Consider the following 57671-nt stretch of genomic DNA (forward strand, 5'->3'; position numbering starts at 1 on the left):
GCCCCCCCCCCGCCCCCCACTACCGGGGGAGGCCTGCCCGCCGTGGCGGGCAGGCGCATCCCTTATTTCTTCACCGGGTTGCCTTCGGCGTCGATCACCGTCACCTCGCCCAGGTTCAGCGCGCGCACGGCCGCTTCGGTCTGCTTCAGGTCACCCACCACCACCCAGGTCAGCGCCTGCGGCTTGATCTCGGCGGCCGCCTGCTGCACCTGTGCCGGGGTCATCGCCTCGATCTCGGCCTTGCGACGCAGCACGTAATCGTCCGGGCGCTTGAACTGCACGATCGAGCCGATGGTCGCTGCCACCGCGCTGGCGGTCTCGTAGGCGCCGGGCAGGCTGAGGGTCTGGATGTTGCGGATGCGGTTGACCTCGTCGGCGGTGGCCGGCTTGCTGCCATCGGCGAACGCGGCGATCTCCTTGCGCATTTCCGCCATCGCCGGGCCGGTCTTGTCGATCTGCACCGGCGCGCTGGCCATCCACGGACGCTGGCCCACCGAGCTGGTCGCGCTGCTGCGCGCGCCGTACGACCAGTGCTTGTCCTCGCGCAGGTTCATGTTCAGGCGCGAGGTGAAGTCGCCACCGATCACGCCGTTGGCGATATCGAAGCGGGTCGAGCTGGCGGCGCTGGACGGCGGCACCACCTGGCCGGCAAACAGGTTGGCCTGCACCGCACCCGGCTGGTCGATCAGGAACACGCGCGGGCCCTTCGGCAGCGCGACATCGGTGGCCGCCTTCACCTGCGGGGCGTCGCCACTGGCCTTCCAGTCGCCCAGCTGCTTGTCCAGCAGCGGCACGATCTCGGCCAGCGTGGTGTCACCGACCACGATCAGGGTGCCGTTCTGCGGGCGCAGCCAGTCGTGGTGGAAGTCGACCAGGTCTTCGCGGGTCAGGCCGTTGATCGCCGCTTCGTCACCGCTGCCGGTGAACGGAATCGCGTACGGGTGGCCCTTGCCGTACAGCAGCGGCGGCAGCACGCGCATCGCCACCGCACCCGGGTTGACCTTCTCCTGCTGGATGCCGGCGATCCAGGTGGCGCGCACCCGGTCGATCTCGCCCTGCTCGAAGCGCGGCTCGCGCAGCAGGTCGCGGTACAGCGCCAGCGACGGTGCCAGGTTCTCCTTCAGTGCCGACAGGTCCACGCTCATCGAATCCAGCCCGGCCGAGGCATCCAGGCTGGCGCCCAGTGCGTCGGCAGCATCGGCGAAGGCCAGCGAACCCAGCTTGCCGGCACCTTCGGTCATCAGGCTCATGGTGAAGTTGGCGGTGCCCGGCTTGCGGCCCTGGTCGGCGCTGAAGCCGCCCGGGAACTGGTAGCTGAACTGCACCACCGGAATCTCATGGCGCTCGGCCAGGATCACCTGGGTGCCGTTCTTCAGCGTGGCGCGCTGCAGCGCCGGGAACTTCAGCTGCGGGAATTCCCGGGTCTGCGGCACGCCGGCCTTGCGGTCGACCTGCTCGGGCAGGGTGCTGTACTTGGGGTCCACCGCCGGCACGTTGAACGGCTTCGGCGCCTGGCTCGGTTCTTCCTTCAGCGCCACGCGCTCACCCGGTGCGATCACCAGGGTGTGGCTGCCCTTGTCCAGCCACTGCGCGCCCAGGCGGCTGAGATCGGCAGCGGTGGTCTTTTCGATGTTGGCCAGCGAAGTGCGGAAGCAACCCGGGTCGCCGGTGAACACCGCGCATTCGGCCAGCGCGTCGGCCTTGCCGCCGAAGCCACCGATGCGCTCGATGCCGCGGATGAAGCCGGCACGGGCGCCGGTCTTGGCACGTTCCAGTTCGGCGGCGGTCGGGCCCTGCTTGATCAACCGGTCCAGTTCCTCGTCGATGATCTTTTCGACCTTCGCCGGGTCCTGGCCCTGCTTGACCGTGGCCACGATCAGGAAGTTGGAGCCCAGCTGCGACGACGACAGGCCCGAGCCGATGCTGTCCACCAGCTTGTCCTGGTGCTGCAGGCGCTGGCTCAGGCGCGAGGATTTGGCACCGCCCAGCACCTGCGCGAACAGCTGCAGCTGGTCGATGTCGGTGGTGCCGACCTGCGGCACGTTCCAGGCACGGTAGATGCGTGCCTGCGGCACCTTGTCGGTCATGGTCTCGCGGGTGTCGGCGCTGCGCTTGGCCACGTTCACCGCCGGCTGCGCCATGGTCGGGCCGGCCGGGATGCTGCCGAAGTAGCGGGCGACCTTCTCCTTGGCGGTGGCCAGGTCGATGTCGCCGGCCAGCACCAGCACCGCGTTGTTCGGGCCGTACCAGGTGCGGAACCAGGTCTTCACGTCATCCAGCGACGCGGCGTTGAGATCGTTCATCGAACCGATCACGCCGTGGTGGTACGGGTGGCCGACCGGGTACAGCGCCTTGTTGAGCTGGTCCCAGGCCTGGCCGTACGGCTGGTTCTCGCCCTGGCGCTTCTCGTTCTGCACCACGCCACGCTGCTCATCCAGCGCGGCCTGGTCGATCGCACCGACCAGATGGCCCATGCGGTCCGATTCCATCCACAACGCCATGTCCAGCGCGGTGGTCGGCACGTTCTCGAAATAGTTGGTGCGGTCGGTGTTGGTGGTGCCGTTCTGGTTGGTGGCACCGACCTGCTTGAACGGTTCGAAGAATTCACCGTCGTGGTTTTCGCTGCCCTGGAACATCAGGTGTTCGAACAGATGCGCGAAACCGGTGCGGCCGGCCGGCTCATCCTTGCTGCCCACGTGGTACCAGACGTTGACCGCGACGATCGGCGCCTTGCGATCGGTATGCACGATCACGCGCAGGCCGTTGGGCAGGGTGAACTGCTCATACGGGATATCGACCTTGGCCGGTGCCGCCGGCTTGGCGGCCAGCGCGGAGGTGGGCGCTAGCGTGCCCAGGGCGGTGCTGAGGGCGACAGCCAGCAATGCAGCGCGCGGGCGAACGGCGAAAGACATATCCAGATCCTTGGTCACATAGGTGAACCCCGATCCTAGCCTGCGCGCGCAGCGGCAGGAATCGGTCGGCAGTCACTGGGGGTGTTTGTCCCTCTGCGCCATCGATACCCCTTTCCGGCCGGGAAGGGACGGTCACATGCGCCTGCTCCCCGCGTCCGGACAGTGTCCGCGGCAGGCCGAATGGACAGGTGTCCGCCCAGCGGACACTTTCCCACCCAACAAAAACCCTTGTAAATCAATGATTAAAAGTTGGCACGGGGATTGCTTGGTACTTCCTGCGCCAGGAAGGGCTTCAGACGAAAGCTGACTGAAGACTGAACAAATGCAGGAAATCGAAAATTTTCCTTGCAAGCCCAGAATCGGTGTACTACCTTACTACCACACCACTGATCACCAACACTAAACAGGCCCCGTCATGAACGCCAAGACCATTGCCATCGCCATCGCCCTGATTGCCGGCACCGCGGTTGTTTCGTCGGTGCAGGCCTCCGAATCCATCAAGACCTTGGACACCGTGCAGGTCCGCCCGGCCGCCGACCAGCTGGCCCAGCAGGCCTGGGAACAGGCCAGCGGCATCCCGACCCTGGCCACCGTGGAAGTTCGCCCGAGTGTCGACCAGCTGGCCGAGCGCAACGGCTATGCCGCCGCTCCGGTCGCCGCCGCGATGCCGATCACCACCCTGGCCTCGGTGGAAGTCCGTCCGAGCCTGGAACAGCGCGTCGCCCTGGCCGCCGAGCAGGAAGCCCAGCGCTACGCCGCCACCCTGGCTGCGGCCGCCACCAGCGTTGCCAACCAGGTGATCGTCAACCTGCCGGCCCTGCAGGTGCGCCCGAGCGCTGCCGACCTGCAGGCCCTGGCCACCGAAACCGCCCAGGTCCTGCTGCGCCCGTAACCGGTGCCGCCCTGCCTTGCGCAGGGCGTGCGCCGTAAAGGCGGCGGCCGTCGCAGGTACACTGCGCCGATGAATGCCGCGCCCCAGTTCCACGTGATCCTGTTCCAACCGGAAATCCCGCCCAACACGGGCAATGTGATCCGGCTTTGCGCCAACACCGGCGCGCAGCTGCACCTGGTCGAGCCACTCGGCTTCGCACTGGAAGACAAGCAGCTCAAGCGCGCCGGGCTGGACTACCACGAGTACTCGCGCCTGCAGGTGCACCCCGACCTGGACACCGCGCTGGCGCGGATCGCGCCGAAGCGGCTGTTCGCCCTGAGTACCCGGGCCAGCGTGCGTTACGACAGCGTGGCCTTTGAAGATGGCGATGCGTTCCTGTTCGGGCCGGAAAGCCGTGGCCTGCCGCAGGACGTGCTCGATGCCTTGCCCGATGGCGCCCGCCTGCGCCTGCCGATGCGGCCGGACAACCGCAGCCTCAATCTTTCCAACACCGTGGCCGTGGTGATGTACGAGGCGTGGCGGCAGCATGGGTTTGCCGGCGGCGCGTAACGCCGCAGACCTCTTCTGGTGGGTGCGGACCGCTCATGGTGGGTGCGGACCTTGGTCCGCACCGATGCCCGGTCGCGCGCCGAAGTACTGTGCCGACCAAGGTCGGCACCTACCAAAGCACACCTCGAGTGACCGTGGTAGACGCCATGTGCAGTAGATCCACGCCATGCGTGGATGGTGTTCCCCGCACCACTCAGAACGCGTTGATGCCGGTCAGTTCGCGGCCGATCACCAGCTGGTGCACGGTCTCGGTGCCTTCATAGGTGATCACCGATTCCAGGTTCAGCGCATGCCGGATCGCCACGTGCTCGGTGGTGATACCCGCGCCGCCGAGCAGATCGCGACACTCGCGGGCGATGTCGATCGCCATCCGGCAGTTGTTCCACTTGGCCAGGCTCACCTGCTGCGGCTGCAGCTGGCCCGCTTCCTTCAACCGACCCAGCTGCAATGCCAGCAGCTGCGCGGTGGTGATGCGGCGGGCCATCTCGGCCAGCTTGATCTGTGCGCTCTGGGTGGCGGCCAGCGGACGACCAAACAGCACGCGTTCCTTGGCATAGCCCAGCGCTTCATCGAGGCAGGCAACGGCCGCGCCGATCGGCCCCCAGCTGATGCCGAAACGCGCTTGGTTCAAGCAACCCAGCGGCCCCTTCAAGCCCTTCACGTTCGGCAGGCGATGGCTGTCGGGCACGCGCACGTCGTCGAAGAACAGGGCGCCGGTCAGCGACGCGCGCAGGCTCATCTTGTGCTTGATTTCCTGGGTGGTGAAGCCGGCCATGCCCTTTTCAAGCACGAAGCCCTGGATGCCGTCTTCGGTCTGCGCCCAGACGATGGCCAGGTCGGCCACCGGGCCGCTGGTGATCCACATCTTGCTGCCGCTGATGCGCCAGTCGCTGCCATCGCGCACGGCACGGGTCTTCATGCTGGCCGGGTCCGAGCCGCCATGCGCCTCGGTCAGGCCGAAACAGCCGATCAGCTCGCCACGTGCCATCGCCGGCAGCCACTGCTGACGCTGTTCCTCGCTGCCGTAGGCGTAGATCGGGTACATGCACAGCGAGCTCTGCACCGACACGAAACTGCGCAGGCCCGAATCGCCGCGCTCCAGTTCCTGGCAGATCAGGCCATAGCTGACTGCACCGAGATCACCGCCACCGTACTGGGCCGGCAGGGTCGCGCCGAGCAGGCCGAGCGCGGCGATCTCCGGTACCAGTTCAGACGGGAAACGCGCCTGGTCGAAGGCGTCGCCGATGATCGGCAGCACCCGCTCGTTGGTGAAGCGGGCAACGCTTTCCTGCACCGCGCGCTCTTCCTCGTTGAGCAGGGAACGGACATCGAACAGATCGTACGGATGCAAAGCCATGGCACTCACGCGCAGTCAGGACCGGGCCATTGTCGGTCATCCGGGCAGAGCGTGCCGACCAAGCTCGGCACCCACCAGAGCGGCGGCAGCTACGCTGCAATGCAGCAATCGGGATGTGAACATCGGCGATCTAGCTCGATCACGCGCGGCCCGTTACCCTGACACATTCAAACAACCGTTTCGCTCGTGGCTGCACGCGCGATTTCCAGGCACCGCCGGTGGCCCCGATGCCGGCCCTACCCACGAGTCATGCAATCGATGAGCGCTGAAGCCAACGCCCTGCCCCCGCGTGAAGTAATGGAATTCGACGTGGTGATCGTCGGCGCCGGCCCCGCCGGCCTGGCCACCGCGATCCGCCTGCGCCAGCGCGCGGTCGAGGCCGGCCGCGAACTGTCGGTGTGCGTGCTGGAGAAGGGCTCCGAGCCGGGTGCGCACGTGCTGTCCGGTGCGGTGATGGACCCGCGCGCGCTGACCGAGCTGTTCCCGGACTGGGCCGAGCGCGGTGCACCGCTGAAGCAGAAGGTCACCCGCGACGAATTCCTGTTCCTCAGCGAGACTGGTTCGCGCAGCACCCCCCACGCGCTGCTGCCGGAGTGCTTCCACAACGAAGGCAACTACATCATCAGCCTGGGCGAAGTGACCCGCTGGCTGGCGCAGCAGGCCGAGGCGCTGGAAGTGGCGATCTTCCCGGGCTTCGCCGCCGCCGAAGTGCTGTATGGCGACAACGGTGAAGTGATCGGCGTGGCCACCGGCGACATGGGCATCGAAAAGGACGGCAGCATCGGCCCGGCCTTCGAACGCGGCATGGCCCTGCAGGCCAAGTACACGATCTTCGCCGAAGGTGCGCGCGGCCACCTCGGCCGCCAGCTGATCGCCCGCTACAAACTGGACGAAGGCAAGGACCCGCAGGCCTACGGCATCGGCATCAAGGAGCTGTGGCAGATCGACCCGGCCAAGCATGAGCCGGGCCTGGTGGTGCACGCCGCAGGTTGGCCGCTGGACAGCGACACCTATGGCGGTGCGTTCCTGTACCACGCCGACGGTGGCAAGGTCGCCATTGGCTACGTGGTCGGCCTGGACTACCGGAACCCGTGGCTGAGCCCGTTCGAGGAGTTCCAGCGCTTCAAGACCCATCCGGACATCCGCAAGCACCTGGAAGGCGGCACCCGCATCGGCTACGGCGCGCGCGCGATCACCGCCGGTGGCCTGCTGTCGCTGCCGAAGACGGTGTTCCCCGGTGGCGCGCTGGTCGGCTGCGAGGCCGGCTACCTCAACGCCAGCCGCATCAAGGGCAGCCATGCGGCGATCAAGACCGGCATGCTGTGCGCCGACGCCGCCTTCGACGCGCTGGCCGCTGACCGCCAGCACGATGAGCTGAGCGCGTACCCGCAGGCCTTCGAGGCCAGCTGGCTGTTCACCGAACTGCAGCAGGCCAAGAACTTCAAGCAGTGGTTCAAGAAGGGCCAGACCGTAGCCACGCTGATGACCGGCGTGGAGCAGTGGCTGCTGCCCAAGCTGGGCGTGCGCAATCCGCCGTGGACCCTGCACCGCACCCAGCCGGACCACGCCTGCCTGGAACCGGCGGCCCAGCACACCCGCATCACCTACCCGAAGCCGGATGGCGTGCTGACCTTCGATCGCCTCAGTTCGGTGTTCCTGAGCAGCACCAACCACGACGAGAACCAGCCCAGCCACCTGACGCTGAAGGACCCGAGCATTCCAGTGAAGGTCAACCTGGCCGAGTACGCCGGCCCGGAAGCGCGCTACTGCCCGGCCGGCGTGTACGAGTTCGTCGGCGACGGCAACGATGCGCGGCTGCAGATCAATGCGCAGAACTGCGTGCACTGCAAGACCTGCGACATCAAGGACCCGACCCAGAACATCGTCTGGGTGACCCCGCAGGGCGGCGGCGGCCCGAACTACTCGGGCATGTGATCGCGCCGGGCTGCGACCGCGTGTCGCAGCCCGGTTGCCCCGGCGTGGCGCTATCCTGCCCGCCCATGTGCGCTTTCCGCCTGCTCATCACCGTTGCCATGGCGCTCGCCAGCAGCGCCTGCCAGCGCCCACCGGCTGCCCCGGCCACGCCCGAACAGGCGCAGCAGCAGGCCATGCAGCGCGCGTTTGAACTGTGTGCCGGTTGCCATACCGTGCAAGCCGGAGGCATCCACCGCTTCGGGCCGAACCTGCACGGCATCATCGGCCGTCGCGCCGGCAGCCTGCCCGACTACGGCTACTCCGACGGCATGCGCCGCGCCAACCTCACCTGGACCGCGCAGACCCTGGATGCGTTCCTGCAGTCGCCCACCCACCTGGTGCCGGGCACGCGCATGTACAACGCCTTTCCCAGCGCCGAACGCCGCGCGCTGGTGATCGCCTACCTGCAGCAGCAATCCGCTCAGTGAGCCAGGCGCTGCAGCTGAAGCTGCAGCCGCGCCACGAAGTCCACGACCTCGGCGGACACCGCTTCCGGATCGGTGTCGTCCGCCTCCTGCAGGCGTTCGACCAGTGCATTGGCCTGCGCGGCCAGCGCCGTCGCGCCCACCGCGCCCAGGCCACCGGCTTGGCGATGCAGGTGCAGCGCAGCGGTCGCGCGGTCTCCGGCCTGCAGCGCGCGCTGCACAGCGGCCAGATCGCTTTCACTGGCCTGCAGCAGGCTGTCGCGCAGCTGCTCGGCCACCGCGCGTGAACCAAAGCGCTGCTGCAGCGCCGCCATGTCGGGCAGCGCGGCATCGTCGCGGGCGGTCTCCTGCGCTGCCGGCCCTTCGAATGACTGGCCCTGGGCCTGCGGCAGCCAGCGCAGCAGCGCCGCGCGCAACGTCGCCAGTGACAACGGCTTGGCCAGCACCGCATCCATGCCCGCCTCGCGGCAACGGCGCGCGTCGTCGTCCAGCACGCTGGCCGTCAACGCCAGCACGACCAAGCGGGGTTGCCCGGTGCGGCCCTCGCGCTCGCGCAGCAGTCGGGTAAACGCGAAACCGTCCAGCACCGGCATCCGGCAATCGGTGATGACCAGATCGAAGGGCTCCGCCGACAGCCGGTCCAGCCCCTGCTGGCCATCACCCACCAGTACATGCGGCACGCCCAGCTGCTGCAACCGCCATGCCATCATCGCCTGGTTGGTCGGATGGTCCTCGATCACCAGCACCCGCGCCTGGCGCAGCGCAGCGGGCAGCAGGGCGGCCTGTTCCTGCTCGGCATCCAGCGCTTCAACATCCCCGCTGCCGGCTTCGACCAGCGAAAAGCGCACCTCGGCGCGCGTGCCTTCACCCAGCACGCTGTGCAGCGTCAGCTCGCCGTCCATCATCTGCACCAGGCGCTGGCAGATGCTCAGGCCCAGGCCGGTGCCACCGTGGTCGCGCTGGATGTAGGCGCCGGCCTGGGTGAAGGGCGCGAACAGGTGCTGCAGCTGTTCCGGCGCGATGCCCATGCCGGTGTCGGTCACGCTCAGGCACAGGGGCTGGCCACCCTCCTCGGTGGTCGGCCCCACGACCTCCACCTGCAGGCGCACTTCCCCCTGCGCCGTGAACTTGATGGCGTTGCTGAGCAGGTTGAACACGATCTGGCGCAGGCGCACGCCATCCACCTCGTGGGCCGCGGCCAGCTGCGGGTCGATCTGCACGTGCAGCGCCAACCCGCGCGCGCTGGCCTGCGCCGACAGCAGCCGGCACACGCTTTCCAGCAACGGGCGCAACCGCTGCGGCACCGGTTCCAGGCGCAGCGCGTCCGCCTCCAGCCGCGAGTAGTCGAGGATGTCGTCGAGAATCTGCCGCAGCATCTGCGCCGAGTCCTCGATCGCACCGAGGATGCGTTTCTGTTCGGCGTCCATCGGCGAATGCGCCAGCACTTCCAGCATGCCCAGCACGCCACTCATCGGCGTGCGGATCTCATGGCTCATGGTGGCCAGGAAACGCGACTTCGCATCGGCCGCCTGCTCGGCCTCGGCTTTGGCCGCAGTCAGCGCCTCGGCCTGTGCGCGCGCTTCGCTGACATCCACCCAGTACCCGCTCCAGGTCACCGCGCCGGCTTCGGCCGCATACGGATGCGCCTCGCTGCGCACCCAGCGCGCGCCAGGACCTTCAGTACGCAGGCGGAATTCGAGGATCAACGGTGCGAACTGCCACGCCGCCTGTTCCACCGCCTGCAGGATGCGCGCGCGATCGTCCTCTTCGATGCGCTCCAGCAGGGTTTTGGCATCCTGCTCGGCCTGCTGCCGGGTAATGCCAAACAACGCCTGCAGATCGCCGGCAATGAACGGGAAACTGAGCGTGCCATCGGCCTCGCGGCGGGCCTGGTAAACCACTGCTGGCAGGTTGTCGGTGACCTCGGCCAGGCGCTGTTCCAGATGGCGGCGCCCGGCCACCTCGCGGCGCAGGCGCCAGTAGCCGATGCCATGCACCAGCAGTGCGGTCAGCAGCACCAGCAGCAGCGGCACGCCCCAGCGCAGCGCGGTGGTCCAGTCGACGCCGCTGCGGTATTCCACCGCCAACCAGTCGCCGCGCAGCGCCTCCCGCTTGCGCGGGGGCATCTGCAGCAGCAGGCGGTCGAAGGTGGTGGCCAGGGCGGCATGGCGGCGCTGCACCGCCAGCACCAGCTGGTCATTGAAACCCGCCGGGGCAGCCACCTGCAGCTGCCCCGGAAAACGGTTGCGCAGCAGATGGTCGACCAGCGCCAGGTTGCCCACGTAGACGTCGGCTTCGCCATCGCTGACCCGCTGCAGGGCCTGTTCGGCGCTGCGCGCGGCGATGATCCTGGCCTGTGGCGCCTGCTGCAACACATAGCCACGCACGCGCTCGGGATCGGACAGCAGCACGCGCTTGCCCTGCAGGTCCGACAGCCCCAGCAGGGCCGGGCTGTCCTGGCGGCTGACGATCACGTTCGGCACGCTGATGAAGGGCTGGCTGAACACCCAGTCCGGGCCCAGGTAGCGCGAGTCGGCGGGAATGCCCATCACCGCCTGCAGTTCGCCACGGCGTGCCTTCTCGCGTACATCGAACCAGTCGTGGCTGTTCTCCGGCTGCAGGTTGGCACCGGCCTGGATCAACTGCTGCAGGTACTCGCTGGCCAGGCCGCTGGGCCGGCCGTCCTTGTCGGCAAACGACAGCGGCGCGGCGTTGGGGGCGAAGCCGATCTTCAGCGGCTGCTCCAGCACCCGCTTCTCGGCCTGGCTCAGCGCCAGCTGTGCCGGCGCCGACCACTTCGGCGGCGGCAGCCAGCGCTGGGCAAGGGCGTCGATCTGAGCCTGGCTGGTCGCCGCCAGGGCCAGATCCAACGCTTCAGCCAGCGGCTGCTTGCTGTTGGGGATGCCGAAGTGCAGGCGTTCAGGGGGCAGATCGCTGGGACGCAACAGCACCACCCCTTGCAGGTGCTGGCTGGCAATCAGGTCAGTGGCAACGTAGGCATTGCCGATATAGACGTCTGCTTTGTCGTCTCTGACCATCTGGAGCGCCGTCAGAGTGCTGTTTACGACAAGTTGTCGCGCACGCGGGAACCGTGCGCGCACCTGGCCCGCGGTCAGGAAGTCCTGTTCGATCACCACCCGCAGCCCATCCAGGTCGGGTGTTTCCGAGGCGCGCAGATCCCCGGGCCGGCCGACGATGGCGAGCGGGGCCTCCGCGTAGGCGGTGGTGTAGACCATGCAACGGGTGCGGTCGGCACTCAGGCCGATGTTCATCACCACGTCGATCTCGCCACGACATGCCGCATCCAGCACGGTGGTCCAATCGGGATAGCGACGAGACTCAACCTTCACGCCCAGTTGACGGGCGAGAAGCGACAGATAATCCGGCCCCAGGCCGACCAGCTGCCCATCACGGAGGGACTCGAACGGCGGCCAGCCGCTGTCATACTGCCCCACGACGATGCTCGGATGGGCCGCCAGATACTCGCGCTGCATCGGACTGAGCGGCAACGGCCCCGGCACAGCCTGTGCCAGGGCAACCGGCAGCATCATCACGGCCAGCAGCAGGACCAGCCCGCGAACAGCCCAGCTACGCATCGGCGTCGATCTCCTAGAATCCTGCCAGGGACCGCGATGGTCGCGGCCCAGCCTGCCCGTGGTCATACTAGAGCATGAGCTTGCGCATCATCATCGCAGACGACCACCCGGTGGTCCGTATCGGTACCCGTGCCGTCATCGAGTCGAGCGGGGTGGGCCGGGTGGTCGGCGAAGCCGACAGCGCACAGGCGCTGATGACCCTGCTCGGCAGCCAGCCCTGCGACCTGCTGGTCACCGACTACTCCATGCCCGGCAGCCCCCAGGCGGACGGCTTCGCCATGATCGGCATGATCCGCCGCCGCTATCCCGACCTGCCGGTGCTGATGCTCAGCGTCTCCAACAACCTGGCGATCCTGCGCATGGTGCTCGACAGTGGAGTGCTCGGCCTGGTCGACAAGAGCTCGTCGATGGACGAACTGCCGCAGGCCATCCAGGCGGTCTACCGCGGCCAGCGCTACATCAGCCGCAGCCTGCGCGAGCGGGTGGAGGCGGCCGGCAGCTGGCGAATGCGCGAGGGCGACGGCAAGCCGCTGTCACCGCGCGAGGTGGAGGTGCTGCGGCTGCTCGGCACCGGCATGACGGTAAAGGAAATCTCCCTGCAGCTGCACAAGAGTGTCAGCACCATCAGCCGGCAGAAGGGCGACGCCATGCTCAAGCTGGGCCTGAAAGGCGATGCCGAGCTGTTCGACTACCTGCGTGACGGCAACATCTGAGATCGCGCGCGCATGACCCGCGCACCGATCCTGCTGCACCAGCAACAGGAACACCGGCTGGAGCCCGCCCGCCGGAGATACCAAGTGATGCTGGCCTGAGTCCCGAAAGCCTTGGCGCACAAGGGTGCGGCCTGGCACTCGCCGCCGCTTTCCCAACTGCCGGCTGAGCGGCCGCAGCCACTTTCAGGCTTGCTTCATGCCACCTGCCGCTAGATGAATACGCAAGCCGCCCGGTGGACCCGGCAATGTTCCGGCAATGTTGGAACGCCAGCGTGGTCTCCACGGCAGCTGGGGCGCCCCGCGCCCTCCCTGCCCAGCGTGGCATGCACCTCACAGGAGAACCGAACATGCTCAGTACTTCCACACTCAGCTTCCGTGGTCTGGCGATGGCCCTGGCACTGGTAGCCGGTGTTGCCGTGGTCAGCGATGCCAGCGCGATGTCGAGGAAGGACAAGCGCACCCTGGTCGGCGCCGTGGTCGGTGGCGTGGCGGGCAACCTGCTCTCCAACGGCGACCCTGCGGCCACCGTCGGTGGCGCCGTGGCCGGTGGTGCCATCGGCAACCTGACCACCTCCGACCGCCGCGACCGTCGCTATTACGACAACCGCTACTACGACAACCGCTACGACCGCCGCTATGACCGTGGCTACTACCGCAGCGGTTACTACAACCGCGGTGACGACCGTCGTTGGCAGCGCGATCGCTACTACGACAACCGCTACTACAACGATCGCGGTCGCCATCGCGGCTGGTAAGCGGCTGCACGGCACAGCGCGTGCGGGTGCAGTGACGGGCGGGTCGATGACCCGCCCGTTTGCGTTGGCCGCGGTCATGGCGTTGAATGCGCAGCCTTGGATGTGACTTTCCCCTCTCGGGCTGCGGCATGACTTCTTCCTCCCACCGCGTGCAGGGCCTCAACAACGACGAGGTCGCCGCTGACTGGCCACCGATCAGCGCACGGGACATCGGCGGGCTGCGCGCGCACTACCCGCAGCTCGGCGAGCACAGCCAGCCGCGCTGGCACAGCCCGCGGCCGCTGTCGGCCGCCGCCATTGTCGACGGCGCGCACGGCGCGGTGTTCATCAAGCGCCATCACCACAGCGTGCGCAGCGCGGCCTGCCTGGAAGAAGAGCACCGCTTCATTGCCCATCTCGCAGCGGCGGGCGTGCCGGTGGTACAGGTGCTGGCAGCAGCCGATGGCCATACCGCCATCGAGCACGGCGAGTGGACCTTTGAACTGCACGCCCTCGGCGTGGGCGATGACCTGTACCGCGATGCGGTGTCGTGGTCGCTGCTGACCGATGTTGCACAGGCCCGCGAAGCCGGCCGCACGCTGGCGCGACTGCACCACGCTGCGGCCAGCTACCACGCGCCCCAGCGCAGCACCCATCTGCTGGTTGCGCGCGACGATCTGATCCGTGCCGATGATCCGATTGCAGCGATCACGGCGGAGCTGCACGAGCGCCCCTCGCTGGCACGCTACCTCGCACGCATCCCGTGGGAAGCCCAGCTTCGGCGCGATGTATTGCCCTGGCACAGCGGCCTGGCCGAGCGCCTGCGCGACGAACCCCGGCTATGGGCGCACAACGACTGGCACGTCTCCAACCTGCTGTGGCACGACGGGCAGGTCAGCACCGTGCTGGATTTCGGGCTGGCTTCGCCCACCAGCGCGCTGTTCGACCTCGCCACCGCAATCGAGCGCAATGCGGTGGCGTGGCTGGAACTGGAGCGCGGCATGCAGGCGGTGCGCATCGACATCGCGCTGGCGTTGCTCGATGGCTATCGGCAGGTGCTGCCGCTGTCGGCCACGCGCGTGCACCTGCTGGCCGACCTGCTGCCGATGGTGCATTTCGACTTCGCACTGTCCGAAGTGGAGTACTTCGAAGGTGTCACCGGCTCGACCGCGAACGCCGACGTGGCCTGGCAGCCCTTCATGCTGGGCCATCCGGCATGGTTCCACAGCCCGCCCGGGCAGGCGCTGCTGCAGGCCCTGCACGCGGCCGCGTGACCCGGTTGGCGCACCGCCGGGGACGCGTCATTGGGGTCGGCCTGCATGTGCCTCGGTAGATCGACGCCATGCGTCGATGAGATCTCCCGGTTGGGGGTCAGAGCCCTTTCCTGCGGAAAGGGATCCGACCCCGGAACAGCCTGCATGTGCCTCGGTAGATCGACGCCATGCGTCGATGAAATCTCCCGGTTGGGGGTCAGAGCCCTTTCCTGCGGAAAGGGATCCGACCCCGGGTCGGCCTGCATGCGCCTCGGTAGATCGACGCCATGCGTCGATGAGATCCCCGGTTGGGGGGTCACAGCCCTTCCCTGCGGAAAGGGATCCGACCCTGGGACGGACTGCATGCGTCCGGGTAGATCGACGCCATGCGTCGATGAAATCTCCCGGTTGGGAGGTCAGGGCCCTTTCCTGCGGAAAGGGATCCGACCCCGGGTCGGACTGCATGCGTTTGGGTAGATCGACGCCATGCGTCGATGAAATCCCCGGTTGGGGGGGCAGAGCCCTTTCCTGCGGAAAGGGATCCGACCCCGGGCGGCGCTCGCAAATCCGTACCATTTGTAGTGAAATGGTCACCTGAAGCGGGGGTGCCTGGATCTGCCAGGCTGAGAGAGTCCCTTGGAACCTGATCCGGTTTGCACCGGCGTAGGGAGCTTTGAGCCGCAGCCACACCCCCGTCATGGGCCGTGCACCTGCGCGCCGTCGCTTCGTCTCCCTTGTTGTCCGAAGACGAACCGAATGAACCGCTGCCTGCGCCCCACCCTGCTCTCCCTCGCCCTCTGCGCCGCGCTGCCGCTGCATGCCAGCGAGGCCGACGCTGCCCCCGATGCGGCTGCCACCGGCGCCGAACGTTCGCCCACCGAACTGGCGGCGGTGCGCGTGCAGGCCGGCAAACCGAAGGCGGATACCTCACGCGTGAATGCCTTCGGTGGCGGTTCGTGGAAGGACACGCCGGCTTCGGTGAACGTGCTCGAGCGCGACTACCTTGATCGCCGCCAGGTGCGTTCGCTGTCCGAGCTGGCCAGCAACGATGCCTCATTGGGTGATGCGTATGCGCCCGTGGGCTATTACCAGAACATCGCCATCCGCGGTTTCGCGCTGGATGCCGCCACCGGCTATCGCTTCAACGGGTTGTCCATCGCCGGCGAACAGCGCCTGGCACTGGAGAACGTGCAGGCGGTGGAGATCCTCAAGGGCGAAGCCGGCCTGGCCGCGGGCGTGATGGCGCCGGGCGGCATCATCAACTACATCGGCAAGCGTCCTGCCGAAGTACGCACCGCTACGCTGGGCACCGATTCGGAAGGCTCGCGCTACGTCGCCGTCGATGTCGGCCACTGGATCACCCCGCGCTTCGGCCTGCGCCTGAACGCCGCCTGGGATTCCAGCAATTCCTACGTCGAGCACGCCGATGGCCGCCGCAACTTCTACTCGCTGGCCGCCGACTGGCTGATCGGCGAGCGCGGCAAGCTGGAAGTGGATGCCAACTACCAGACCAGCTCGCAGCGCTCGGTGTCCGGCTACCAGCTGCTGGGCGCGCGTGACCTGCCGCGCGGCGTCGACCGCGAGTACCTGCTCGGCTACCAGCCGTGGCAGCGCCCGGTGGATATCGCCAGCACCAACATCACCGCCCTGCACACCTACGACTTCAACGACGCGTGGCAGTCGCGCGTCTCGGTCGGCCACAGCCGCTCGGTGATCGACGACAACGTCGCCTTCGCCTACGGCTGCTATTACGCCGTGCAATGCGCCGATGGCAGCGTGCCGGGCAACTACTTCGCGCCCAATGGCGACTACGACATTTACGACTACCGCAGCCCGGATGACACCCGCCGCAACCAGCAGGCGCGCGCCGAACTGCGCGGCCGCTTCGAGACCGGCAGCGTCGGTCATCAGCTGACCGTGGGCGCCGACTACTTCCGCCGCACCGTGGACAAGCGGCCCAGCGTCAACGAGTACGTCGGCACCAGCAACGTCCACGACGCGCAGGTGCCGGTGTTCGAGCCCTCGCCGAAGATGCCCGGCCCGTCCGCGCGACGCCTGGACAGCCGCCAGACCGCATTCTTCGCGCTGGACCGGATGAGCTTCGGTGACGACTGGCAGTGGCTGGCCGGTGGTCGCTTCGTGCGCCTGGACGAACGCGCGTACGACAAGCGCGGCACCCCACAGCGCCACAGCCGCCTGTCGCGCTTCCTGCCGCAGACCGCGCTGGTGTGGAAGGCGACTGACCAGCTCAATGCCTACGCCAGCTACGTGCGCGGCATTTCATTGGGCCAGGAAGCGCCGTTCTGGACCAGCAATGCCGATACCTTCCTGCCGTCGGTGCAGTCGCGGCAGCTGGAAGTGGGCGTGAAGTACGTGCCGGTCGAGGCGCTGACGCTGGGCGCGGCGCTGTTCCGCATTTCGCAGCCGTACCAGTACGCCAAGCCGGACAGCAGCGAGGTCGGTTACACCTTCGTCGAGGAAGGCACGCAGACCCACACCGGCCTTGAGCTGACCGCCAATGGCCAGCTGACCGATGCGCTGCAGATCGTGGCCAGCGCCAGCGTGCTGCAGGCGCGCGCGCGCGATACCGGCACGCCGTCCTATGAAGGCCATCAGCTGGTGAACGTGCCGAAGGTGCGCGCCAGTGTGCACGTGGCCTACGCGCTGCCGTTCGTGCAGGGCCTGGAGGCGACCGGTGGCTGGCGCTACGCCGCTGCCAACGTCGCACGTGCCGACGGCGGCGTGCGTGCACCGGACTACTCGGTGTTCGATGCCGGCCTGCGCTTCCAGCATCGCCTGCACGAACGTGCGGTGACCTGGAACCTGTCGGTGGACAACGTGTTCAACCGCTTCTACTGGCGCGATACCGGAAGCAGCGGCGGTGACTACTACCTGTTCCCCGGCGCACCGCGACAGGCGCGCCTGTCGGTGACGTTCGCGCTGTGAACGGCGTCGTGCTCGAGTGGACCGCCGCGCTGTGCAGCGTGCTTGGTGTGTGGCTGATGGCCCGGCGCCGGTTGTCTGCATGGCCGGTCGGCCTGCTGTCAGTGACCCTGTACGGGTGGGTGTTCGCCGAGGCCAAGCTGTACTCGGACACCCTGCTGCAGGTCGCCTTTGGTGGTTTCCTGGTCTATGGCTGGCTCAACTGGCGCCAGCACGCCGCCGATGAGGGCAGCATCCGCATCGTGCCGCTGGCCCGCAGCAAGCTGTTGCGCGACCTGGCCATCGGCCTGTGCGGCGGCGTGGCGCTGGGCGCGGCCATGCACACCTTCACCGATGCCGCGCTGCCGTGGCTGGACGCGATGCTGACCGCGCTGAGCCTGGTCGGCCAGTGGTGGCAGGCGCGCCGCCATGTGGCCTGCTGGTGGGTGTGGATCGCAGTGGACGTGGTCTATGTGGGCGCCTACCTGTTCAAGTCGCTGCACGTGACCGCGGCGCTGTACGTGTTTTTCCTGGGCCTGGCCGTGTTCGGCCTGCGCGCATGGAGCGCGGCCGCACGCGAACCGCAGGGTGTACCCGTACGTTGATGAGGAGGGCCAGACTGTGCGCTGGCCATCCACGGTAGAGCCACGCCATGCGTGGCTGAGGGGTCACCAGCAGGCGCATCCACGCATGGCGTGGATCTACCGGGTAAGCACCAGGCCCAGCCGCAGCGGTTGGCGCATGTCGGCCGGCGGTGCCGCCTGCAACGGCGCTGCCTGCAGGGTCGCGCGCAGATCCGCGTCGACCTGGGCGTCGCCGAGGCTGTCGAATTCCAGTTTCGAGATGCGGCCGTCCGCCGCGATCCACACGCTGACCGGCAGCGGCGTCGGCGCGTCCGGATGGGCCTGCAGCCATTCCAATACACGCTGCGCCTGCGGGTCCTGCTCCTGCTGCAGGCGCTGCTGCAACTGGCCGCCCACGGCGGCGGCATAGGCCATCCAGTGCGCAGGGGCTTCCTGCGCGGCAACGCTGGCACTCCCCAGTGCCAGCGCGCCGAACACCGCGGCCAACGGCCGCCACCAGCGCCGTGCGCCGGTCCTGTTCCCTGCCATGGCCATCGCCTGCCTCCTGCGCTCCCATCCAGCGCGCCATGGTCGGCGTCGTAGATGACAGGCAGATGGCGGCGAGGTAGAGCCACGCCATGCGTGGCTGTTCAGGGCAGCCGGTTGATCCATCCACGCATGGCGTGGATCTACTGGACCAGATCGGCCGATACCTTCGTGGGCGCGACGCGGGGGATGAAGTAGAGCCACGCCATGCGTGGCTGTTCTGGGCAGCCGGTTGATCCATCCACGCATGGCGTGGATCTACCGCCGGCCGCGTACCCGGCAATCAGTCGCCCAGATCGGCCAGCACCTTGCGCGCGGGCGCAAAGAAGGTCACGCCGGTGACGGCGGTGGAGAAGTCGAGGATGCGGTCGTGCAGCGGTGCCGGATTGCCGATGAACATCCGCTCCAGCATCGTCTCGATCACCCACAGGCGGCGCGTGTAACCGATGAAGTAGGTGCCGTACTCACCATGGCCCGGCGTGGCGAACGGCATGTTGTCGCGCAGGATCTCGTGCTCGCCGTCGGCGTCCTCGATCGTGCACAGCGTCTTGTGCGATTTCTGCGCATCGGCCGGCGCGTCGTCCAGCTCGATGTTGTCGTGCTTGGTGCGGCCGATGATCGCTTCCTGCGCCTCGGTCTTCTGCGCGCGCCACGCATCGAGGTTGTGCAGGTACTTCTGCACCACCACGTAACTGCCGCCGGCGTGTTCCGGGTCTTCGTCACCGACGATGGTGGCTTCCGGCAGTGACAGCCCTTCGGGGTTGGCGGTGCCGTCGACGAAATCGAGCAGGTCGCGGCCATCGAAGTAACGGAAACCGGCCACGTCATCCACTGCCTCCACCGCATCGCCGAAGGCCATCAGCAGGTTGCGTTCGAACGCCACGACCAGGTCCATCGTGCGCGCGCGGATGTGGTACAGCAGGTCGCCCGGGGTCGAGACCGCCGTGTGGGTGGCGCCCTTGATCTCGCGGAACGGCTTCAGTTCGCGCGGCGGCGTGGTGCCGACCAGCGGCTGCCACACGCGATGCCCGATGGCCACGTTGCAGGTGAAGGTGCGCTCGATCTCGCGGATGGCCGTGTTCTTGATCAGGTCGTCGGTGCTGGCCAGAACCTCGCGTGCCTTCGCGATCGAAGCCGCGTCATCCTTCACCTTCAGCACCAGGAACGCGGCCGAGTGGGTCAGCGGCGCGGTGATCTGCTGCGGCTCGTTGTCGAGCGTGTGGTTGAGGGCGGTGATCGGTGCGGGCTGGGAGTTCACGGCGGTTCCTGCTGCTGGCTTGAGGCGGGCGCATCGCGCGTGGCGATGTGCGGGCGATCATAGCCGAAGCCCCTGGCCGGCGACGGAGCGGTTCTCAGTACGCAGCCGATGCCGCGTCCGTTTGAGACGGGAGCACGACACTGCTAGCCTGCATCCATTCGGCCGGCGGCAACGGCCGTCCATGCACTTCACGGAGGAAGAAGCCGATGTCCTACGCATCGATGCAGTGGCTGCACGCGCCCGTCGCAATCGTCGCCCTCGCACTGCTGTTGAGCACACCAGTGCGTGCGCATGCCGCAGTCGAGGATTCCTTCTTCACCGCCCTCGACCGCTACGGCGCCGATGATTTCAGTGGGTGTGCGCGACTGCTCGGCGATCTCTTGCAGCGCGGCGATCGTTTTCCCGACGGTGGCGAACTGCTGCTGGTGGAATGCACGGCCGCTGCCGGCGACCGCAGCCAGGCGATGGTCTACGTGAACCAACTGCTACCCAGCGGACGCCTGTCATTCGATGATCTGCTGCACAAGGATCGCCCGGGCCTGAATGCCCTGCGTGCCGATCCAACGTGGCCGGACATGCGGCGGCGCGTGGAAGCCGCCGAGCGGCAACGCCTCGCGCAGTTGGACGCGCCGCTGCGCAGGGAGCTGCTGGAGCGCGCCGCACGTGACCAGGCCGCCCAGCATGTGGCCATCGACGCGGGGGTTGGCGATGCGTTCAAGGGCGTGGCACCGGTAGCCCGGGCCAATGCCGATTGGTTGAAGTCCGTGATTGCCGACAAAGGCTGGCCGACGTATTCGCAGGTCGGCCATGACGGGGCCAAGGCGGCGTGGCTGATCGTCCAGCATGCCGATCACGATCCCGCGTTCCAGGCACAGGTGCTGCCGCTGGTCGAGCACGCGGCGAAGGGCGGCGAGGCCGACCTTCCCGATCTGGCCTTGCTGACCGATCGCGTACTGCTCGCGCAGGGCAAGCCGCAGCGTTACGGCAGCCAGTTCACCACCGCCGGCGACGGTACGATGGAGCTGCGCCCTACCGAAGACATGGACGGCCTGGACGCACGCCGCCAGGCCATGGGGCTGCAACCGCTGGCGCAGTACAAGGCCGTGCTGTCAGAGGCCTATCGCAAGCCGGTCCGCTAGGGCTGTATCAGCCAGGGCGCATCACGGGTCGCTGCAGACGTCGTACTGCTGTGGATGGGTCCAGGCGATGCGCAGATACGCACCCTCAAGCAGGCCACGGTCGCGAAGCCAGGCAAACACCTCGGCCGGGCTCCATTCGCGGCCGGCCGAGAACGCTACACCGAGATCACGCAGTGCGGCGAACAGCCGGGCTTTGCCGAGGTCGTCGCCCACTTCAGCACGCAGGGTGGGCAGCACGCCCTCGAAGCCGAGCGCCTGAAGCGCCTCGTGCACGCCTGCGTCCAGCACCACCACCTGCACGGTGCTGCCATCGGCCTGCTGCACATACGCGGAGAGGGGGATCAGCATGCGGTGGACTCTTCCTGGCTCGGCCCCAGTATGCCCGCTCCACGCCGCGTAATGGTGCCGCTGCGGTCCACAAAAAAGTGAAGCCCGGCGCGAGGCCGGGCTTCGGTTGGCGTGTGGGAGAGAGAGAGAGTCACACGCCAGCACAACACGCACTAACGACAGGCGTTTGTTACCAGGTGAAGCGCGGGCCCACGAACCACTCGCGGTCGCCGGCCTTGGCCAGCTTCACTTCGCCACTCAGGCCCCAGTTCTGGTTGAACTTGGCGGTGGCGCCGACGCGGCCGTAGAACTCGCCGTCCGGGTTGATGCCGTGCTTCTTGGTGTAGTCCTCGTAGCCGGCCATCACGTAGCCTTCCACGTACGGGTTGAACGCGGTGCGCACGCCCACTTCAGTGGAGTAGCCGTTGAAGTCCAGGCCATGCTTCATGTCGTACTTCTGGTACGCAACGCGAGCCACCAGGTCGGTGTTCGGTGCGATGCCGTAGTTGTAGCCGACACCCAGGCGCCACTGGTCGACGTCATTCTTGAACTTGTCGGTCTCCTGCGCGCTGTAGTCGCCGAAGATGTGGAAGTTCGGGTGCACCGCAACGGAACCCTTCACCTTCCAGCCATCGGCGTCGCCGCCCTTGGCATCGGTGTTCACGTAGCCGCCTTCAACGTAGTTGTACGACAGGCCGTCGGTTGCCGATGCAGCGAACGGCAGAGCAGCCAGAAGACCCAGGGCAAGCAGCGAATTCTTGTTCATCGGGACACACCTTTAATTATTTTGGTTTCGTCGACCGCCTCCCGGGAGGGGGAGAGAGAAGAGGCGGTCGACAGGTGTGAATTATCCGTTAGGGGGTCTAATCGACCCTGAATATTGAACTGACTGGTGTATAAATATGGCTCCCGTTCAGGGAACTCCGCCTGCGCAGCGTGTAGCCACGTGCCCATAGTTGGGCACTTGAACGCCAACTATGGGAACACATCGGCGTCCCAACTATGGGAACACTCTCGGGCACCGACTAGGGGTACGCCCCGAGTAGCCTGGGCGAGCGGCACTGAGACCAAGAAGATCTAGGCGTGAATAGCCCTGAGGCTCACTCAGACCTTCCGCTCAGATCGCCGGCAAGGCCGCCGACGCGCAGCGAGCCAGCAGGCCCACCCGACAAAGAAGACGGCAAAAGAAGCGATAAACAAGCCGACGATCAGGATATCTCGATCAATTGCGTTCATGTCCTCGCCACCGTTTGAGGTGATTTTCTTGACTATCTGATGATATCGAAATTGGTTTGGCTCTGCGAACGACCTCAAGCACATCGGCCCATTGCTTTTGAGAGATGGCGGCGATGCAGACGAATCCGTCAACCAAATCAATCAATGTGCTGCCCTCAACACTGCGCAGCATGCAAGGATCTCTCTTCGTCTGCCCGATAGAGCGCCGCCAACTAGAATCTGGCAATCGTGGTGGAACATTGGACACAATTCTAGCCAGCTACCCCTGCTGCGCAGTTGTCCTACTCCGTCAGACTGAAGGGAGCGCATCTTCTCTCCAGCTCCTAGGTCACTCCAATTCCATTCCGCCTCCTGCTACGGTAGCGGGTACGGAGAATTCGCCGAACGAAATCGGCTGAGCATTGACTTCGTCGCAAATGGAAATGAAAAATTTCTAGGGGGGATACATGCATATAAAGAAGATCACGCTACATCGCTTTAAGCAGTTTCGGGACACAGAGATAGAGATTGATCAAGGCCTTTCGCTTGTTGTTGGAGGAAACAACTCCGGCAAGTCCTCGATTCTGCAAGCTCTCGCTATCTGGCAGTTCTGCAAGACTATGCTAGAGATCGAGAAAGGGCGATCCAGCTGGCTGCAAACCAAGAACAAAACTGGCCTGGGCATGGGTATTGCGGATTTCACGCCGATGCAAATTCCATCGCTCAGCCATCTCTGGACCAATCTGAAGACTAGCAAGGACGACGAGCCCGACGGCTATACACTGAAGATTGGCGTCTATTGGGACCTGCCCGACAAACAGGAGCGGCACTTGGAGATAGGTCTGTCACAGGCCAATGATCGTCTCTTTGTGCGAACCACTTCAACGAATCTGGTAGCTGCTGAGATCGTCAACGCAAAGGGCGAGCCGATCGATGGCAACGTCCCGCGAGTGGGATATCTACCGCCATTCGCTGGCATCACTGATCGTGAAGGCAGACTGACTCCTGCCATGAGAGAACGTCTGATAGGCCAAGGCCTATCGGGTGGAGTCATTCGCAACGTCCTATTCGATCTGCACGAACACAACAGGAGGGAACGTGAACGCCTGCGTGGAAACAGCAGAAAGTTGAAGGATTCCTCGCTGAAATGGCTGCGCTCGAACGACCCTTGGGAGATCCTGCTACGCACGATGCAGTCCATCTTTGCCACTGATTTGAGGGTCGTTCCTTTCAACGAGAGATTTCACAGCTACCTTCGTGTAGAGAGCGCCAAGGGTGAACTGAAGGGTGACACATTCAAGCGACACCCCAAATACACTCCAAGAGACCTTATGGTGGAGGGAAGTGGCTTCCTCCAATGGCTGAGCGTGTACGCCCTCGCACTCTCACCCGATGTCGACGTCGTTCTTCTCGATGAGCCGGATGCACATCTGAACGCGACCCTGCAGAGGGAGCTGCTTATGTCCCTCGGGCACGTTGCAAGCCTCCGCAACAAGCAAGTACTGATGGCCACACACTCTCCTGAACTGATTCGCTTTTACGATCATGGGAAAATTCTGGCTGTCGCAGAAAGAAAGGCAAAGTACCTCCAAGAGGAAGTGGGCAAAGTCAAGGTTCTTGGCGGGATTGGGACGATCCAGACCCCTACCCTGCACTCCTTGATGGAGCACAGACGTATGCTGATCTTGGAAGCCGAGAGCGATTGGCGCTTCCTCCAGCTAATCGCTAAACAAGCAAACTTTGCGTGGCCCAAGAACGTTGTCCCTTGGTACTGGACGGGATCTGCCGGCGAGAGGCAGCAACTCTACCTCCAGCTGTTGGCGGAGATTCCTGGTCTTCGGGCAATCAGCATTCGGGATCGCGACGATGAGCCACATGCGACGGTCGGTAATGATCTTATCGACAAGTCTTTCACTTCCAAACAACCCCATTTCAAAGCCATGAAATGGCGGCGTAGGCACATTGAGAACCATCTCCTCTGCACGAGCGCCATAGCTCGCGCAGCTGGATCACCTCAAGGCGATGTCACCGCCTTCTTCGCCGAGCACGCTCTTGTTATCCCTGCTGATCCAACAGCTAGCGATATCGCACTACCAATCCGTGATGCGCATGGGAAAGAAATATTCATAAGCGGAAACTCCGTTCTTAAAAAATTCCGCGTAAGCAGAGAAGACGTCGCCAGGAATCTAACCTATGGAGAGGTACCCCAAGATATGCATACCTTCTTTGCCGAATTGAGTCAGCTTGCACAGCCCTGAATCCACGCGTCAGCTCAACGTATGCATATAGGTTAGAAGGGGAAGGATGGTCCGGCCCCTCACAATCCGGACCATCCTTTGCAGCCTACTACTTCTTCTTGGCTGCAGACTGCGCCTGAGCGTCGCACCTGTCCTTCAGCGCCTTGGTCTGAGGATCGGCAAGATCCACCTTGAACTTCGTCCGGTCAGCCAGCTGTTCACACGTAGCAGGCTTTGCCTTAGGCGCCTCCTTCACTTCCGACTCGGCATGAAGCGCCGGATCATGTGCGAAGGCCGATGCGGACGCTGCAATGGAAGCGAAAAGGACGCTGATGAGGGCAAAACGATTCTTCATGTTGCTTCTCCTAGGTTGATTTCGGCGTTATGCCGGGTGTCACGGCTGGTAGAGGTCGGCTTGGTAGCCGGTAATTTGCACCTCGATGATCACGGGGGTGCTGCCGCGGTTCTGCCAGTACCACCCATGGGTACCTTCAAAGGGAGCAATGAACGTTCCCTCAGCCTGACGCTGGGCGCCTTCAACGGCGTAGCTGGTCCAGGGGCCCTTCACGTCGGGACGCTCGCCGTGCATGTCCACGGCAACATCAGACGTGGCCTTCCAGCTGAAAACCATCCCAGCGCCCTGAGCCATATGGGCCTTCACCTCCTGGCCCTTACCAGGGGCAAGCTCGATCGTCAGTGAGTCCTGCCGTAAAGGAGTGCTGGCGAGAGAGACAGCGGCGGGTTCGAAGGTCTGCTTGCCATTGCTCCCGAAGGCAACCTTGGCCTTCTCGAACAGCGCCGAGACGGCTTCGGCGCTGCCAGCAGATGCCGGAACTGGGGGAGCTACGGCCTCTACCTGGTCAGTGGAGGCTAGGGCGTCCAGACCCAGAACCTTGCCTACGCCCGTAGGGTCGATTCCGTACTCCGCGGGAAGCACGGTGGTGAGCAGAATCACCCCTGCAACGGCAGCGGCCAGGGCGGTGGATTTCAGCAGCTTGCGAGTGCTGGGCAGCTGATTGGAAAGCGTGATGGACATGAGTACCTCTGTAGATTCAGGAAACGAAGTAGCCGGTGAGCTGCATGCCAACAAGCACGAAGCCGGCGCACATAAGGGCGGTGTTGATGCTGTACGCCTGTCGATGGAATGACGGCAAGCGGCGCCAGAAGCCCATCACGATCAAGATGCCTGCGAGCGCGAGCAGCTGTCCGATCTCGACCCCCACGTTGAAGGCGAGCATGTTTGGGACAAGCCCGTCAGGTGAGAGCGAGAAATCCTGCAGCTTTGTCGCTAGACCAAAGCCATGGAAGAAGCCAAAGATCAGCACGGCGGCTTTGGTGTTGGGCTGTACCCCAAACCAGCGCTTGAACGCGCCCATGTTGTCCAGCGCCTTGTAGACAACCGACAGGCCAATGATTGCGTCGACCAGGTACGCATTCACATGCAATCCGCCCAGGACACCTAGCAACAAGGTGGTGCTGTGGCCGATCGCGAACAACGTCACGTAGATGCTGACATCACGCATCCGGTACAAGAAGAAGATCACCCCGAACAGAAACAGGAGGTGGTCGTATCCAGTCACCATGTGCTTGGCGCCGAGGTACGTGAACGCGATGAGCTGCAGGCCGGTACTGTCTTCCAGGAAGGCCTGGTCGCCTTCACTGACGCCATGCGCCCAAGCAACGCAAGGCAGAAGGATGGCTGCAAGCAGGTAGAGCCACGCTTGGGTTCGTTTGGAAATGGTCAACTGCATGTTCCTGGGAGGGGTTGAGATGGACGGGTTCACGCTGCGTCCTCCTTCCGCTCATCCCCTTCGCGGTGGATGAGGCGATAGAGCGCCGGCAACACCAGCAAGGTCAGCAGCGTGGAGGAGATGATTCCGCCGATAACGACCGTCGCCAGCGGGCGCTGAACTTCCGCGCCAGCCCCAACGTTTAGGGCCATTGGCAGGAAGCCCAGGCTGGCAACCAGGGCCGTCATCAGCACGGGGCGCAGCCGGGTCAGTGCACCTTCGGTTACCGCTTGGTGCAGGGGAGTGCCCTGTTCCCTAAGGCTCTTGATGAAGCTGATCATGACCAGGCCGTTGAGCACGGCGACGCCCGACAGCGCGATGAACCCCACGCCTGCAGAAATGGACAGGGGTATGTCACGCATCCACAGAGCCACCACGCCACCGGTCAACGCAAGTGGAACGCCGCTGAACACGATGGCAGCATCCTTGCCCGAGCCGAACGCCATGAAGAGCAAGCCGAAGATCATCACCAGGACGACCGGCACGACCACGGACAGCCGCTTGCTGGCAGAGATGAGCTGCTCGAAGGTACCGCCATACTCAATCCAGTAGCCTTCCGGCAACTGCACCTCCTGACCAACCTTCTCTCGCAGCTCCTCTACGAACGAACCAAGGTCGCGACCACGTACATTGCTGGTGATGACGACGCGACGCTTGCCGTTCTCGCGACTGACCTGGTTTGGGCCTGGCGCAACTTCAACTTTAGCCAGCTGCCCCAGCGGAACGAACGCTCTCTGTTCGCCGGAACTGGCCCCGAGGGCGACGGCTACCGGTAGCGATGCGAGCGTCCGGGTGTCCTGACGCAGGTTCTCGGGCAGACGAACGACGATGTCGAAGCGACGATCACCCTCAAAGACCTGACCGACCGCCTCACCGCCCAGCGCAACAGAGATGGTCTTCTGGACCTCGTCGATCGAAACGCCATAGCGGGCCAAAGCATCCAGGTCAGGCGTGATGGTCATAAGAGGCAGACCACTGATCTGCTCTAACTTCACGTCTGCGGCGCCTGGGATGGAACCTGCGGCGTCCTCGATCTGGCTGCCGATCTGCGCCAGCTGATCCAGGTCGTCACCGTACAACTTCACCGCCACCTCGGCGCGTACACCGGCAATCAGCTCGTTCATGCGCATCTGCACGGGCTGGGTGAACTCGTAGTTGTTGCCGGGAATTGCTCGGACAGCCTTCTCCAGCTCAGCAATGAGCTGCGCCTTTGGCTTGCGGGGATCAGGCCATTGGTCGCGATCCTTGAGCATGATGAAGGTGTCTGCGACCGACGGTGGCATGGGGTCGGTCGCTACCTCTGCTGTGCCGATCTTTGCGACAACCTCATCGACCTCGGGGAACTTCTTGATGGTCGCTTCAAGCTGGCGCTGCATGCCGATGGCTTGCGTCAGACTAGTGCCGGGAATGCGCAGCGCGTGAAGCGCAATATCACCTTCGTCCAGATTCGGAATGAACTCAGTGCCCATGCGACTGGCCAGAAGACCCGCCAGTACGGTGAGAACGGCTGCACCACCCACAACCAGTTTGCGAGCACTGACTGCCCGTTCCAGCATCGGGCCATACAGCTTGGTCACGCCCCGCATAGCCTTGGTTTCCTTCTCCGAGACCTTGCCCGTGACAAACTGAGCAACCGCAGCGGGAACGAACGTGAGGGACAATGCCATCGCACCAGTCAGCGCGATAACGACGGTCAGGGCCATCGGGTGGAACATCTTTCCTTCCACGCCGGAGAGCGCAAAGATCGGGATGTAGACGGCGGCAATGATGAACAAGCCGAACAAGCTGGGCTTGATCACCTCGGCACTGGCGCTGGCGGCCAAAGCAAAGCGCTCATCCCGGGTCAACAGACGCCCCAGGGCGTGCTGACGCTCGCCGAAGCGGCGCAGACAGTTCTCAACAATGATGACCGCGCCGTCGACGATCAGACCGAAGTCCAGCGCACCCAAGCTCATCAGATTTGCTGAGACACGGTTCTGGACCATGCCGGAGATGGTCAGCAGCATGGTCAAAGGAATGACCGCGGCCGTGATCAGTGCGGCGCGAAGATTTCCGAGCAGAAGGAACAGCACCGCAATGACCAGCAGGGCACCTTCCAGCAGGTTCTTCTTGACGGTTTCAATGGTGCGGTCGACCAGCTCCGTACGGTCATAGACCGCATGCGCGCGGACACCTTCTGGAAGCGTCTCGTCGATCTCCTTCAGCTTGGCAGCGGTTCGCTGAGCGACTTCGCGGCTGTTCTCACCAATGAGCATGAATGCAGTACCAAGTACCACTTCCTTGCCATCTTTGGTCGCTGCCCCCGTTCGAAGTTCGGTGCCCTCGTGAACGTCTGCGAGGTCACCGACGCGAAGCGGCAGCCCCTCGCGATTGGCGACCACGATCTTGCGCAGGCCGTCCATGTCCGCCACTTGGCCAGGAACGCGTACAAGGTACTGTTCACCACTCTTTTCAATGTAGCCGGCACCCACGTTCGCATTGCTGCGCGCCACGGCCTCCATCACATCCTGCATGGTCAGCTCGTACGCCTGAAGCTTGCGCGGGTCAGGCGTGATGTGGAACTGCCGCACATAGCCACCGACGGTGTTGACCTCTGTCACACCTTTCAGATGTCGCATCTGGGGGCGTACCACCCAATCCTGGAGGGTACGAAGCGCCATCGGCGTCCAGGTCTCTTCAGCACCCTTCTCGGCTTCCACGGTGTACATGAAGATCTCACCGAGACCGGTGGCGACCGGGCCCAGCGTTGGCTTCAGCCCAGTTGGGAGCTGGGATGCGGCTTGCTGCAAGCGCTCGGCCACCTGCTGCCGCGCGAAGTAGATGTCGGTACCGTCTTCGAATACAACGGTGACCTGGGAGAGACCATAACGCGAGATGGACCGCGTGTACTCCAGCTTGGCCAAGCCGGCCAAGGCTGTCTCGACGGGGAACGTTACCCGCTGCTCTGCCTCCAGTGGAGAGTAGCCTGGTGCTTCGGTGTTGATCTGGACCTGGACATTGGTGATGTCAGGGACGGCGTCGATTGGCAGCTTGCTGTAGTTCCAGATGCCCAAGCCTGACAGCGCCAGGACCAGAAGCAGCACAAGCCATCTATGCGCGATGGACGCGCGAATGATTCGCTCTAGCATGATGGATCCTTAGTGGTCGTGGCTGGCGCCAGACTTCTCGATGTCTGCACGGATCAGATAGCTCTGCTCGGCGACGTACCGCGTTCCGGGCTTCAGTCCGCCAAGAACCTCTGCCCACTCGCCATCACGCTTTCCAAGCTCAAGCATGCGCACCTCATAGGTATCGCCCACCTGCGCAAATACGACGGTAAAGTCGCGAAATCGCTGGAGCCCTGACTCTTTGACGGCCAGTGGAACAGGTGTCTCGGCAATGATGACCTCGGCCGAGACAGCCATTCCTGGACGCCACTTGCCGTCACCATTGGGGATACTCACGCGCGCAACCACGCTTTGGCCGCTGCTTGCCAGCGGAAGCAGGCTTTGGAGCCTACCTTCAGTCTCCAAGGCACCCGTGGCGGAACGGATCCGCACTGCTTGACCTGGAGCGAGACGCTCGGCGTCAGTGCCCAGAGCTCGTAGATCGACCCAGACCTCTGACAGATCGGCAACGTCGAACAGTGTGTTGTCGCCGGCCACATCACCAACACTGGTGTTGCGCGCAAGAACGATGCCGCTGAAGGGAGCAATCACCGCGTAGGTGCGCATGCTGTCATTGCCTTCAACCGTCGCCAGCGTCTGCCCTGCCGAAACGCGTTGGCCCATCTCGACCGACACGCTGCGGACAATACCTGGGAATCGTGCTTTGACGGCGGCCTGGCGGCCAGTGTTGACCGCGATGTTTCCCATCAGCGTGACCGTATCGCGGATAGTGCCAGCGGTAGCCTCTTCCACCACCACACCCGCATCCTTGGCAGCGCTTGGCTCGATGGTGGTACGGCCTTCATAGGACTGATAGGACCAGGTGTGTGTCTTTCCTCCTACCACTGCGTCTGCCTTCACGTCGAAAGAATGAGGTTCCACGACCTCGCCGTTCCCTACGAGATAGTCGTTTTCGGCGGTGAAAGTGAAATCATTGACCTCACCGTCGAGGCGCTTCAACTGCATTGTTGCCTTCACCTCATTCGGTGAGATCGGCTTGTCATTTCGATAGGCGTAGAGGCGGAACTGAGGAGGCGTGTTGGTTTCATAGACGGTGACTTCAAGTGCGAAATCACCATCGCGGAGCATGCGACCGCGGTTGGGGCCGCGCTCGTAGTCGCCGGCCGCGGCGGCGGATTCTGCGGCTTCTTTCTCAACCGGCTTTTCACCGCCACAGGCGGCCAGTGCCAGCGGAAGCAACATAAGAAGGGCGTAACGATTCATGGGCGGATATCCTGGGCGGAGGCGGTGAGGCGATCTGCCTCGACCAGCAATCGGAGATAGAGTGCGGCGGACTCGACTTCGCGCTCACGAAGGTCGAACAGCGTCTTCTGCGCCTGGCTCAATGCGAGATAGGAGAATCGACCCTCCTCGAAGCCACGACGGCTCTGATTCATCGCCTGCTCCGCCTTGGGGAGCTGCCGCTCACGAACGGAGGTGACCTCCAACTGCGCTTGGCGCAGCTGTTGATAGACTCCGAACAGCTCCTGGTTGAGCTCCAACATTTGTGCTTCACGGCGTGACTTGAGCGCACTCAGTTCGTAGTCGACTTCGGATACCAAGTAGGCTGATCGACGCCGGGTTCCCAAGGGAACCGAGATCGACATGACCAAGCCACTGTCCTTCGTTGCTTCAAGACGGCGAAGTCCAAATCCAACACTCACGTCAGGCTTCGCGCTGGAAACGGCGACATCGCGGCGCGCGGCAAGAACTCTGGACTGGGCATCGAAGGCACGTTGCTGTGGCGCGTTCTGAAGGCGTTCGGACAGCGTCTGGTAGTCATCCAGCGGAGGGAGGATGTTTGTATCGCCGGCGACGGTGTCGAAGTCAGCGGTGAAAGAGCCCCAGGAAGACGCAAGCGCCATGCGCGAGGCCTCCAACCGCTGGACTGCTTGATCACGCTTGAGCTCTGCATCGGCCAGGGCAATTTCAGCGGCCCTCAGGTCTGAATCCGGGTTCCGTGCCGCAGAGACCCAGCGGGCCACCTCTCGCTGAAGCGCGCGGGCCATACGAATCCGCTCTTCCGCATGCTCGACATGCTCCTGCGCCGCAAGCACGTCGATGAATCGACCAGCGGTGCGTGTGGCGATGGCCACCCGGGTCACATCAGCCTCTCGCAGGGCTGCATCCACCTCGGCGCCGCCAAGCGCTTGGCGGGCCGCCCGCTTGCCACCCAGTTCCAGAATCTTGGATACCCGGAACGTTGCCTCGGCAGCGTCCATACCTCGCACGCTGCCACTACCGGCCACGTTCTCCAGTTCTCCGCCGAGCACCAACGGGGCTGCTAAGCCCTCTCGCGCCGCACGGTTCTTTGTCGCCTCTATTTGTGCGGCATCTGCCTGCACGCTTGGGTGAGTGCCCAGAGCGCGGGCGACCGCATCCTCCAGGCGCAGCACTTCGGCGGCGTAGCCAGGAACGGCCACACCGCAGGCGCCGGCAACAGCCAGCGCCCACACACTACGGAATTTCACGGAAGCCTCCGGAAAGAAAGTCAGAACGACGCGCCGCCTTCCGCTACACGGGAGGCGCGCTCAGGCTGCTAGAGCGCAGCTAGGGTCGTCAGACGATCGGAGGTCGGAAGGGTGACGCCGGGTGCCCTGCAGGCACCCTCAGAAGTCGCAGAGCATGGACTTCACCGGCCAGCGGTAGTGAAGCCAGGTAGACGTGGGGCGTGAACAGGCTTCCAGCGAAACTCGCATCTGCCTGATGCAGTACCGCATGAGCGCCAGTGGCGTGATCCGGGTCCAGATTGTCGCCCGCACCGCCGGCATGTGAATGGCCATGATCCACCGCTGCTGCGATGTCATGTTCCAATCCGTGCAGTTCGCTGAGCTGGATCACCATCGGCCGCGCAACGACACTCAACAGCATCAGCGCAAAGAAGCTGATCCTGAGGGCAAGGCCGTGGCGGGCGGAAAGACGCATATAGGTTAGCTTAAGCGGGGCTGGCTGGGGTTGTCGAGGGGGCCGAAACTGGGCGCAGCCCATCGGAAATACCGCACATAGGGCGGTGGCCGGGCCTTAAGCGCACCCGGCCACCGCTAACCGCTGCGGTTTACATCTTCTTGATCAACTCGTACTCCCCTCCGGTGCGGAGCAGAAGCGTTACGGGCTCCTCGCCCCTGTTGCGCCAGAACCATCCGTGGTTGCCGTCGAAGGCAGCCAGGAGCACCCCCTGCTTGGTGGCTTCCCCTCGACCCTTCTCATAGCTGATCGCTCGACCGCCGCCGTCTCCGTGGGCGTCGAAGTTCACGACGCCGCCTTCAACAGACCACTGGTAGCTGGCGCGCTCGCCCGCCTTCATGACGAGCTTGATCTCGGTGCCTTGGCCCGGCGCCAGGACAACCTGTTCTTCGTCCCGCCATTCAGCAGCGGTGGCCGCATTGCTCGCGGCAGGCTTCTGAGCAACTTCAACGGTCTTACGGTTCTGCGTGGACACCTGCGTCAGCAGGGCGGCTGCCTCGTCTTCGGCGGCCTTTGCGTCCATCGCAGCGTCAGCTGCCGCTTCCTCGGCAAGCTGTTCCTTGATCTCCCCCATTTCCTTCAAGCCCAGTACCCGACCAACACCAGTGGGATCGATTCCGTACTCAGATGGCATCACCACTCCAACCAGGAGGACAATGGCGATGCCGGCGGCAATTGCGGTGGTGCGTCCCAACTGGCGGCTGGTGGGGAGGTCGCCTTCGGCGGGCTTACTGTTGTACATGATGTAGTTCTCTTGAAAGTCAGGAAACGAAGTAGCCAGTGAGCTGCATGCCGATCAGAATGAATCCGGCGCAGAGCATGGCGGCATTGGCGGTGTAGGCGTGCTTGAAGAAGCTGGGCGTGCGGCGCCAGTAGCCCATTGCGATCAGAATCGCGCCAAGCGAGAGGATCTGGCCGATCTCCACGCCGACGTTGAACGCGAGCAGGTTGGGCAACAGACCATCGGGTGAGATGTCGTACTCGATGATCTTGGTTGACAGACCAAAGCCGTGGAACAGGCCGAAGATCAACGTCGCAACCTTTGTGTTTGGCTGGAAGCCGAACCAACGCTGGTAGGCGCCCAGATTGTCCAGGGCCTTGTAGACCACAGACAGACCAATGATCGCGTCGATCAGGTAGCTGTTGATGCCCACGTTGAACAGCACACCCAGCAGCATCGTTGTGGAGTGCCCGATCGCGAACAGCGTCACATACAGCGCGACATGCTTCATCCGGTACAGGAAGAACACCACGCCCAGGAGGAACAGGATGTGGTCATAGCCGGTGGCCATGTGTTTTGCGCCCAGATAGGCGAATGCGATCAGATTTACTCCAGATATTTCCTGGATGTAGCCCTTGTCGCCTTCGGCGATCGCGTGAGCCAACGCCCCGTCAGCTGTGAGTAGCAGCATGAACAGGGAAAGCAGTGCGAGTAGAGTTCGCGGCCAGTGCGACCGTAGTGGGGGTTGGAGAAGGACGCGCGAGAGCGCCCCGGATTCAGAACTGGGGATCATGATGAGGATCTACGAATGCGGTCAGCGGACCTCCGCCAAAGCTATCCGCTACGACACTGGGAACCGGCGCAACGTGCTACGAGTGCGCAGAGGGCGCGCACGGCACGTCACACGGATCACTGCGTGTAAGCGGGGTCCGGGCGGGGAACGAATGAATAATTTCTTGCAGCGACGAACGTCCAGTAAGGATTGACTGGACGGGCGCTGCCAAGCCTCTGCTCAGTGCGAGCACGAGGCCTGGGTCTCAGGCGATAGGAGGCCTGAACAGGGATGAGCGATGATGCTGAAGCTCTGCCGCTGGCTGGTGCCAGGGATGGATATCGCTCAGATCAACTCGAGCGGGTCCAGCAAGGCTGGCCAAGATGCCTACAGAAGCCGTCAGATCGGCCTGGTGCAACAGGCTGTGCAATCCAACCGCGTGTTCAAGATCACGGTCTGCGGCATCACTCACCCCAACATGGGGGTGACCATGTTCCACCGCAGCCTGCACGATGTGCTGCAAGCCGTGCAGCTCACCCAGATGATTCAGGACGGGTCGCACGAACAGACTCGCCACCAGCATCATGAAGATGCAGCTGCGCAACAGCACGCTGGTTGGTAGACGAAGGGATCGCACGGGCAAAGACTAGAGGCTTGTTCTGGCAAAGTCGATATGACAACGTCGGGCGCGAGCGGTGAAAGTGCCCTCTCGCGCCCCTTGTTCAAGTTTCCGTCATCCAGGCCAACGAGGGTGCACGTCGTCGATGACATACCGATGTGAGTGCTTGCCGTTGGAAGAAGCGTGTTCCGCCCAGTGGGGATGGTCCGCAGCCAGATCGTCGTGACCGTGGGAGATCTCGTCCGGGTCATGGGCGGGCCAGATTCTCCAGGCGAACACGAATCCGGCGATGCCGACTACTGCCAGTGCCATGATCGCCACTGGCATTCCAAACTTCGCACCCACGGCTCCCGCCAGAGGGTAGGCAATCAGCCAACACACGTGGGAGAGAGAGAACTGCGCTGCGAACAGGAATGGCAGATCGGTGGATTCCGCTGATCGCCGCAGCAGTCTGCCGCCAGGAGTCACCAGCCCCGCATAGCTCATCCCCAACAATGCCCAGCCGGCGAGCACGATGGGCCAACCTATGGAGGAGGGCGAGAGCAGCCAGGTAAGCCCGAGGGTCACAAGTACGATGCACATTGCAAGGGCTGAGGAGAGCATCACGCGCCTGTCAGCCACCCGATCGAGAACCTTGGGGAGGACAAGCGCCGTCAGCATCGAGCCGCCACCGAAAGCTGCCAGCGCCCATGCCACCTGTGACTCTGCTCCGCCGAGAACGTTGCGCACCACAACGACGGTGTTCACGAACACCATGGCGCCGCCGGCGGCCGCACACAGATTAAGGGCAAGCAACCCTTTCAGCCTGGGCGTCTTCAGGTAGATCCGCATTCCTCGAATCGCGCGGGCGTAGGGACCGTCCTTTCTTAGGGACGGAGCAACGAAGGGGAATGCAGTTGAGAACACCAAGATGGCGGATATCACGAAGCCTACGGACGTACCAGCGAACAGGCCGTGGAAGCTGATCAGCGTCAGCAGAGCAGCGGCCAACGCGGGACTCAGCAGGCTCTCCAGGTCATAGGCCAGGCGCGACAGGGACAGTGCTCGGGTGTAGTCGCGTTCCTCCTTCAGGATTTCCGGGATCGTCGACTGGAACAGAGGGGTGAAGCACGCCGAGGCCGACTGCAGCAAGGCAATGAGCAGGTACACCTGCCAGATCTGGTTGACGAACGGCAGACAAAGCGCCGCGCCCGCCCGCACCAGGTCGAGGGCAATAAGCACCGGTTTGCGTAGATTTGCCGGGACGATCGCTCCGGACAGAGGGGCCAACAGCACGTAGACAATCATCTTGATTGCCAGAGCCGTACCTAGCACAGCGCCCGCCTCAGCCCCCGCCAAGTCATAGGCCAAAAGAGAGAGCGCCACGGTAGCCAAGCCCGTGCCGATCAGCGCGATAACCTGCGCAGCGAACAGGTTCCTGAATGTTGGAAAGCGTAGGACCTCGATCATGGCTCACCTCTAGATGGAACAGTGGAAAGCGCCGCTGCCCTGCGGATCGGATTACGATCCGCAGGGCAGGACGTGAAGCCGTGGAAGGGGCTTGCGCTCAATCGACTTCGGGTACCGGCAAGGGGTCTTCAATGCCCGCGGCCTTCCTGCGCGCAGTTCTTCGGAGTACCAGCCCGCACAGCGCAGGCAGCACGAACAGCGTCAGTACGGTTGCCGTGGCAAGACCCCCGATAACCACTGTAGCCAGTGGCTTCTGCACTTCGGCGCCCGTACCTGTTGCAATCGCCATCGGGACGAAGCCCAGGGAGGCAACCAGCGCGGTCATAAGAACCGGTCTAACGCGCTCCATTGCACCCAGTTCGACCGCCTCATCTGGCGGAAGCCCCTCGTGCAGGCGTTTCTTGATCGCGGAGATCAGAACCAGGCCGTTGAGCACCGCGACACCAGATACCGCGATGAAGCCCACAGCAGCTGAGATCGAGAAGGGGATTCCTCTCAACGCCAATGCGAAGAATCCACCGGCCAGAGCAAGTGGCACCGCAGTCAGTACCGTACCTGTCAGCAAACCGTTGCCAATCGCCATGTAGAGGACGGCTGCAATGAGAATGAAGCAGAGAGGCACAATAATCGCCAGTCGCTTCGTTGCTGCCTGCAGATTCTGGAACTGCCCGCCCCATTCGATCCAGGAACCCGTGGGCAACTGCACCTGCTGGGCAATAGCCGCCTTGGCGTCGTCAACGAAGCTACCCAGGTCACGCCCGACCACATTCGCTTCCACATAGATTCGACGTTTGCCATTGTCGCGGCTCACTTCGTTCAGACCCTGTGTGAAGCGGAAACTGACCAATTCACGAAGCGGAACAGACTGACGGCCTTCCTGACTGCCTGGCGGCAGCATAACCGGAACGGCTCCTAGTACATCGAGATCGCTGCGGTCCACACGGGGCAGACGAACCACCACGTCGAAGCGCCGATCACCTTCGAAGATCTGGCCCGCCATGCGACCTGCCAGAGCAGCAGACACTGTGTCGGCCACTTCCTTGACGGTGAGTCCGTAACGGGCGATCGCGGCCCGGTCGAACGCCATGTCAAAGGTCGGGAAGCCTCCCGTCTGCGCCACACGGACATCCGATGCGCCCGGAATCTTCTTGAGGACGGCCGCAATCTTGTCAGCGCTGCCGGCAAGCGCCGTCAGGTCTTCGCCATAGATCTTGACTGCAACGTCGCTACGAACGCCGCCGATCAGCTCATTGAAGCGCATCTCGATGGGCTGGGTGGCGTCATAGTTGTTACCAACAAGAAAGGCTGTCTTTTCTCGAATCCTCTCGATCACCTGCTCTTTGGTCTTCACTCCATCCGGCCATTGGTCCTTGGGCTTGAGGATCACGTAGTTGTCGGACGCATTGGGCGGCATGGGATCTGCGGCCAGGCTTGCGGTACCGGCCTTGGAGTACACCGTCTGTACCTCCGGCAACGTCATCAGTGCCTTCTCAAGAGGAAGGTCGATGGCGACGGACTGCTCGATCGATGTGGACGGGATGCGAACGGAGGACAGGTTGAGATTCTGCTCATCCAATGTGGGCATGAACTCCCGACCCACAAAGCCAAAGGCCACAACGCCGGCCACCAGGACGCCAAGACCACCGGCCAGGTAGGGCATGGGTTGGCGGATTGCGCTGCGAAGCATCGGCTGATAGCGGCTCTTGGTAGCAGCTACTACCCGTACTTCCTTCTCGGAAATGTGGCCCTTGAGCATGACCGCCACCATCGCCGGAACGAAAGTGAGGGAGAGCACGAATGCAGAGGCCAGCGCCAGCATCAGGGTAATGACCATCGGAGAGAACATCTTCCCCTCGACGCCCTGGAAGGTCAGGCAGGGCACGAAGACCAGGAAGATGACCGCCTGCCCATATACGGTCGGGCGGACCATCTCCTTGGACGAGGCGATCGTTTCATGCAGGCGCTCCGATAGATTGAGCGGGCGCCCAAGTGCATGCTGTCGCTCTGCCAGGCGGCGCAGTGCGTTCTCGACGATGATGACCGCGCCGTCGATGATCAGGCCAAAGTCGAGCGCACCCAGGCTCATCAGGTTGCCAGAGATCCCGAGCTTGTTCATGCCGATCGCGGTGATCAGCAGGGACAACGGAATCACCAATGCAGCAATGACAGCAGCTCGCCAGTTTCCGAGCAATGCACACAGGATGACCACGACTAGAAGAGCGCCTTCGGCCAGGTTCTTGGCGACGGTCTTGATCGTTGCGACAACCAGCTGGGATCGGTCCAAGGTGGGAACAATCGTCACGCCCGGCGGCATGGTCTTGCCGATCTCCTGCAGCTTGTCACCCACCGCCGCCGCCACAGTTCGGCTGTTGGCGCCAACCAGCATGAGTGCACTGCCGACGACAGTCTCGTATCCATTGCGGCTGGCAGCACCGCGGCGGAGCTCACCGTCAACGACCACACGTGCGACGTCACCCACCGTTACGGGAACTCCGTTGCGATTGCCCACAACGGCACGGGCAATCTCGTCCACGGAGCGGATGCGGGCGTCTGCGCGCACCAGATAGGACTCGCCCGACCTCTGGATGTAGTCTGCTCCGACCGACAGATTGGCATCCTGCAACGCGTCGGCCAGGTCGGTATAGGAGAACCCGTACTCCGCGAGCTTGCTCGCATTGGGCTCAACGACATACTCCTTGACGTAGCCGCCGAGGCTGTCGACGTCTGCTACGCCTGGCGTCGTGCGCAGCTGAGGCCGCACAATCCAGTCCTGGACTGTGCGCAAGTAGGCCAGACGTGCCATGTTGTCCGTCAGCCGTTCCCCTTGATCAGTCAGGAACGAACCGTCGCTTTGCCAGCCAGGCTTACCATCATTTCGCGGGGCATCTTTGCCATCTGGGTGGGTGAATTCAACGCTGTAGTGGAATACTTCGCCCAACCCGGTCGAAACCGGGCCCATCAGTGGTTCGGCACCCTCCGGCAACTGGGGCCGAGCCTGAGTCAGACGCTCGGTGACCTGTTGGCGCATGAAGTAGAGGTCTGCGCTCTCATCGAAGATCACCGTGACCTGGCTGAAGCCGTTGCGCGAGAACGACCGGGTGTTCGCGACGCCCCGAAGTCCTGCCATCGCGGTCTCGATCGGGTAGGTAACGCGCTTCTCGACCTCCACTGGACTCAGCGTCGGGATGACGGTGTTGATCTGGACCTGCTTGTTCGTGATATCCGGAGTCACGTCGATCGGTAGCAGGTTCAGTTGCCACCCGCCGATCACCGCAATCACCAGTGTGATCAACAGAACCAGCCAGCGGTGCCGTACGGCACCCGTGAGTACTTGCTCGATCATTACTCGTCTCCGCCCGACTTTTTCATCTCGGCTTTCACCAGAAACGCATTACGGGTAGCAACCGGGGTTCCCGCAGTGACGCCAGAAAGGATCTGCGCCATACCACCGCTACGGAGGCCAATGAAGACCGGCTGTGCAGTGAACCCCTTACTGGTTCTGACGAAGAGGACGTCTTTTCCGTCGATGTTCTGGACCGCCTCTTCCGAGACAGACAGCCCCTCACCCGATCCGGAAGCGGTGACCAGCCGGACCTGCACACCGTCACCCACAACCAATCCGTTCGCCTCTGCGCTCGGGGTGATTACGACTGTGGCAGCCCTTGTCAGCCCACCTACGGCGGCAGCAACTGAACGGACCTTTCCTGAGGTGACGCTTCCGTCGGAGCGGGTAATGGACACGCTGTCGCCGGCCTTGATCCGACCGGTGTCACCCGCACGAACGGAGGCCTGAATCTCCACGCCATTGGAACCTGTGACCCTATAAAGGGAGGCCTGCGGCTCGACGAAAGCGCCCAGAGTCACTTGCGAGCTGCTGATGGTTCCATCGATAGGGCTGATGACGTTGACGCTACCTCCTCCATCCACATTGGCGGTGCGTGCCACCAGGGCAGCGCGTTGTGCTTCTGCTTGCGCTGTGAGATAGGCGGCGCGACTCGCCTCAGCCTCTTGTCGTGCCAGCACGCCCTGTGCGAGCAACGACTCATCGCGCTTGACGTTCTTTTCGGCGAGGGAGAGGCTGGCGCTGGCCACACGAAGGTCAGCCGCAATACGGGCCCCATCAGGGCTGGCTACGCGTGCCAGCACTTCGCCCTTCTTCACCTTGTCGCCCACCTGCCGGATGACATCGGTGACGTTACCGGCCGCACGTGCCACCACGACGGCCTCACCACCGGGGATTGCCACGACCGAACCCGATGCGGTGATATTCGCCGCTACCTGAGCGGAAGTGACGGGCTCCACCGAGATCCCGGCAGCGGCAAGATACTCCTTGGGAATCGCGACTTCCTGAGCTGCCTCCGCCTCCGCCGGCGCACTGGCGCTGGCTTCGTCTTTCGCGGGGTCGACCACCGTCTCTGAAGGGGCGGATAAGCGTGCAATGCCAAATCCCGCGCCAAGCGCCAAGGTAGCCACGCCGATCATCGTCAGGGTGTTAACAGCCGGAATACTTCTCTTCATCTACATGTCTCCAAAGGCAATCTGACCGCTGGCCACGGCGAGCGATGCGTAGGCGGCAACGCGTGCGAGTCGTGCATCCACCACGCTCAGCCTCGCGTCCGTCAGCGTGCGACGGCTAAGCAGCAGCTCAACCAGTGGGGTTCTACCGGCCTCGTATCCCAAGCGCGCCATTCGGTAGGCTTCCGTGGCTGCTTCCTCTCCCTTGGAGGCAGCGATCAGTCCTCGCTTGGCGGCGTCAACACGCGCAAGCGCAGTCGCACGGTCCGCCTGGCTCTGGAGGCGTGCTGCATCCAATCGAGCACGGGCGGCGTCGCTCCGTGCTCGAGCCGCGCTGATCCCGCCGCTGTTCCGGTCAAACAATGGGATGCTCAGAGACACGCCGACGACCAATGCGTCCCCACCGGCGGCGAAGTTGCGACGGCCTGCGGTGAGGTTAAGGTCCGGTGCCCGCTTGAAGCGTTCAGTGCGCAGAACCGCATCGCTCGCATCGACGTCTGCCTTCGCAGACAGGACAGATGCCGAATCGACGTTCGCAATTGCGGGCGCAACCCACTCGCGCACCAGGAGTGACTCGGACGTGCCTGAGTAGGGTTCAGCTCTTCCCGCCAGTACTGACAGTTGCTCGAGAGCTGCAGCCGCCTCTGCCTCTCTTGAGGCGGCAATCGCTTCTGCTGAGCTCAAGCCGGCCTGGGCTTGTGCTACGCGCAGGCTGGCCTCCTTTCCTGCGTCAACCAGCGCCTGAGCTGCCTTCAGGTCGCCTCTGGCGCGATCAACATCTTCGGCAGCAATGTTTCGCCGTATCAGCCCAGCCTCGGAAGACGCGTAGGCAACAGCCAAGGCTGCGGCGAATTCGACTTGTGCCTGGTGCTGGCGAGCTTCGGCCGCCTGCAGCCCTTTCTCTCCCGCCTGGATTCGAGCCCCACGTTGGCCAAAGATCTCGAGTGGCTGGCTGATGGTGTAGGTCGTCTGCCGCTGGCTCGCGCCATTGCTGGGGGGAGCGTTGAGATTCTCTGCGAGGGCATCAATGGTGGGGTTACGTAGCGCTCGCGCTTGGCGGGCTTCGCCCGCAGCGGCAGCTGTGTCGAACCCCTTTTCCTGAAGGAAGGGGGATTGGGCCCTGCTCTGCTCGAGCAACGCGCTGAAGTTCGGGGCGTCCGAGGCATAGGCCGCAGAGATACTGGTCAGGGCCAGCATCACCGTCAGGGCAAGCAATGATGGTTTCATGAGGATCCGGTGCAGTGGGGCCGCAATCTCGGCCGTCTTTCTGCACTACGCGGCCTGCGCGGCCTTCCCCTCGAATCCGGCGAAAATTTATTTCCCGCGGCTCAGTGCATCTGTCAGCTTGGCCCGTGCTCTCAGTACGCGACCCTCTATTGTTTTGAGACTGATACCCAGGGCGGAAGCTGCTTCAACCTGGGAAAGGCCGACGAAGGCAGTCAGAACCAGGGCTTCACGCAGGCTCGGGTCGATCGTGTTGAGAACCCTTCTTACTTCTGCGAGCTCAAGCTGAGAGCCGGCAACCTGCTCTGGCCCGGCCTGCTCGGAATGCAGGGCGCGTCCTTCCTCGTCATCCAAAGGCTTGGCCCGGAACAGGAAATGGCGGACGCGTCGAAACCGTTGCGTATCACGAACCTTGTTGATTCCAATACGCATCAGCCAGGGAAGTACCGAGCGCGTCGGATCGTACTCTGACAGGCCTCGCCAAGCGGCAACGAATGTCTCCTGCACGACATCATCGACGTCGGTTTCGGGCAGGCCCATGCCTCGAACCATCTGCTTGATTGCTGGCGAGTGACGGCGGACCAGGCGAGCGAAGGCCTCAGCATTACCTGCCGCAGCTTCAACTGCCCAGTTGTTGTCGTCCTCGATGGTCACAACGTTTGTGTGGCTCAGGGAGAGTCGGTGCGAAGTGCTTCAAGGAGTGCCTTGTCGTAGGCCGGCCGGTGCTCGGGTTTCAAGCCCTCGCGCATCTCGAACACATGCTCGAGCGTGATGCGCTGGAGATCGCCCGCAGCCCGCTCCACCTCACGACTTGCACGTTCCACCTGGGGGTTCCATTTGGGGTCAGCCGCGATGGCGTCCGCCAGCTGGCGGTTGGCAATCCGCAGGCGCGCTTCGATCTCACCTCGCCTTGTTGCGAACAGCTGTTCCTTGGCCTGGAGGATCTGCTTCTCCGAGTCGTCCAGAGGCACCACGGCGTGAAGGCGTTCATGGAGATCGCTGTGCCCAGGATTGAGCGAGTGCCAGGTCCAGCCGATAGCCAGCGCGCACACGACGCCAATGATGGCGCCAGCGATTGTTGCCAGCGGCAGCCTCATGAGGGGTCCGATTGCCATCAGCGTTCCACCAGTAGAGCGTATGGGGACATGGAAGCTGGGGCCGCGACCCATGTCGGGCGCGAGGGTGCCTGGGTGACAAAGAAGGCGGAGCCTACTCCTCCGCAGGTAAGCACCGCCGCGAGCGCGGCGCATGCGAGTGCCCGGCGGAACTCTCGCTTACCGGCCCATTGCGAAGGGGAAGCTTCTTGGGACAAGCGCTGAACTAGCACATCAGTGGCCTGCTCATTGCCGCAGGGCCGAGTGGCAGCCGAGGCCCTTGTCAGCCATTCATCTACGTCACTCATTTGAAGTTCTCCTCATCTGCCCTTCTTTATACGCACGCCAATCCCCCTTCCCCTCAAAGCTGCACATCAGTTCCCTCCAGCATTCGTGCTTGAGTTCCCCAAGTCCCGCCCTGAAGTTCCCCAAGTCCCGCCCTGAACCGTCCAGAAAGCCCTGCTCTGGGCTGGGAGGCAATGCCACCTCAGATCGAGGTCCTGTTCCCCTAATCACCGACCTTGCCGCCCCGCGCCTCAATTTGCTGAGTCAACACCGAGAGCAGCTGCTGGAAGGCCGCGTTGAAAATCCACCCGCCCTCCGGCCCGTGAGCCTCAGTGATCCCAGGAAGAATCGAGGCCCAGGCTCTCGATAACAAGTCTGGATACGGATGCGTGATGATTAGCGTCCGCACCCCGTACTCCAGGGCCTTCAAGTAGCCACGGTGCGCCGCAAGATCTGTCTCGCACGCCTCTAAGCGAGCCTTTAAGTCAGAAATCTCAAAATTCATTCCAATGTGCTTCTAGATGGACAATCGTCACAATCCGCATGATATTGCCGCAAGCCAGTGGAGCGCGCGCACTTGAGTATCCTGAACGTCCTGCTTAGCCCTGAACGGATGCTGGTTGCAGTTGACACTCTCGCCGAGGATGCACTCACCGGCGCCAAATCGTCCGGCGCGAAGTTCTTATTGATTCCACAACACAACGTGGTGCTTGCCTGCCGCGGTAGCACTCAATTCTTCCTTCGGATCTACGCACTTATGCTGCAGGCCAGCTTTCGGGCGGACTTCACAATGGAGCAGCTAGCCAAGGAACTGACATTGGTGATCGACCAGCTTTGGCCTGAGTACGAGAAGGCAGCCCTTGAAGCAGGCCTGTCGAGGCAAACCCTAGGCACCGAACTGGTACTTGGAGGGTGGTGCCCACGCGCCGGACGAATGATAGCCACCGCCTACGCCAAGTCCAACAGCACCGCAGCAACGGTGGTGCAACCCTTGGTCGGAGGTCTGGCGTCACCCGGCGAGCCCTTGCGGGCCATGCCTGACAGCTTTGCGGCGGATGCGGTAATTGAGGCGGGCAGGATTCAAGCGGCATGGTTAAACAGCGCCGCTGGCCGGCAGGTCGCAGGTGGTCGCCTGCTGGCAATCGACCTGCGCCAAGGGCGATCGGTCGTCCAAGATCTTGGACAGCTCTGATGCTCTGCGCATCCGTCGACGTAGCAAACAGCACTTATGCCACCCTTCGGCACTATTGCTGACACCTCGCAACCGTGGAATGCACTCGTGTTCGTCAGGCAGACGGGGCATCTAAGACCAAGAGACTTCTAAGACCACCAGGAAGGCTTCAGCTCATAGATTGGGTATACGAGCTACGCCCTTCATCCCTCCCACTGGGAGAAGAAGGCTACAGGCAAGTTCCGCGGATCGCACGATGTTCGATGCGACATCCATCTCGATGTGGATTCGTTTTGCCACGGCTTCGGATATCAGCAGCTGTCCTTGTAGCGAAAGTTTCAACTGACATGCAAGACGAAATGCTCTGTTTATCGTTCTTCGCGAAACACCGCGAATCATCATCTGTTGCCGCCTTAGCCGGACCGCATAGTGAGCGTGGTGGTGCGGTAGGCCAGACTTGAACGACCCTCGTCTTCCGCTCAGCTGCGCAAGCACCTGGAAGGATGGAAGGACGCACTGGTCATCACCAAGCAGAGCGTCAATCAATCGAGCAAACTCTCTTCGCTCATCTGCCACTCGACCGCGTCCTAGTGGGAGCTCCGGATTCGATCCAATTCCAGGCAGAAGTTCGGACGCAGATTCGATAGGCTGGAGAAGAATGTCCAAGACAGAAACGCACTGATTTGCCGATAGATTGAGTAGCTCATTGAACTCTAATCGACTCGGATCATTCCTTCTAAAGAGTCTGAAGCAATTCACTCTAGTCCAGCTCTTGTAGTCAGAATAGCTTGCAGGCAAGCGTGCAGGAGGTCGGTAATCCAACTTTCGCCCCTCGCCTCTAGCCACGACTGCCTCTATAAACACCTCCAAGTTCGAGAGTTCAAGCCTCTGATTTGGATGATTTGAGCACCAAGAGATCAGTTCCTCTATGCACTGATTGATCCAGCGCTGAGTCGGGTTCGCCGAGTCAAAGCGTGTGCGCCTGTCTAGGCGATCTCCGCAGGATGGGCACTTTCTCAATGCAATGCTCTTCAACTTCCCGAGTCCACAATTGGAACAGCTGTTCTCAATCCTGGCGTCGTGCAGCGAGCAGTGAGAATAAGCATCGAAGCTCCAAATCAGCCTCTCTGTGGCGCTCTCGTCCATATCGCTAGCTCCGATGCAAATCGGACACCAAGCGGCGTGTCGACTCCAGCTCGCTGCCCTTGAGGAGACGATCTCTGAGAGTCCATACAAAGTAGCACCGACAAGTGACTGCCCAGTCAGCTTCTCTAGTGAACGCGCACGCCGTACTGACACAGGCCCGAGCCCATCGAGTCTGCGCTGATCAATGTATCTAGACGGCACCTCCGACGAGTGGGTGTCGATAAGCTGAAGCATCTTGCACCACGAAATTCCGCTGAGCTTAGCCAAGCGATTTGCGTATCCATTGAGCGACTCTGTCCAGGGAGTACCTGCATCACGAAGCTCAAGAGGTGGAAGTACCGTCCATCTTGGTGGTTCCATCCTCACAGATCGCCTTCGCTAGGCAATGAGCCCTTGATGGTCAAGAAGTCCGCTAGGCGTAGAGAACGCTTGCCATCGGCAAGTCTATTGAACGCGTCTATCTCTCCCCAGAGCAGCCTGTGATTCCTTTCGGTTCCAGACGCTGCTCGCAGATGCCCGAGCTCGATGGTATTGGAACCATTGCGACAACGCTCTTCATTCGCCCGCATCAAGTACCGCAGAGTTGGGCCAAAAATTCCTCCTCCATTGAGAGCAATGAGCTCTAGGTTTTCCTGGAGAAGGCTACCTTTTGAAAGTGGAAATCCCTTGCCGATCGCCTTGATCAGAGAGGCGTAGGATCGCAGGTCGTCATTGTCATTCAGACCGTACGGACGCATATAGAGAACGTCAGATCTATTGAACACCTCTTGGGAATCCTCATAGAGCGTGGACGCTTCATGGGTTCCTATCATGATCGCCACACAACCAATTTCTTCAACAAGCGCCATGATGCCAAGCATGTAGTTGCGTGAACTCTGACTCTTCGGAACCCTGCAGATGTTCGCAGCCTCCTCTATGACGATGTACCTCAATCCGCGAATTCTAGACATGCGCTCAAACGAAAGACGAAGGTCTCTCTCCGCTGTTCTCGCGCGCACTTCACGCCAGAACACTGAAGAGGCTCGCCGCTCTGCGGCCACGTGCGTTTGGTCAGGATCGCCACCGGTTTCCATAGCATTAGTCCAGCTAGTGTCGGGCTCAGTTATTTCCTGATGTAGGCGCAAAGCGAAGTCTTTCGGATTGAACTTGTCGCCCTGATTCAGGATTGCCCTTACGGAGATCAGCGGCAAGTGGCCTGTTGGCCAAAGTTGGGGATTTCCTCCGAGCTCAGGCAACAGCTGCCGACGCAACTCGCTCTTTCCTGACCAGGAGGGCGCTATCAACCAAACAAAGTCTCCTGGCCGAGCTCTCGAAACTGATTTCAGTAGGCTGTGCTGGGTAGTTAGAAAGCGCTGATGTGGTATGAAAGGGAAGCTCATCTCATCAGCTGGAAAATGGGGCAGGATGCTAGCGTCCATGCGAATCCCCTTCCACAATGAGATCGGGGAGCTCATCAAAGTTGACGACCAATCTCGCTTGAACCTTCGATCGACTCGCATTTGGCGGGGCTTGCGTTTCCTTTCCACTTGCTAGCCCCATATCATTGGCTCGCTGCCTGGCGTTGGCCATGCTCGTCCTCTCATAGTTCTTACGCTGCAGCTCCTCCTTCTTGCTCTCAACATCCGGCGTGATGAACTGCTCCCACATTGCCTCGAAGTGACGATCCTGCTCGGAGTAGTGACCAATCTCCGAGACCTTCGAGCACCATGCCTTGTAGCGTCTCTTCGTGGTCTGAATCCAAACGAATGAAATATCCTCAGGATCACGCCGAGCACTGAGGATCTTCTCTTCATGCGCGCGCGACGCGAGATCCGCGTTCGTGTAGCTTCTCCTCCAGTGTCTGATCCCCCTTGTTCTTTCATAAGAGCATGATTTCAATTTCACTGAAGTTTGAAATAGGAAGTCATCGTCTACAACCGTTGGTATTCCAGAGTTTGGAGCAGTCAACTGACTGTTCTCAAATCGCTCTCGCGCACCTGCGAAGCCATCCACGGGCATCTCGGGCATCAGGCTGTACAGAAGGTGGTGAATTTCGGATTCTACGGTCGAGAAATCTAGGCGCGCGGTCGATCTGCTTTTGAATTTTCCATCGACACTTCTACCGGCTTTATCTGGCTTTGTGCTCCCAATCAATTTGTGGCTGACCATGGAATTGATAAGCCCTTGAACCGTCTCACACTGTGAGTTGAAGCGACTCGCGCCTGTCGGCACTGTGAGTATGGAGATGCCATAGGTTCGACAGAGATCACCTAAGGCTGACTTCAGATCAGTGCCTCGATCGATCACGATTGCGTGTGGAAGCTTCGCGTGCTCGCGCACATAGTTCCTCAGCAAAATTAGTGGCCCTTCGCGCCGAGCGGGACCGAAGACAAAGGCATGGGCCATAACCTTAGACGACGCTTCGTCACGGCCGCAGTACAGTACCGGGCAGTGGTCTTGCTGCCCTTCGTCTTCTTGTGTAAAGACTCGGTTGTCAACCTTGGTTGCATCGATGTGCAGGACAGAGTGCACAGCAAGCGCTTGGCCTGATCTAACCCGAGCGTCGGAACGCGGCCTATTTGCTTGATAGTTTCGCTTACCGCCGACAGCAAGATCACGTTGCCCCCTTGAAACGGATCGAACTCTTCTGACGAGCGCCTTCCGGCCAGGCACAGGAACGCCAGCGCACTCGCACTGCAGGGCTAGCTCACGATACAGATCGGCTAGCGTCGCAACCTTACCCTTTAGCCAATGTGAGCCAATGACTCCGCGTACAAGTTCTGATTGCGCGTGAGTGAGACGACTGGATCGGTTCCCGCACTTTGCGTAGTTGGTGATGAGATCATCTAGAGGATTGCGACCCTCTGCGCGCGCTAGTCTCACCCGCTCCTCCAACTTCCTCATCTTGGGTGTCGCTCGCTTTCCTTCACGAGCAAGGCATTCAAGCTTCTTCAGCCTTGCAACTGCCTTTGCCACATCAACTGAACTTGCGAGCGCAACTGGGCCGCTAGCTTCGGCATACAGGTTGTTGATGTTCTTACAGCACTCGGCCGCAATCGCCTCCGCCTGCTCTTGACTTAGGCTTAAGAGAAAGTTGCGCGTATCGGTAATCGGTATGTGCCCTATGGGCCCGTGGACTAGCCTATCCGCCAAGAGTCCTGCTGCGACCCCAGCGTTGAACCAAGGGATCTCTTCCATAAGAAACGCGATGCTTTTTGGCCCCATGTAAAGCTGCTTTTCCACCGCAGCAAAGCCCTCTCGGCGCACCATTGAGAGATCTTCATCCCAGTTTTGGTAGATGAACTGCAAGTTCCTATGGTATCGGCTGATGTTGCTGGGTGAGGCCCAGATCTTGTACTCGATCCCATGGGATGCTGCCCATCGCTCATACACCAGATTGCGATATTTCCCACCGTCCAGCACCCACTCTTCGGGCTTTCTCTCCACAAGAGTGCTGAGCTTGGAGATGGGCTTACATTCCACGATTTCCACGGAGGACCGTCGAACCACAAAGAAGTCTGCATGGGCGGTGCACACATGATTGCCGCGCCTTATGCCACGACAAGTGACCTGGCAAACATATGAGATGACGTCAGGATCAATTTCTAGCTCATATGCAAATGTTTGCTCGACTGTATGGCTTTCCAGCCTGCGAACATCGCGACACTTTCTTGAATAGAAGTCGACGACCACATTGTCCAGTGCATAGGCGCCAACGCTGCGCCCTGGTTCCTGGCCAAAGAGCTCGAGTGCGAAGGACCTATCTTCTACTGATAGATCTAGCGTTCTTAGATGATCCCTCAGCTGATCTGGGGTCATTGCCATCTCCCTCATGGTGGGAGATGGCTGCACGGCCCCCTCCCGCTTTGACGAGCACTTGAAAGAAGCACGGGTCGGGAGTAGATTCAGCTACGCGGAACTAAGCGCTAGCTGCGAACAAGCCCTGGCCTGCCAGCCAGGGTTTGTTGTTTCTTCTCCCCAGAGATCTTTCTTACTTAGCTCATTGCACGGGCTCCTTGATAGGTGCCTGCCGAAGGGACAAACGTCCACGGCGACCTGGAAAGTTCACCGCTTCGATGCCTAAGCGCCCCTGCACTGCAGCTCGTCTACCTGCATCTAGGCTACGGAATCCAAGTAGCTGCCTGGCATCCCCCACGCGAACACAGATCCCAGACTCATCAACGATCCTGTCTGCCAGTTCCTCTTCTGAGGACGCTTCAAGTGCCGCTCTTTGCAGGGAAAGTGCGTTCATTCCTCCAACATACGCAAACCAATGCTCGTTGCAAGCTCGTTGAGTCCCTCTGCATTTCGCAAGCCATAAATGGTTATACCTCCTTTAAAATCAATCCATTACAATCCTTGAAGCCTTAGTACGTCGAGCGTTCTCCGGACGAGTCGAATGCTAGATTGGAGCCCATTGCGCGAGTGGAACTAACAGTGGCTTTTCATTTGTGGGTCCATGCCACATTGATTAGCGACTTCTTGCATTGCGCGTTGCGTCCATCCGAGATCCGTGCTGCCTCACTAGGTTCAGCCACGTCTTCACAACCTTGCATCGGAATCCAGGTAGGTGGCAGACGCCAGCAGACTGCACGGTCTGGAGAGCGGATATTCATTCGCGTACCCATAGTTGGTTCAGCTATGAAAGAAGTCTCCAACTATGCAATCATTTCCTTCGATATCAATTAGCTACGCTACGAGCGCCCCGACTATGGGGCCAAAGTGCTAATAGTCGGTGAATGTAGAGCCTCGGCTGCACCCAACTATGAGGCCAAAACGCGCTCTAACTATGGGCACGTGGCTACGTGCGTGGCATTCCAACCCAGGGTTGCAAGATGAAGAGACTGCCGTGCCTGCTTCTGCTGCTCACGATGGTGTTGTTTGCCCAAGGCGCGAATGCGGCCCCTTCTGCAGTGGGGGTCAATGCGGCCACGCTGGATGACTTCCTTGAACAAGTCGAGAAACGCAATGCGGGCGTCGGCAGCGTGTCCGTCTTCAGGCGCGGGCAGCAGGTCTACAACAGAAGCTTCGGGCAGAAGCACCTGCCGCCCACCGTGTACGACGCCGACACCCGCTACCCGATCGCCTCGGTGACCAAGATGGTCACCGCCATCCTGGCGTTCAAGCTGATTGAAGAAGAACGGTTGAGCCTGGACGATCACCTGTCGGACGTCTTCCCCGACATGCCGTCGGCGCAGCAGATCACCGTCGGCCATCTGCTGGCGCATTCCAGTGGCCTGGGCAACTTCGCGATAAGGGATGGCGAGGTCTGGGTGGTGGACGAGGTGAGCCAGGCGCAGATTCTGGACGAGATAAGAAGGCAGGGCACTGCGTTCGAGCCGGGTACGCGCGTGGCCTATTCCAACTCTGCCTACCTGCTGCTGCGGATGATCCTGGAACAGCGCTACGGCGCGGACTACCAGCACATCGTCCAGCAGCAGATCGCAGAACCACTGGGGTTGCAGCGCTTCGCCGCAGCACCGTCGCACACCGCCAACACCTTCAAGTCCTATGCATACGCAGGGCAGTGGAACGAGATCAAGGACATCGCGTATACCAACGTGATCGGTGTGGGCGACATCGCCAGCACCACGCACGACCTGAACGTGCTGATCAACGCGCTGTTCCACTACCGGCTGCTGCGCAGGGAAACCGTCGAGCAGATGATGCCGGTCGCCGGCGCGGGCTGGGGAAAAGGACTGGCCGAGTTTCCGTTCGGCGAGCAGCGCTTCCTGGGCCACGGTGGCGATGTCCTGGGCGCTCATTCGCGGGTCATCTACAACCCGGTGGATGATGTGTCGATCGCGTACTCCACCAATGGCGAACGCATTCCGACGTCTGATTTCCTGCAGACCCTCGTCGGCATTGTCTACGGTCATGGCTTCACGCTGCCGGATTTGAAGTAGCAGCGTTTCCGCCTTGCATGAACGCGCCAACGCCTTACAGGTGACATCGGCTTCATACTGATGAATTGGCACTTCTGAACAGGCGCAAGGCGATCCGCCGACGTGCATCAGCTCGCCTGGTCCCGCTTGTTAATCCTGGGTCAGAGGCAGGCTTCACGGCGCTTCCACGTATTCAAATTGCAGCTGAAAGCGCTTGTCAGCGCCGGGAACAAACGCCGCTATATTCCAGCTTCCCCAGACGAAGGAGGGAGTGCAATGAACCTGAACCCGCAACACATGAAGACGGCCCGCGCACTTGCTGTCGCGCTCATCGCCACCGTGAGCCTTGGCGCCTGTGCGTCTTACAAGAACGAGTTTGCAACCATCAACTCGCGTCTCGATCAGCTCGACGTCAAGGTGCAGGGTGCTGCGCAGAGCGCGGAGTCCGCCAACCAGTCCGCACAGCAGGCCAATCAGCGCCTGGACCAGATCGAAGGCCGCGTCCAGCAGCTTGAAAGGGCACCCGCCGGCCGCAAGCCGCGCGGCTGATCGCTCCCTCACCGTTTGAATTGATCCATCTCTGCATCGGGAACCAGTGGCCTTCGCCGGCCACTGGCATCCTTCCACCCAAGATTGCATTGCAAGGAAAGGAGCCGTCCCATTCGTACCTTCCCCTCCCCTGCACGCCGCGCCCTGCATGCCGCACTGTTCATGGCACTGGCCGTTGCGTGCAGCGGCGTAGCCAACGCCAGGGACAAGGACGCACCTGCACCACCGGTAGCCGCCGTTGATGAACTTCCACCTGACCAGAGCGTGTCCGAAACGGTGATCGAACTGGCCGGTTGGGTCGTCGCCAGCAAGGACAACCAAGGCTATCCGTTCGCCGTCATGGACAAGGCCGCGGCGCAGGTTCTGATCTTCAGCGGCGACGGCAAGCTGCGCGGCGCGGCACCGGCGCTGTTCGGTTCGGCCATCGGCGACCACTCCGCACCCGGCGTTGCCAAGCTCGCGCTCAGCGCGATTCCCGGCCACGACCGCACCACGCCTGCCGGCCGCTTCATTGGTGGCTATGGCCCCTCCGACGATGCCGGGCGTGTGCTGTGGGTGGACTACGATTCCGCCGTTTCGCTGCATCCGCTGCCGCCGGGCAGCCCGAAAGAGAAACGCGCCGAGCGCCTGGCCTCGCCGACGCCGGACGACAACCGCGTCACCCATGGCTGCATCAACGTCTCGCCCGCGTTCTACGAGCAGATCGTGCAGGCCACGTTCGAGAAGGGCGGCGTGTTCTACATCCTGCCGGACAAGGATTCGATCGCGAAGACGTTCCCGGAGTTCGCGCAGAGCCGGGGCGATGTAAAGGACGAGGACGAGAAGGGCACGCGACACGCTGCGAAGTAAGAGTGGGCGTACACTCCGCGTCGGTGGGACTGCGTTTCGCGGTCCTGCTCAACGTTGGTGCCAGGTGTCCATGCCCGTTTTCGAGTTCAAAGCCCGTTGGAAGGAAGAGCTTGTGTGTACCGGTCCAGGCGGCGCATTCGTTCTCGAGCTGCCGATGGGGAGGCTGACCGCCTACTTGCCCTCCGAAGACGCATTCCGAAGCAACGCCCCTGCGTGGGCGGCCGATCTCTGGCCTCAACTCAGAGATGAGCTTGAACTATGGTGCGTGAACCATCAGGCGGCATTGGTCGTGGATCCCACGGCCCGGGTCTACTGACTTGATGCGGTCGCTCGGGCAGTCCGGAACATCACTGCCGTCTCCTTGGCATAGGCCGTGGCGCGGGGCATGCGTATTTTTCTCAGATAGTTTCTTAGATCTGCATCCTCGCCACGATGCAACCAGTACTCGATCAGATGACCAATGGGCATGTGCAGGTTTGCAGGCTCATTGACAATATTGTCTGGTCCTCCTTCCGCTTCCATGTATGCAGTGAGCTTCTGCGCAATGTATCTGAAGGTCTGAACGCGTTCCGCTTCAATCAGGCGCAGTAGCGCTTCAGGCGTCACCTCGGCGTACTCCATCCATTCTTCATGCAAGCGGACAATAACAGCCCTAATGGGTGCATCTTGGTTGAAAGAATGTCCGATCAGATGCGATTCCAGTTCAGACAGGTAGTCGCGATAGGCAGCAGAGACCAACAGATCCCTCAGATTCATGGTGCGCAGTCATGGAAAGGAAGAGCCGTTTGTAGCAAGCAGACTCTGACTCCTTGAAGTGCGAATTGCGACACCATTGCGGTGGCAAGCGTACTCCATTGCGGTGCTCCAGCAGGCACAACACCGTCTGCGCCTACTCCCAAAGCAGGCAGGCCTTCTGCTGAAGCGCAATGTTGTGAGCGATCGGGGTCGTTCGATAGTTCACCATGGCGATCTTGCTGCCTCCAACCCGCCTTGTCGTCATCGGCCCGGTGACGTGGCAGAGCGCGGCACCCTCAACTTCGACCCATGTCGCATATTCCCCATCCCGCTGCGCCCCTTGCGGCGCCTCGCTCTGCGGCAACTTAACAGCATGCAAGAATGCCGAAAGCGTCTTCGATCGAATGCTGTTTGCAACTCTTCTCATTGGCGTTGCGCAGCGACGGCGATACAGATGGCGTGCCACCGGAAAAGGGTGGCCGGGCCTCGAAAACCCGTCAGATCACGAACGTTGTTTTGCGCTTGCCGGCCGGCGTCACCTTGTGTGGCGCCGGTCGGTTCGCCTGCCGGCCATGGCGGGCGGAGCGTGGAGGCCTTGCGCCTGCCGGTCTTGTTCGTGATCTTCCCGGTTTTCGAGCCACGTCTCCGCCCGCCACCTTTGTGTGGCGGCTACCGTCTGTCCTGCACGGAGCCTCTGCCATGAGCACACCCGAATCCTCCCGCCTGCGCGCGCAGTACGAACCCGCCAACACCGACGCGCCTTCGGACGCACCACACGCACGCGATCCCCTCGGTTTCATCGCCACGCTGGACCGCATCGGCAAGGGTGCCGCTGCCGATGGCCAGCCCTGGCCCGAGCGGCAGCTGATGCCCGCACGCCGCATGGCCCTGGGCGATGCGGACTGTGCCGTAGCAGGCCAGCGCGTGACGTTGGAACTGTTGTTGGCTGCCGAACGCGTCCGGCAGAACGGCGACGAGACCGAATATGTGGGCGACCGCGTGCTGGAAGGCCTGGCCATGGCCTCGTTGGCATTGAACGCGCAGATCGGCACGCGGATGCGTCCGGACGAGTAATACGGGCATTATCGCCTGCGCTGGCGCCGGGCATGCCCCGGCGCCAGCGCAGGCCCCGCATTACTCGCAGGCATCGCCCTCGTCCTTGAACAGCGCTTCGTCCAGCGGGCGCTCGCGTTCAATCAGCGCGCGTTGTTCGGCATCCGGCTCACCCAGCCACCACACCCTGCAGCGCGCGGTGAGGCGGCCGACCATCTTCGCCTGCGTTGGCGAGTACAGCATCGCCAGCGCGGTGCCGGGGCAGTCATGCGCCTGGCAGGCGGTGTAGAACCACCAGGGCTCGCCCTGCAGCACCAGCAGCTCGCCCGGCCCGCTGGGCCCGCTCAACAGTCGTTCGCGCAGCGACGGGATGTCCTTGTCGGTGGACTCGGCGGCCTGCGTACCCTTCATCAATGCATCGAACGCGGCCAGCACCTTCGGGTCCTTGCGGCCACAGTCGTCCACCGTGTTGCCGCCCACCAGGGTGAAGAAATGGGTCGCCAACGGGTTGTCCTTGCAGCTGAGTTCGCCGCCGGCGCCGGCGTCTTCCGGCTCGCCTTCGTTGTCCCACACCGACGGGTCCACACCGTCTTCGATGGACGGTTCGTTGTCGACCACGGCGGCGGGGGCAACCGGTGCTTCAGCGGGTACGGCGGGTGCAACCGCAGGCGTCGTTTCGTTGCGCTGTTCCGGCGCCTGCCCGCAGGCCGCCAGCAGCGCGACCAGCGACGACATCGCCATCGTTCGAATCTTCATTCCGTGTCCTGCAGCTTCCATTCGAGACCCGGCGCAGATGCATGTTGCGCACCTGCCGGAGACACGATTGTACGGATACAGGCCGCGTGCGGCGGCGACCCGCAGGCCGCCGCCGCTGCATCGATCACGGCGGCAGCGTCTTCTGCACGCTGATCTGGATGCCCTGGTTGTCGCGGCTGCTGCTGTCGAACTGGCTCTGGTACTCGGCACGCAGCGTCCAGCCCTTCAGCGTCTGCAGGCCGATACCAGCGCCCAACAGCGTGTGGTTGCGCGACTGGCGGTCGAGCGTGGCGCGGTAGACCGGCCCGGACATCAGATCCACATAGCGCATGAAGGCCTGGCTGGAACCCTGCATGTCGTGGCCGAACTCGGCGCGCAGCTGCGGCGTCCACATGCCGTAGTCGCGCTTCACCAGCCACTGCGCCAGCACACCGGCCGTAGCGGTGCTGGTGTTGACGGTCTGCCGCTGGTAGTCGAGTGCGTACACGTCGTCGCCATGCTCGCGATAGCCGTCCAGCGTGGCACGCGCCAGATCCAGGCGGCCATACGGCGTAAGCAGCACCGCATCGCTGCGATGCTGGTAGCCGGTGGAGAACGAAGCGAACCACTGCTTGCCGTCACGGCTGCCGTAGGCGGTGTTGCCGTTGTCGGTGATGAAGCGGCGCGCATCGAACGTCAGCCACTGGTAGCCGAGCAGGCCATCCACATAGAACCCGCCTTCGGGATGGAAGCTGCCGTAGCCGGCGATGCTGTAGCCATCCACCGTGCTGCGGCTGCCGTTGCGGCCGATGTCCGACGCATCGTGGCCGTAGCCCAGGCCGGCACCCAGGGTCAGCGACGGGCTGAGCTGGCGGTCGGCGCCCACGCTCACGCCGGAGGTGGTGAAGTCGATGCCATTGCTGCCGGCACCCGGCTTGAGCGTGCCGAAGTTCACCGCGCCACCGGTCCAGAAGGCGAAGCCATCAGACGATGCCGCAGCGGGCGCCACGCTCGACTGCAACGCGGGTTCGTCGATCAACGACAACGCTTCACCGCTGGCGCCGATGCCCTTGCGCAGCAGATCATCCGGCTGCCCGCGGCGCTGGCTGCTGGCCGAACTGAAGGTGATGCCGTTGCTGAAACCGGCACTGCCGCCACCGGCGCGCAGGCTTTCCAGGCGGCGCTGGAAGTTGGTGATCTGGCCCACCGCCATGCGCCGCGCACCTTCCACCTGCGCATCGAGCACGCCCAGCACTTCGGCATCACGCGAGGGATCGCTGCGCGGCTTGACCATCACATCGATCGTGCCCGGCGCCGAGGTCGCATACGCGTTGCTCAGGGTGTAGGTGATGCGCACCGCGCCGCCGAACGTCGCCGCTGCAGTGAAGGCCAGCGTGTAGCCCGTGCCGCTTGCGGAGATGCTGGCGGTACCCGCTTCGGCCGGCGACACCGAGACCAGGTTGGCGGCAGTGAACGGGCCGCCGCGCGCGGTCGAGGTGAGATCGACGTTGACCACGCGTCCGGCAACTGCCGAGGCGGTCAGTGCCGGTGCCACCGGTCGCGGATTGACCGTCACGCTGACCCGCGCCGGTGCCGAGACACCGAACGGGTTGCTGAGCGTGTAGTCGAAATCCACGGCGCCGGAGGCGTCCGCTGCAGCGGTGTAGACGATGCTGGCGCCCTGCACCACCGCCGTGCCCGACGACGGTGCGCGACTGATCGCAACCGCGGTGAACGGGCCGTTGATCGCCCCGGCCTCGGCCTGCACGGTGACCGACTGGCCGGCCAGCACGGTGGCGCTCTGCGCGGCAGCCACCGGCACCGCCAGCGGGGTCACTGTGATGCTGACCGTCGCCGCCGTCGAGGTGCCGCCAGGACCGGTGGCGGTATAGGTGAAGCTGTCACTGCCGAAGAAGTTGCTGGCCGGCGTGTACGCCACGGCAAGCCCGGTGACGGTGGCGGTACCGTGCGCAGGCACCTGTGCGATCGCGATGCTGGTGATCGGGCCGGTGTCGTTGGCGGTGACGTCGATGCTGGCCGGTGCATTGGCCGGTGTGGTGGCCGTGTCGTTCACCACCACCGGTACCGGCTGGTTGATGCCTACGGTGAACGCCTGGCTGCCGGTGAAGCCGAAGGTATCGGTCGCGGTGACGGTGAAGCCGTAGCTGCCCGCGGCGGTCGGTGTGCCGCTGAGTACGCCGGCACTGCTCAACGCGATGCCCGGCGGCAGCGTGCCCGCGGTCACGCTGTAGGTGAAGCTGCCGCTTCCACCGCCGGCGCTCAGCGTCTGGTTGTACGCAGCCGCCACCTGGCCACCCGGCAACGTGGTCTGGATGAACACGATCGCCGGCGCGTTCACTGCCATCGTATAGGCCTGG

48 protein-coding genes and 1 riboswitch (1 of these 49 running past the window's edge) are annotated in these 57671 nt (G+C 62.8%); of the genes, 17 read left to right on the top strand and 31 right to left on the bottom strand.

All coding sequences use genetic code 11. From position 1 onward, the window contains the following. Positions 1 to 62 precede the first annotated feature (62 nt). Positions 63 to 2912 (bottom strand): M16 family metallopeptidase, encoded by a 2850-nt coding sequence (locus ACMZPQ_RS10190; RefSeq protein WP_197580530.1) that lies wholly within the window; start codon positions 2910 to 2912, stop codon positions 63 to 65. Between the two features lie 415 nt (positions 2913 to 3327). Here ACMZPQ_RS10190 and ACMZPQ_RS10195 point away from each other — a divergent pair, with 415 nt between their 5' ends. Continuing rightward, the gene (locus ACMZPQ_RS10195) at positions 3328 to 3804 is read left to right on the top strand and encodes an XAC0231 family protein (RefSeq protein WP_197580529.1); all 477 of its coding nucleotides are present in this window, start codon (positions 3328 to 3330) and stop codon (positions 3802 to 3804) included. A gap of 69 nt (positions 3805 to 3873) precedes the next feature. Continuing rightward, positions 3874 to 4353 carry a tRNA (cytidine(34)-2'-O)-methyltransferase gene (locus tag ACMZPQ_RS10200; protein WP_004153580.1) on the top strand — a complete coding sequence of 160 codons (480 nt, stop codon included), beginning with the start codon at positions 3874 to 3876 and terminating at the stop codon, positions 4351 to 4353. Positions 4354 to 4546: 193 nt separating this feature from the next. Here the strand turns inward: ACMZPQ_RS10200 and ACMZPQ_RS10205 are convergent, their stop codons facing one another. Next, on the bottom strand, positions 4547 to 5710 hold the full coding sequence (locus tag ACMZPQ_RS10205; RefSeq protein WP_197580528.1) for an acyl-CoA dehydrogenase family protein: 1164 nt from the start codon (positions 5708 to 5710) through the stop codon (positions 4547 to 4549). A gap of 258 nt (positions 5711 to 5968) precedes the next feature. Here ACMZPQ_RS10205 and ACMZPQ_RS10210 point away from each other — a divergent pair, with 258 nt between their 5' ends. Both ACMZPQ_RS10210 and ACMZPQ_RS10215 read left to right on the top strand, forming a co-directional pair. After that, on the top strand, positions 5969 to 7645 hold the full coding sequence (locus ACMZPQ_RS10210; protein ID WP_197580527.1) for an electron transfer flavoprotein-ubiquinone oxidoreductase: 1677 nt from the start codon (positions 5969 to 5971) through the stop codon (positions 7643 to 7645). A 65-nt stretch (positions 7646 to 7710) separates the two neighbouring features. Next, the gene (locus tag ACMZPQ_RS10215) at positions 7711 to 8112 is read left to right on the top strand and encodes a c-type cytochrome (protein WP_197580526.1); all 402 of its coding nucleotides are present in this window, start codon (positions 7711 to 7713) and stop codon (positions 8110 to 8112) included. On the opposite strand, the gene ACMZPQ_RS10220 is transcribed toward ACMZPQ_RS10215, so the two are convergent. Next, on the bottom strand, positions 8106 to 11705 hold the full coding sequence (locus ACMZPQ_RS10220; RefSeq protein WP_197580525.1) for an ATP-binding protein: 3600 nt from the start codon (positions 11703 to 11705) through the stop codon (positions 8106 to 8108). The two genes, ACMZPQ_RS10215 and ACMZPQ_RS10220, sit on opposite strands and share 7 nt — an antisense overlap. A gap of 74 nt (positions 11706 to 11779) precedes the next feature. Between ACMZPQ_RS10220 and ACMZPQ_RS10225 the strand changes: the two genes are divergently transcribed. The 5 genes from ACMZPQ_RS10225 to pnuC all read left to right on the top strand — a co-directional run bounded on the left by ACMZPQ_RS10225 (position 11780) and on the right by pnuC (position 17932). Continuing rightward, complete coding sequence (locus tag ACMZPQ_RS10225) at positions 11780 to 12418, top strand: response regulator (protein WP_197580524.1); 639 nt, start codon at positions 11780 to 11782, stop codon at positions 12416 to 12418. A gap of 347 nt (positions 12419 to 12765) precedes the next feature. Then, positions 12766 to 13173, top strand: coding sequence for a glycine zipper 2TM domain-containing protein (locus ACMZPQ_RS10230; RefSeq protein WP_100441212.1), 408 nt, complete (start codon positions 12766 to 12768; stop codon positions 13171 to 13173). 128 nt (positions 13174 to 13301) lie between these two features. After that, positions 13302 to 14426, top strand: coding sequence for a phosphotransferase enzyme family protein (locus ACMZPQ_RS10235; RefSeq protein WP_197580523.1), 1125 nt, complete (start codon positions 13302 to 13304; stop codon positions 14424 to 14426). A 570-nt stretch (positions 14427 to 14996) separates the two neighbouring features. Further along, positions 14997 to 15092, top strand: a riboswitch (TPP riboswitch). Positions 15093 to 15161: 69 nt separating this feature from the next. After that, positions 15162 to 17351, top strand: coding sequence for a TonB-dependent receptor (locus ACMZPQ_RS10240; protein WP_197580522.1), 2190 nt, complete (start codon positions 15162 to 15164; stop codon positions 17349 to 17351). Positions 17352 to 17359: 8 nt separating this feature from the next. Continuing rightward, positions 17360 to 17932, top strand: a complete 573-nt coding sequence (pnuC, locus tag ACMZPQ_RS10245) for a nicotinamide riboside transporter PnuC (protein WP_197580521.1) — start codon at positions 17360 to 17362, stop codon at positions 17930 to 17932. Between the two features lie 96 nt (positions 17933 to 18028). Here the strand turns inward: pnuC and ACMZPQ_RS10250 are convergent, their stop codons facing one another. Both ACMZPQ_RS10250 and ACMZPQ_RS10255 read right to left on the bottom strand, forming a co-directional pair. Continuing rightward, on the bottom strand, positions 18029 to 18445 hold the full coding sequence (locus ACMZPQ_RS10250) for a hypothetical protein (RefSeq protein ID WP_197580520.1): 417 nt from the start codon (positions 18443 to 18445) through the stop codon (positions 18029 to 18031). Positions 18446 to 18719: 274 nt separating this feature from the next. Continuing rightward, positions 18720 to 19694, bottom strand: a complete 975-nt coding sequence (locus ACMZPQ_RS10255; RefSeq protein WP_197580519.1) for a Dyp-type peroxidase — start codon at positions 19692 to 19694, stop codon at positions 18720 to 18722. A gap of 206 nt (positions 19695 to 19900) precedes the next feature. On the opposite strand from ACMZPQ_RS10255, the gene ACMZPQ_RS10260 reads away from it, so the two are divergent. Continuing rightward, positions 19901 to 20833: a DUF6624 domain-containing protein gene (locus tag ACMZPQ_RS10260; protein ID WP_197580518.1), complete on the top strand. Its 933-nt coding sequence runs from the start codon at positions 19901 to 19903 to the stop codon at positions 20831 to 20833. Between the two features lie 21 nt (positions 20834 to 20854). Here the strand turns inward: ACMZPQ_RS10260 and ACMZPQ_RS10265 are convergent, their stop codons facing one another. The 3 genes from ACMZPQ_RS10265 to ACMZPQ_RS10275 all read right to left on the bottom strand — a co-directional run bounded on the left by ACMZPQ_RS10265 (position 20855) and on the right by ACMZPQ_RS10275 (position 22568). Then, complete coding sequence (locus ACMZPQ_RS10265) at positions 20855 to 21181, bottom strand: hypothetical protein (RefSeq protein WP_197580517.1); 327 nt, start codon at positions 21179 to 21181, stop codon at positions 20855 to 20857. A 169-nt stretch (positions 21182 to 21350) separates the two neighbouring features. Continuing rightward, on the bottom strand, positions 21351 to 21926 hold the full coding sequence (locus ACMZPQ_RS10270) for an OmpO family porin (protein WP_197580516.1): 576 nt from the start codon (positions 21924 to 21926) through the stop codon (positions 21351 to 21353). 456 nt (positions 21927 to 22382) lie between these two features. Continuing rightward, positions 22383 to 22568: a hypothetical protein gene (locus ACMZPQ_RS10275; RefSeq protein WP_130768359.1), complete on the bottom strand. Its 186-nt coding sequence runs from the start codon at positions 22566 to 22568 to the stop codon at positions 22383 to 22385. 274 nt (positions 22569 to 22842) lie between these two features. Here ACMZPQ_RS10275 and ACMZPQ_RS10280 point away from each other — a divergent pair, with 274 nt between their 5' ends. Further along, on the top strand, positions 22843 to 24633 hold the full coding sequence (locus ACMZPQ_RS10280; RefSeq protein ID WP_014645525.1) for an ATP-dependent nuclease: 1791 nt from the start codon (positions 22843 to 22845) through the stop codon (positions 24631 to 24633). Between the two features lie 88 nt (positions 24634 to 24721). On the opposite strand, the gene ACMZPQ_RS10285 is transcribed toward ACMZPQ_RS10280, so the two are convergent. The 9 genes from ACMZPQ_RS10285 to ACMZPQ_RS10325 all read right to left on the bottom strand — a co-directional run bounded on the left by ACMZPQ_RS10285 (position 24722) and on the right by ACMZPQ_RS10325 (position 33924). Next, complete coding sequence (locus ACMZPQ_RS10285) at positions 24722 to 24967, bottom strand: hypothetical protein (RefSeq protein ID WP_008267212.1); 246 nt, start codon at positions 24965 to 24967, stop codon at positions 24722 to 24724. 39 nt (positions 24968 to 25006) lie between these two features. After that, entirely contained in the window at positions 25007 to 25648 is a 642-nt protein-coding gene (locus tag ACMZPQ_RS10290; RefSeq protein ID WP_033835097.1) for a hypothetical protein, read from the bottom strand. 16 nt (positions 25649 to 25664) lie between these two features. Continuing rightward, positions 25665 to 26363, bottom strand: coding sequence for a HupE/UreJ family protein (locus tag ACMZPQ_RS10295; protein ID WP_008264906.1), 699 nt, complete (start codon positions 26361 to 26363; stop codon positions 25665 to 25667). Between the two features lie 29 nt (positions 26364 to 26392). Then, on the bottom strand, positions 26393 to 29530 hold the full coding sequence (locus ACMZPQ_RS10300) for an efflux RND transporter permease subunit (protein ID WP_014645523.1): 3138 nt from the start codon (positions 29528 to 29530) through the stop codon (positions 26393 to 26395). A gap of 9 nt (positions 29531 to 29539) precedes the next feature. Then, positions 29540 to 30772, bottom strand: a complete 1233-nt coding sequence (locus ACMZPQ_RS10305) for an efflux RND transporter periplasmic adaptor subunit (protein WP_014645522.1) — start codon at positions 30770 to 30772, stop codon at positions 29540 to 29542. Then, positions 30769 to 32019, bottom strand: coding sequence for a TolC family protein (locus tag ACMZPQ_RS10310; protein ID WP_014645521.1), 1251 nt, complete (start codon positions 32017 to 32019; stop codon positions 30769 to 30771). The genes ACMZPQ_RS10305 and ACMZPQ_RS10310 overlap by 4 nt, the downstream gene beginning before the upstream one ends. A gap of 88 nt (positions 32020 to 32107) precedes the next feature. Continuing rightward, positions 32108 to 32473 (bottom strand): hypothetical protein, encoded by a 366-nt coding sequence (locus tag ACMZPQ_RS10315; RefSeq protein WP_075075811.1) that lies wholly within the window; start codon positions 32471 to 32473, stop codon positions 32108 to 32110. Between the two features lie 130 nt (positions 32474 to 32603). Beyond that, positions 32604 to 33254 (bottom strand): hypothetical protein, encoded by a 651-nt coding sequence (locus tag ACMZPQ_RS10320; RefSeq protein ID WP_033835782.1) that lies wholly within the window; start codon positions 33252 to 33254, stop codon positions 32604 to 32606. A 19-nt stretch (positions 33255 to 33273) separates the two neighbouring features. After that, the gene (locus ACMZPQ_RS10325; protein ID WP_223224807.1) at positions 33274 to 33924 is read right to left on the bottom strand and encodes a HupE/UreJ family protein; all 651 of its coding nucleotides are present in this window, start codon (positions 33922 to 33924) and stop codon (positions 33274 to 33276) included. A 379-nt stretch (positions 33925 to 34303) separates the two neighbouring features. Between ACMZPQ_RS10325 and ACMZPQ_RS10330 the strand changes: the two genes are divergently transcribed. Next, a complete protein-coding gene (locus tag ACMZPQ_RS10330; RefSeq protein ID WP_008264507.1) occupies positions 34304 to 34627 on the top strand; it encodes a hypothetical protein in 324 nt (107 codons plus the stop codon). 111 nt (positions 34628 to 34738) lie between these two features. Here the strand turns inward: ACMZPQ_RS10330 and ACMZPQ_RS10335 are convergent, their stop codons facing one another. The 8 genes from ACMZPQ_RS10335 to ACMZPQ_RS10370 all read right to left on the bottom strand — a co-directional run bounded on the left by ACMZPQ_RS10335 (position 34739) and on the right by ACMZPQ_RS10370 (position 43696). After that, positions 34739 to 36073 carry an MFS transporter gene (locus ACMZPQ_RS10335; protein WP_033836038.1) on the bottom strand — a complete coding sequence of 445 codons (1335 nt, stop codon included), beginning with the start codon at positions 36071 to 36073 and terminating at the stop codon, positions 34739 to 34741. Between the two features lie 97 nt (positions 36074 to 36170). Beyond that, positions 36171 to 39416, bottom strand: a complete 3246-nt coding sequence (locus ACMZPQ_RS10340; protein WP_014645518.1) for a CusA/CzcA family heavy metal efflux RND transporter — start codon at positions 39414 to 39416, stop codon at positions 36171 to 36173. Continuing rightward, complete coding sequence (locus tag ACMZPQ_RS10345; protein WP_014645517.1) at positions 39416 to 40591, bottom strand: efflux RND transporter periplasmic adaptor subunit; 1176 nt, start codon at positions 40589 to 40591, stop codon at positions 39416 to 39418. The genes ACMZPQ_RS10340 and ACMZPQ_RS10345 overlap by 1 nt, the downstream gene beginning before the upstream one ends. Beyond that, positions 40592 to 41815, bottom strand: coding sequence for a TolC family protein (locus ACMZPQ_RS10350; protein WP_033836037.1), 1224 nt, complete (start codon positions 41813 to 41815; stop codon positions 40592 to 40594). It abuts the gene before it with no gap. An 87-nt stretch (positions 41816 to 41902) separates the two neighbouring features. Continuing rightward, complete coding sequence (locus tag ACMZPQ_RS10355) at positions 41903 to 42466, bottom strand: RNA polymerase sigma factor (protein WP_049429827.1); 564 nt, start codon at positions 42464 to 42466, stop codon at positions 41903 to 41905. A 14-nt stretch (positions 42467 to 42480) separates the two neighbouring features. Further along, positions 42481 to 42909 carry a periplasmic heavy metal sensor gene (locus tag ACMZPQ_RS10360; RefSeq protein ID WP_087948687.1) on the bottom strand — a complete coding sequence of 143 codons (429 nt, stop codon included), beginning with the start codon at positions 42907 to 42909 and terminating at the stop codon, positions 42481 to 42483. 17 nt (positions 42910 to 42926) lie between these two features. After that, entirely contained in the window at positions 42927 to 43214 is a 288-nt protein-coding gene (locus tag ACMZPQ_RS10365) for a CnrY/NccY family anti-sigma factor (protein ID WP_130768358.1), read from the bottom strand. A 200-nt stretch (positions 43215 to 43414) separates the two neighbouring features. Beyond that, complete coding sequence (locus ACMZPQ_RS10370) at positions 43415 to 43696, bottom strand: hypothetical protein (RefSeq protein WP_033836035.1); 282 nt, start codon at positions 43694 to 43696, stop codon at positions 43415 to 43417. 72 nt (positions 43697 to 43768) lie between these two features. Here ACMZPQ_RS10370 and ACMZPQ_RS10375 point away from each other — a divergent pair, with 72 nt between their 5' ends. Further along, positions 43769 to 44383: a hypothetical protein gene (locus ACMZPQ_RS10375; protein ID WP_033836041.1), complete on the top strand. Its 615-nt coding sequence runs from the start codon at positions 43769 to 43771 to the stop codon at positions 44381 to 44383. 153 nt (positions 44384 to 44536) lie between these two features. Here the strand turns inward: ACMZPQ_RS10375 and ACMZPQ_RS10380 are convergent, their stop codons facing one another. The 3 genes from ACMZPQ_RS10380 to ACMZPQ_RS10390 are packed head-to-tail and all read right to left on the bottom strand — an operon-like array spanning position 44537 to position 49306. After that, complete coding sequence (locus ACMZPQ_RS10380) at positions 44537 to 45868, bottom strand: TniQ family protein (RefSeq protein WP_080052957.1); 1332 nt, start codon at positions 45866 to 45868, stop codon at positions 44537 to 44539. Between the two features lie 2 nt (positions 45869 to 45870). Next, a complete protein-coding gene (locus tag ACMZPQ_RS10385) occupies positions 45871 to 46926 on the bottom strand; it encodes a hypothetical protein (protein ID WP_158229108.1) in 1056 nt (351 codons plus the stop codon). Continuing rightward, on the bottom strand, positions 46916 to 49306 hold the full coding sequence (locus tag ACMZPQ_RS10390) for a hypothetical protein (RefSeq protein ID WP_130768356.1): 2391 nt from the start codon (positions 49304 to 49306) through the stop codon (positions 46916 to 46918). The genes ACMZPQ_RS10385 and ACMZPQ_RS10390 overlap by 11 nt, the downstream gene beginning before the upstream one ends. Positions 49307 to 50322: 1016 nt before the next feature. On the opposite strand from ACMZPQ_RS10390, the gene ACMZPQ_RS10395 reads away from it, so the two are divergent. The 3 genes from ACMZPQ_RS10395 (at position 50323) to ACMZPQ_RS10405 (ending at position 52770) form a co-directional block, all read left to right on the top strand. Beyond that, positions 50323 to 51393: a serine hydrolase domain-containing protein gene (locus ACMZPQ_RS10395; RefSeq protein WP_312645553.1), complete on the top strand. Its 1071-nt coding sequence runs from the start codon at positions 50323 to 50325 to the stop codon at positions 51391 to 51393. Between the two features lie 255 nt (positions 51394 to 51648). After that, positions 51649 to 51921, top strand: coding sequence for a hypothetical protein (locus ACMZPQ_RS10400; RefSeq protein ID WP_010487149.1), 273 nt, complete (start codon positions 51649 to 51651; stop codon positions 51919 to 51921). Between the two features lie 162 nt (positions 51922 to 52083). Then, positions 52084 to 52770 carry a L,D-transpeptidase gene (locus ACMZPQ_RS10405; protein WP_197580515.1) on the top strand — a complete coding sequence of 229 codons (687 nt, stop codon included), beginning with the start codon at positions 52084 to 52086 and terminating at the stop codon, positions 52768 to 52770. 309 nt (positions 52771 to 53079) lie between these two features. Here ACMZPQ_RS10405 and ACMZPQ_RS10410 read toward each other — a convergent pair whose 3' ends face one another. Next, positions 53080 to 53526 (bottom strand): hypothetical protein, encoded by a 447-nt coding sequence (locus tag ACMZPQ_RS10410; RefSeq protein WP_197580514.1) that lies wholly within the window; start codon positions 53524 to 53526, stop codon positions 53080 to 53082. 678 nt (positions 53527 to 54204) lie between these two features. On the opposite strand from ACMZPQ_RS10410, the gene ACMZPQ_RS10415 reads away from it, so the two are divergent. Beyond that, positions 54205 to 54579, top strand: coding sequence for a hypothetical protein (locus tag ACMZPQ_RS10415; RefSeq protein WP_197580513.1), 375 nt, complete (start codon positions 54205 to 54207; stop codon positions 54577 to 54579). A 60-nt stretch (positions 54580 to 54639) separates the two neighbouring features. Here ACMZPQ_RS10415 and ACMZPQ_RS10420 read toward each other — a convergent pair whose 3' ends face one another. Beyond that, positions 54640 to 55314, bottom strand: a complete 675-nt coding sequence (locus ACMZPQ_RS10420; RefSeq protein WP_197580512.1) for an Ivy family c-type lysozyme inhibitor — start codon at positions 55312 to 55314, stop codon at positions 54640 to 54642. Between the two features lie 124 nt (positions 55315 to 55438). Further along, positions 55439 to 57671, bottom strand: the 3' portion of a protein-coding gene (locus tag ACMZPQ_RS10425) for a putative Ig domain-containing protein (protein ID WP_312645548.1). It continues 3323 nt past the right edge of the window; 2233 of the gene's 5556 nt are visible here — the last part of the coding sequence; its start codon lies off the right edge, out of view — the gene reads right to left on this strand; it ends in the stop codon at positions 55439 to 55441.

The sequence above is a fragment of the Stenotrophomonas maltophilia genome, assembly GCF_047497515.2.
GTDB lineage: Bacteria > Pseudomonadota > Gammaproteobacteria > Xanthomonadales > Xanthomonadaceae > Stenotrophomonas.

Bases quoted from the DNA above. Each gene is read 5' to 3' on its own strand.
- ACMZPQ_RS10190 (WP_197580530.1), bottom strand. From the start codon at position 2,912: ATGTCTTTCGCCGTTCGCCCGCGCGCTGCATTGCTGGCTGTCGCCCTC.
- ACMZPQ_RS10195 (WP_197580529.1), top strand. From the start codon at position 3,328: ATGAACGCCAAGACCATTGCCATCGCCATCGCCCTGATTGCCGGCACC.
- ACMZPQ_RS10200 (WP_004153580.1), top strand. From the start codon at position 3,874: ATGAATGCCGCGCCCCAGTTCCACGTGATCCTGTTCCAACCGGAAATC.
- ACMZPQ_RS10205 (WP_197580528.1), bottom strand. From the start codon at position 5,710: ATGGCTTTGCATCCGTACGATCTGTTCGATGTCCGTTCCCTGCTCAAC.
- ACMZPQ_RS10210 (WP_197580527.1), top strand. From the start codon at position 5,969: ATGAGCGCTGAAGCCAACGCCCTGCCCCCGCGTGAAGTAATGGAATTC.
- ACMZPQ_RS10215 (WP_197580526.1), top strand. From the start codon at position 7,711: ATGTGCGCTTTCCGCCTGCTCATCACCGTTGCCATGGCGCTCGCCAGC.
- ACMZPQ_RS10220 (WP_197580525.1), bottom strand. From the start codon at position 11,705: ATGCGTAGCTGGGCTGTTCGCGGGCTGGTCCTGCTGCTGGCCGTGATG.
- ACMZPQ_RS10225 (WP_197580524.1), top strand. From the start codon at position 11,780: ATGAGCTTGCGCATCATCATCGCAGACGACCACCCGGTGGTCCGTATC.
- ACMZPQ_RS10230 (WP_100441212.1), top strand. From the start codon at position 12,766: ATGCTCAGTACTTCCACACTCAGCTTCCGTGGTCTGGCGATGGCCCTG.
- ACMZPQ_RS10235 (WP_197580523.1), top strand. From the start codon at position 13,302: ATGACTTCTTCCTCCCACCGCGTGCAGGGCCTCAACAACGACGAGGTC.
- ACMZPQ_RS10240 (WP_197580522.1), top strand. From the start codon at position 15,162: ATGAACCGCTGCCTGCGCCCCACCCTGCTCTCCCTCGCCCTCTGCGCC.
- ACMZPQ_RS10250 (WP_197580520.1), bottom strand. From the start codon at position 18,445: ATGGCCATGGCAGGGAACAGGACCGGCGCACGGCGCTGGTGGCGGCCG.
- ACMZPQ_RS10260 (WP_197580518.1), top strand. From the start codon at position 19,901: ATGTCCTACGCATCGATGCAGTGGCTGCACGCGCCCGTCGCAATCGTC.
- ACMZPQ_RS10265 (WP_197580517.1), bottom strand. From the start codon at position 21,181: ATGCTGATCCCCCTCTCCGCGTATGTGCAGCAGGCCGATGGCAGCACC.
- ACMZPQ_RS10270 (WP_197580516.1), bottom strand. From the start codon at position 21,926: ATGAACAAGAATTCGCTGCTTGCCCTGGGTCTTCTGGCTGCTCTGCCG.
- ACMZPQ_RS10275 (WP_130768359.1), bottom strand. From the start codon at position 22,568: ATGCTGCGCAGTGTTGAGGGCAGCACATTGATTGATTTGGTTGACGGA.
- ACMZPQ_RS10280 (WP_014645525.1), top strand. From the start codon at position 22,843: ATGCATATAAAGAAGATCACGCTACATCGCTTTAAGCAGTTTCGGGAC.
- ACMZPQ_RS10285 (WP_008267212.1), bottom strand. From the start codon at position 24,967: ATGAAGAATCGTTTTGCCCTCATCAGCGTCCTTTTCGCTTCCATTGCA.
- ACMZPQ_RS10290 (WP_033835097.1), bottom strand. From the start codon at position 25,648: ATGTCCATCACGCTTTCCAATCAGCTGCCCAGCACTCGCAAGCTGCTG.
- ACMZPQ_RS10295 (WP_008264906.1), bottom strand. From the start codon at position 26,363: ATGCAGTTGACCATTTCCAAACGAACCCAAGCGTGGCTCTACCTGCTT.
- ACMZPQ_RS10300 (WP_014645523.1), bottom strand. From the start codon at position 29,530: ATGCTAGAGCGAATCATTCGCGCGTCCATCGCGCATAGATGGCTTGTG.
- ACMZPQ_RS10305 (WP_014645522.1), bottom strand. From the start codon at position 30,772: ATGAATCGTTACGCCCTTCTTATGTTGCTTCCGCTGGCACTGGCCGCC.
- ACMZPQ_RS10315 (WP_075075811.1), bottom strand. From the start codon at position 32,473: ATGCGTCTTTCCGCCCGCCACGGCCTTGCCCTCAGGATCAGCTTCTTT.
- ACMZPQ_RS10320 (WP_033835782.1), bottom strand. From the start codon at position 33,254: ATGTACAACAGTAAGCCCGCCGAAGGCGACCTCCCCACCAGCCGCCAG.
- ACMZPQ_RS10325 (WP_223224807.1), bottom strand. From the start codon at position 33,924: ATGCTGCTACTCACAGCTGACGGGGCGTTGGCTCACGCGATCGCCGAA.
- ACMZPQ_RS10330 (WP_008264507.1), top strand. From the start codon at position 34,304: ATGATGCTGAAGCTCTGCCGCTGGCTGGTGCCAGGGATGGATATCGCT.
- ACMZPQ_RS10335 (WP_033836038.1), bottom strand. From the start codon at position 36,073: ATGATCGAGGTCCTACGCTTTCCAACATTCAGGAACCTGTTCGCTGCG.
- ACMZPQ_RS10340 (WP_014645518.1), bottom strand. From the start codon at position 39,416: ATGATCGAGCAAGTACTCACGGGTGCCGTACGGCACCGCTGGCTGGTT.
- ACMZPQ_RS10345 (WP_014645517.1), bottom strand. From the start codon at position 40,591: ATGAAGAGAAGTATTCCGGCTGTTAACACCCTGACGATGATCGGCGTG.
- ACMZPQ_RS10350 (WP_033836037.1), bottom strand. From the start codon at position 41,815: ATGAAACCATCATTGCTTGCCCTGACGGTGATGCTGGCCCTGACCAGT.
- ACMZPQ_RS10360 (WP_087948687.1), bottom strand. From the start codon at position 42,909: ATGAGGCTGCCGCTGGCAACAATCGCTGGCGCCATCATTGGCGTCGTG.
- ACMZPQ_RS10365 (WP_130768358.1), bottom strand. From the start codon at position 43,214: ATGAGTGACGTAGATGAATGGCTGACAAGGGCCTCGGCTGCCACTCGG.
- ACMZPQ_RS10370 (WP_033836035.1), bottom strand. From the start codon at position 43,696: ATGAATTTTGAGATTTCTGACTTAAAGGCTCGCTTAGAGGCGTGCGAG.
- ACMZPQ_RS10380 (WP_080052957.1), bottom strand. From the start codon at position 45,868: ATGGAACCACCAAGATGGACGGTACTTCCACCTCTTGAGCTTCGTGAT.
- ACMZPQ_RS10385 (WP_158229108.1), bottom strand. From the start codon at position 46,926: ATGGACGCTAGCATCCTGCCCCATTTTCCAGCTGATGAGATGAGCTTC.
- ACMZPQ_RS10390 (WP_130768356.1), bottom strand. From the start codon at position 49,306: ATGACCCCAGATCAGCTGAGGGATCATCTAAGAACGCTAGATCTATCA.
- ACMZPQ_RS10395 (WP_312645553.1), top strand. From the start codon at position 50,323: ATGAAGAGACTGCCGTGCCTGCTTCTGCTGCTCACGATGGTGTTGTTT.
- ACMZPQ_RS10400 (WP_010487149.1), top strand. From the start codon at position 51,649: ATGAACCTGAACCCGCAACACATGAAGACGGCCCGCGCACTTGCTGTC.
- ACMZPQ_RS10405 (WP_197580515.1), top strand. From the start codon at position 52,084: ATGGCACTGGCCGTTGCGTGCAGCGGCGTAGCCAACGCCAGGGACAAG.
- ACMZPQ_RS10410 (WP_197580514.1), bottom strand. From the start codon at position 53,526: ATGAATCTGAGGGATCTGTTGGTCTCTGCTGCCTATCGCGACTACCTG.
- ACMZPQ_RS10415 (WP_197580513.1), top strand. From the start codon at position 54,205: ATGAGCACACCCGAATCCTCCCGCCTGCGCGCGCAGTACGAACCCGCC.
- ACMZPQ_RS10420 (WP_197580512.1), bottom strand. From the start codon at position 55,314: ATGAAGATTCGAACGATGGCGATGTCGTCGCTGGTCGCGCTGCTGGCG.